The organism is Rheinheimera sp. 1928-s (genome assembly GCF_029269265.1).
Lineage (GTDB): Bacteria > Pseudomonadota > Gammaproteobacteria > Enterobacterales > Alteromonadaceae > Pararheinheimera.
Map to the genome: position 1 here is coordinate 402,774 of NZ_JARIXP010000003.1, position 57,671 is coordinate 460,444.

Consider the following 57,671-nt stretch of genomic DNA (forward strand, 5'->3'; position numbering starts at 1 on the left):
ATCGTAAAGATTGAGATTTTACCAAAAGAGAGGTGAGCGGGCGTGTTCATTCTGAACACAGAGAAGCAAAATGACATAACAATATAACTTTTATCTTGAAAGCAAAGAGCTATTGCTTTTTAATGTGCTTTACATAGTAAAAACACTTAAGGATCAACACGCGATGCTTTCACTGTTAAATCTCACTATTGCCATTATTGATATTGCGTTGTTGCTTTATGTGATTCGCTCCTTGCCCGCCAGCCACGGCAACGGCAACGGGCAATGGCGCAGGTTTTTTCTTGCGGTACTGCTTTGTGGCATGACGTACGACAATCTGATTGTAGCCAGCGGTTATTGGTTTATTGAGCACCCCTGGTTTACCACGGCCAGCATGGGACGCTTCTATTTCCATGTGCTGAGTTTGCCGTTTTTGAGTTTGTTTACCTACTCCATTATTCGCGACTGCGGCCTGACGTTAGGACAAAGCAAGCCGTTTTTTCTGCTTTGCGTTTCAGCCACTTTGGCTGCTCTGGCTTTTGGTATCAGCCAGGAACTGGTTGGGCTGGAACTGGTGGAGAATAGCCAGTTTGGCATCCGCCGTATGTCAAATGCCCATGGTTCGGCCCCCATAGCCACCATACTGACAAACCTGTTCACTATTCTGCTGGCTGCTTATGTATGGCGCAAAAGCGGCTTAAAAATCCTGTTTTTAGGCTCCTTGTTTATATTTATCGTTAATGGTGCAACTGCAGGGCAAAAATGGGGTTTTATTGCCGGCAATCTGGCTGAAATCGTTTTTGTGCTGAGCCTGATTGCCAGCCATAAACAAGTCAGTGTCAGGACGAGCCGACAGCAGGTTTCAGCATGAGTCGCTGGCGTCTGCTGTTGTGGCCTCTGAAGGCGCTGTTTCTGCTCATAGCAGCTTATATCATTTGGGTGCTGCTGGCGTACCGGGATCTGCCGGTTGAAGAACTGGAACAACGTTATGGTGGCGCTCATCTGCAACAGGTGACGATCGATGGTGTTCATCTGCGTTACAAAGTGGAGGGGCAAGGCCCGGTCCTGGTGCTGATCCACTCCCATTTTTACACCATGCGCCAATGGCAGCCCTGGGTGGATCAGTTAAGTAGCAGATTCACGTTAGTGCGCTTTGATCTGACCAGTCACGGCCTGACAGGACCTGATCCCAGTGGCGATTATTCCCGCGAGCGGGGTAGCCAGTTATTAACTGGCCTGCTGGATCATCTGCAAATCCAAAAAGCGAGTATTGTTGGTTCATCCACCGGTGCAGGCATTGCCTATACCTTTGCTGCCCGCTATCCAGAGCGCAGCCAAAGCCTGGTGTTAATCAACGCACCTGGCATGCCAAAAACTTCCAACAAATATATGGATAAACCCCTGCCTGCCTGGGGTGGTTTTCTGTTTTACCTGCTACCGGAAGGATTATTTGAAGGCTTCTTAAAGGCTCCCATTGTGGATGATCGTCTGGTGACCCCGGAGTTACTCAGCGAATTTTTCGATATGTACCGCCGGGAAGGCAATCGTATGGCGGAATACCAGCGAATGCGTGCCTATGAAAAAGGCGATGTATCACCGTTGCTGGCCAGCATCACTTCGCCGGTACTGTTGATGTGGGGAGAGCAAAATCCGCAGTTGCCGGTGGAACATGTTGAGTTATTTAAACAAAAACTGACCGCAAGCAAGGCGGTACAAAGCATTGTTTATCCGGGCATAGGCCATGTGATCCCGCTGGAGAATCCACTGCAGTCTGCTCTGGATACTGCACACTTTGTCCAGTCACAGCTTGCTGAGCTGAAATAAAAAATTTAGATCATAAGAGAAAGAGTACACCTATGAGCAGACCCCTGATAGCGCTGATACTAGGTATTTTTATGCTGGGTTGTAGTGAGCCAGAGCTGCCTGCAGCCAATCCTCTGAGTGTTGAACCCGGCCAATTAAGCCAGATTCCCTATCTGCAACAGGGGCAGTTGACTGTGGTGACAGAGCGCGATCTCATTCTGCCTGCCAGTGAGGATTATCGTGAATTGACCTTAAGCGTGTTTTACCCGCAGCAGGGTGATCAGTATCCGATCATCTTTTTTTCGCACGGCAACTGGTCATCCAAAGACAAGTACGACAAGGTGATTCAGTATTGGGTTAGTCATGGTTATGTGGTGGTTGCCCCCAACCATCTGGATTGCTGCTCAAGAGTCCGTGGCATCCTGAACAGTCTGCGCTACGGCAATTTTGGCTTAATAGAACACAGGGTGAAAGACTTCAATTATTTAATCAACCAGTACAGTCTGGTGGAACAGCTACTGCCTGGGCTCAAAGACAAAGCGGATCTGAACCATATCGCGTTGGCCGGACATTCGTTTGGCGCCTTTACCGCACAGCAGTTTGGTGGTGCGGGCAGCTTCAATACCGATAACAAAAGCTATCATTTTTATCAGGACGGCAGAGTCAAAGCCATAGTGGCACTGTCACCGCCAGGCCCTATGTTCGATGAAATCACGACGCAAAGCTGGCAGCAACTGTCCACGCCGACTTTTAATAGCACAGGCACCTGGGATATAGATAAATACTTTTTTACCGAATGGCAACTGCACCAAATGGCCTTTGATACCGCCTTAGCCGGCAACAACTATATGCTGGTGACTCAGGGTGCCGATCATTATCTGGGGAATCTGATTTGCCGGCCTGAACGTGATGTGGCACCACAGCAGGACGCACTGATGCTGCTTAATGCCACCTCAACCGCCTTTCTGGCGGCTTATTTAAAGCAGGATCAGCAGGCTAAAGCGTTTTTGCAAAGTGGCGAGCTGCGTGACATAACTTCAGGGTTCTCTGTCCTGGAGTACCGCTAGTCTCACCAGCAAAAAACGCCACTTTTGTGGCGTTTTTATGGACACTTTTACTTGCCTTGCTTTAAGGCATCAGCGCCGGGCATTGCCTTTCCAATACGGCTTTGGCACTGACCTGATCACCTGTCAGTGCAAAACCCAGCAATTGATTGCCTTGCCGATACAGGGCTTTAACCCCCAAATCAGAAGCCTGCTCTATCACCCACTCACCAGGCACCAGACTGCCATCCTGCTGCCGTGGCGGAGGATTTACCACCACAGGGAATAAGGTGGTTTTAACCATCACAGGCATCACCGGATAATGCACAGGACTGCTATTGCCTGTCAGGGTTTTTGCCAAAGCCCGTACCTGCGCCAACAGCGGCAAGATATAAAACAGCAGATGGTTTTCTACCTGAGCACAATCGCCTATCGCATACACATCGCTGGCACTGGTCTGTAAGTATTTATCCGTAACAATGCCGCGATCCGTGACCAGATTGGCAGCCTGAGCCAACGCCATATTGGGGCGGACTCCTATGGCAGATAACACTAAATCCGCTTCAAGCTTTTGCTGGTTGCTGAGTTTGACCAGCACCCCGTCCTGATGATTGTCCACCTGCTGCACTACAGTACCAAAATGAAAACGAGCCCCGGCTAAGCGCAGCGCACGCTCGACGGATTCAGAGGCAACAGTGGGCAGTAAGCTGGCCAGCACTGTTGGCATCGGATCCACCACCTCCACCTGATAGCCAGCGTGCAGTAAATCATTGGCATACTCGGAGCCAATTAAACCAGCCCCAATAATCAGAATTTTTTGCTTTGGTTTCGCCAGTGTTCTGAATCTGGCGTAGTCGAGTAAATTATTCACAGAATGCACTTTATGCAGACCACTACCGGCCAAAGGTGGCTGAATGCAGGTGGCGCCAGTGGCAATTACCAGTTTGCTGTAGGGCTGGACGCTACCGTTGTTACCCACCACAATCTGCTTCGTGTGTGTATCAATAGCTGTGATGCGGGTAAAAATGTGAATGTGCAGCTGGTACTGCTCAGCCATTTGTTCTGCCGTCTGCCCAACCAACTCGGCAGCAGATTTATTTTTAGCAAAGCCGGTAGATAACAAAGGTTTGGAATAAAAGTTGCCATCATCGCTGGTGTAGATCTGAATAGCGCAGGTCTGATCCAGTTTGCGGATTTCCTTCACCAGATTATAGGCCGCCAGGCCGCTGCCTATAATAACGATGGGAGCCTGCGCCGCAATGGACTCCGATTGAATTGCCACAACAGGCGCGACGTCAGGTAAGACTTTTGCGGCTGCAGTAGTAACTGCGATACGTTTGATTTCGCGCATATCAAAGTCGGTTTTACTAACACCACATTCCGGACACAACCAGTCAGCAGGAATATCCTGCCAACGGGTGCCTGGCGCAATACCCTCGTCTGGCCAGCCTTTGGATTCATCATAAACCCAGCTACATACCTGGCATTCCCAAATACTGTACTCCAGCTCATCAGCCGCTGTGGCCGACTCTGTTTTTGTCGATCCTGACGCAGCGCCACTTAAGGCCACCATTTCAAAATCAGCTTTGCTGACACCACATTCAGGGCAGGTCCACTCTTGCGGAATATCCTCCCAGCGGGTTCCGGCAGCTATACCTTCCTCCGGACAGCCTTTTGCTTCATCATAAATCCAGGCACACACCTGGCATTCCCAAATTCTGTATTCTGACATCTACACCTCAGGCCAATTGTGCATTTATACCGGTCGTACTTGAAGCTGCAGCTTTGTTGACTGCGCAATCGAGCCCCTGCCTGGAACAGGCGATTCAGATTTAAGCACGTCTTCTGACTACCATAGTGCCAAAAACTTTGCTAAATTCAACCTAAATGACATATCATTATGTCATTAAATGCAATGTTATGTGGGTGACCACAGAGTGCGCAGACTAATGATTAGATTAAGTTGTTGATATTAAAAAATATAATCATCTAATTCTGCGGAGAGTTTGCTAGCGGGCGACTCCAGGGCAACTAGGTAAAAATCCAGATGCTGCCGATCCAGTCATCGACATCAACTGTAATATAAAAGAAATTATAAACTTAAGGGAAAAGCGGCCATGTTAAAGAACCTTTGGTACGTTGCAGAATGGTCAGACACAGTAAAAGACAAACCAGTGAAAACCAGATTGCTGGGTCAGGATCTGGTGTTGTTTCGCGATCTGGCAGGCAATGTAAAATGTATGGCAGATGTGTGTCTTCACCGTGGCGGTTCTTTATCCGGCGGTTGGGTCAATGAAACACGTGATTGTGTCGTGTGTCCTTATCATGGCTGGCAATACAATGGTACAGGTAAGTGCCAGAAGATCCCGTCTGAAGGGGACAGTTTTCAGGTGCCAAAACGCTTTAAAGTGGATGCCTACGATGTCGAAGAAAAGTACGGCATGATATGGGTTTTTATGGGCGATTTGCCTGCCGAAGAACGTTACCCTATACCACCGCTGCCAGAATACGGTGATGCCGCCAACTGGCGCGGTTTGAAAACTGAATTCAGCTGGAAAGCGGAAGCGTCCCGCGTCGTGGAAAATGGCATTGATATTGCCCATGCATCCTTTGTTCACCCTGTCTTCGGTTACCCCAGCACAGCGGAAGATAACTTTATCGAAAATGTTGAAAAACATGAGTGGTGGGCACGCTCCACCAACGTGATGTATCCGCCGCAACTAAAAGGTGGCTTTCTGGGCTGGCGCAACTTTTTGCGCAAAGACAAACAAGAAACCAAAGTGCATCCGGAATGGCATCTGCCTGGCATGATAGTTCGCATTAAAATAGATATCCGCCCTGGCTGGCATATCGTTATGTTCGACGCCAATACTCCGGTGGACGAACATACCACCCGCACCTTTGCCTGGCAGTTCCGCAGTTTCTTTAAAATCGGGCTCTTTGATAAAGGCTCATTAAAACGACTGAAAACCATTCTGCTCGAAGACGCGACTATTGTTGAAGCTTCACAACCTTATTATCTGCCGGAAACTCTGGTCAACGAGGTTTCAGTGAAATCAGACAAGTTTATGAGCACTTTCCGAATGGCGCGGCGCAAACTGATTGAAGAGAAAGGCTGGCAAATTGATACCAGAGCCCGCGACGAATATAAAGGCAAAAAGGTGCTGACTGTCGCCTCTCCTGGCCGCAGACAAGCCTTACTGGATGGCGATGGCTGGGTGTTTGACGAGATGCCAACTGTGGCCCCGGTCAAAACCTCTTCCGCAAAAAATGTCTTTGAACAACAAGTGGATGTATTAACCACCGAGTCGTCCAACTCAAAAGACACTGTGATCGCTTAGTCACCATAAAAAGCGCCTGAATCAGCTTCAGGCGCCGTATAGTTTCACACCAAATGCTGCCAGATTTTGGCTTCAAATTTGGGCTCATGCACCTCCCCAACCAGACCTCTTGGGTCCAGCGGATGCCTCTCGTCACAACAAGGCGATAAGCGCACGCCCTTGGCGGTCAAAGTGCGTGTTGCCTGACCATTCCGGTACAACACAGTGTGCCGGGTACGTTGCCCTGGCGCTGTGACAATAATAAAATCCGGTTCTATGTACACATCGGTGGCCTGATTTAAAGTTCTGGCGCTAAAGGTCAGTATACCCGGCCCCCCCGACATTCCTACGTTTTCATAGCTACCAGGCCCCATCGCATCAAACACCAGCACACCATTTTTTAATTCGCCGGTAAAGGTCTTGGCTAAAGCCGGACGCCCACGAAAATGCACATTGGTTATTTTGAAATAATGGCCGTCAAAGTCGATATACACCAGATTATCAAAAGGCGATTGCCCTGGGGTGCCACTGCCGGCCTGGGTATCATCCACTAAAGGAGTGCCATCCAAATGGAACAACTCGACACTGTCGTGCCAGGTGCCTCTGAGTTGCATTAAGGTGTGGCCAACGCTGCCCACCGGAAAAACCGTTGTCATAACTCATCCTGCATAGATTTACTCTATTCATTAGCTTACATTTGTATTAAAGTTATAACAATAACTAACGCATTAATCTGACGTGAACTGGGAAAAAACTATGAAAACAGTGATCATCACCGGCAGTACCCGAGGCATAGGTAAAGGATTGGCAGAGAACTTTTTAAAACAAGGCTGTAAAGTGGTGATTACCGGCCGGTCGCAGGCTCAGGTGGATGAAGTTGTCACTCAGTTTGCCGGGCAATTCGGCATACAGCAGGTCTCAGGTCTTGCCTGTGATGTAAGCAGCTACGACCAGCTACAGGCGCTGTGGGACCATGCGGTTGCCACCTTCTCAACTGTAGATATCTGGATCAACAACGCGGGTATCAGCCTGCCGCGAAAACCGCTGGAACAACAGGACCCCGCAGCCATCCACAGTATTATCGCCACCAATTTAGCCGGTGTGATGCTGGCGAGCAGCGTCGCGTTAAAAGGCATGAAAACACAAAACCACGGCCAGATCTGGAATATGGAAGGCTTTGGCAGTAATGATGCCACTCAACCCGGCATGACGATTTACGGCGCGACCAAAAGAGCTGTGACTTATTTAAACAAATCACTGCAAAAAGAACTGAAAGGCACAGCAGTACAGGTGAACACCTTAAGTCCCGGCATTGTGGTGACTGATTTGTTAGTGGGTGATTACGACACCTCGTCAGCTGAATGGCTGAAGGTAAAAAAGATCTTCAATATCCTGGGTGATACTGTCGAAACTGTCACACCCTGGCTGGTGAAAGGCATACTGGCCACAGATAAATCTGGCACCAAAGTGGCATGGTTAACCAACGGCAAAGCCTTTGTGCGCTTTATGACCGCCGGCTTTAATAAAAGAGATTTGTTTAGTGATCTGGGTTAACCCAACCCACTAAAGCAAAACGGGACCTCAAGGGACTGAGGTCCTGTTGCATTGTACAGATACGACGAACACTTTAAGACATCAGGGTATAGCCTGTAAAAACGCTAAGCTTCGCGCAAACACCTGTTCAGCCTGTTCGGACGGGCTGAGCAGACCCTGTTGCTGTTCATCCTCTGCGGCAAAAGAGCCAAACTGCCAGTGGTTGGCGTTTTCAATCACCACATAGTCTGTGTTGACCGGCAATTTCGCCTTATTGTCGTTGATCTTTTGTGGCGTAGACTGCAAATCCTTCGAAGCTGAAATCGACTTTACAGCAATGCCCAACTGACTGATATCGCTGGCCGGGTAAGAAGCCAGCAGCAATAAGCCTTTGAAACGGCTTAGATCAGCGGTTTTGACATACTCAACTGCAGCCACGCCGCCTAACGAATGACCAGCAATGACCCACTGCTGAATAGCAGGATAGGCCGCGACCACGTCATCTGCCTTGTCGATCCCCAAAAACGCCGTGTTAAATGGCATAGGCACTATCACCGCCAGATAACCCTGCTCAGCAAAGCGCCGCATCAGAGGAGCAAAGGTCTCAGCACTGGTTTTACCGCCTGGATAAAACAGTATGCCTTTGACAGGGGCGGTCTGCACCGGCTGAAAACTAATAAAATCCCCCTGGCTCACCCGAACCTGATCGGAAGAAATCAGCGCTGTTGCAGTCTCATCCTTATGGTACGCGAAAGGAATACTCATCCAGGCTAAGGTGCCGGTAACGACCACAACCAGCAGTGCAACAATTGCCAGCACGATCTTTTTCAACATCAACGTCTCCTTGAGTACAAGCCACTGGGCAGGGATAGTTCAACAGCTACAATCCGCCTCTTTGCCCGGACTAAGCCCTTTGATCAGATCTGGCTATAAGGCTCGCCATTGCGTTCTTCACCCGCCAGAATCCTGACCAATCTGTCCGCCGCCTCTTTACCGACCAAACGTTCAGCAATAGGGTTAGCAGGGTCCAGATAAACTATGTTCTTACGCTGCTGATAGTCACGCTGACGGCGCTCAGCACAAGCTTCAGCGCTGCTGTCCGGGCTCGCCTGCTTTACCAGCCCAACCCAGTATTTGACCATAGCCATGATCTGCTCTTGCGCATGCTGCTGAAAGAAAGCTAAGGGCCCCACACCACAGATGGCGCAAGGGCTGATACTGCTGCGAATAAAGGGCATAGCAGCATGAAAAGGTTTCACACCATCCTGATATAAAGCTTTCTGGTGATCCAGCGCCATCTGATTCACTGCCGCGTAATATTTTTCCACATAGTTCGGGTGGGTTACCAGCTCATAACGTGGCATCAAATCCGCATAATAAAAGGCTTCGGGTAAGGTACCAAATGCCAGTCCAAGATGCGGAATGTCGGTATTGTCCTTCATCCAGAAGGTCAGGTGAATATTGGTGAAGGTATTTTCCGGCAAACCAATGTTGGAATGGATCACCCAATCCACCGGATTGTTTCCCTTGCCAGTAAAGGTGCGCATTTTCCCCAGAGGGTTACCCGTTAAGTCATTAAACTGGTGGATATCTGCACAGCCTAAATCTTCAGTAAAGGCCAGTTCTGCACTGACATAGTCCCAAATACGGTCACGCAGGTTCAGCACTTGCGTATAGATTTCGCTGGTATCCATTTTCAGTCCGCTGGCTAAATGGCGTGCGAACTCTTCTGTCATCATAGGTTTAGTTTCAAGTTGGCTTTGTGTCATGATTTTACCTTGCCTGATTACACATTTTGCTCTGTTAATACGTGTTTGGATTTAGATCTGGACAGCAGCAAACTCCAGATAAAAACGACTAAATTCAGCACCCCGAACAACACAAAGGGACTGGATGGTGACAAGTGCGCAAACAGGTATCCGCCACCTGTGGTAGCCACCAGGATCCCAACCGCGCCAGCCACACCAAATAAACCAATCACAGCACCTTTTCGATCTGCGGGAGCCTGTTCGCCAACTAAGGCCTGGCTGGAGACAAAGGCACTGATTTCCGCAATACCCATTACAAACAGCAGCGGAAATACGGCAGAGGCGCTTGGGTCGCTGACAAAAAACATCGCGCTATACACACAACCCGCTAAACCGGAAGCCATCGAAACGGCAGTGATACGACTGACTTTGTCACTCAGATAACCTGTTAAGATTGAGCCAACCAAAGCGCCGGCAACGACCATTAAAATGGCTGGCATTGCCAATTGCGCCATCGCATCACTGGTCGACAGACCCAGTGTGCCGGTACCGTACTGCACCAGCCACAACCCCATAAAAGCACCAGTGACGGCAAGATCGCCGCGGGAGATAAAAGCCGCACCATAAGACAGCGCAATAGCAGGTTTTTTCGCAGCAACAGCGCCCTGGCGCAACATCTGTAATAAAGACTCTTTTTCGGCTTTCACTACAGTGCCCACAAGCTTCGACAAGCCAAACAATGCGACCAGCGCTGCTACAGCCCCCAGAGCTCCGGCCACTGCAAAGGTGGCCTGTTGAGCTGCGGCTTCTGAGTAACCGGCCCCAACAAAGCTTTGAGGTAAACCAGCCAGCACAGGAGGAATAAAGGCGCCTAAGGTGGCAATAGCGCCCTGAGTTCCGTTGGCTTTACCCCGGCTGCAATCTGTTGCATAGTCGGCGACTACTGTGACCATCATGCCCACCATAGCGGCAGAACCAAAAGCCACAACCAGCCGATAGATCACCAGCTGCTCCACCGAGGTGGCACTGCCATACAAGACAAAGCCAATGGCTGTGGTTGCCAGACCAAAGACATAGATCAGCCTGCGACCAAAGCGGTCGGCCATCACGCCATAGATCCCCATCATCAGGATAAATACCACCTCCTGCAGACCACCCAATAAACCTGTGAGTGTCGCCTGTTCGGCATATGGGATCCCGAGCACTTGCAGTAAGCCGGGTTGCAGTATCGACAAGGCACCGGCATAACCCGATGAAATCAATACAGCAAACAAGTAGGCCAACCAGTTACGACGTTTCAAACCGTCTACCAGCCTGACACCTAACAGGTTTTTTACCACTGCGGCTTGCACTTGCTCAGTCATCTGTTCGCCCCTTTTGCGCTCAATCCGGTCTTAGTAGGTAGTGCTGGCGTCAATCTGAGCTTTGCCCATCCGCAGTTCGATCATGTTTTCCACTTCGGCCTGGCCAAATACATTGGCTGCCAGTTTGTTCATCGGGTCGCGGCGATAACTCATTTCCCGAATAATATGGTCATTGCGTTGCAGGGCCGGACGTTCGGCTTCAGGTACAGGGCTGGCCTGATCTAACCAGCCCAGCCAGCGGTCGACCATCTGATGCAGGTAGGTTTCAAAAATGCTGATGTTTTCGTCGTTTAACTCACCCATTAAGCTTTGAGTGGCTGGGTTGATCAGCGCGCGCATATAGCTGCCATGACTGACCGACCAATGGAAATTCGGGTGCGAGCGCAGCTTCATGTACCACTCATTCACCTCAGGACCGTAATACTTATCCAGATAGTCCGGATCGGTCAGCAGGTTTTTACGTGGGGTGTAATCGCAGTAACAAAACAGTTTCGGCACTGTGCCAAACACTATCACCAGATGAGGCACATCAGTTTCCTGACCAAGAAAGGCCGTGGTATTCATATCCAGAATGCTGGCCTTGCGGTTGCCAATCCAGGAGTTCACTAACCACTCAACACCGTTGCCGGTCCAGGCAGCGTAAGAACCTTCAAACTCGCCATTGGGCGAGGTGTAATAGTCCCGATCAAAAGTCGAGGGGTGCTGACTCAGATGAGGAAACTTGTCGGTGATCTTCTGTTTCAGTGCAGTCAATATGCCCCAACAGCGCTCCCAGTAACGACTGACATCCACATTCGGGTTTTCGGCAAGAAATTCATCAAGGGTTTTGGTTTCTTTATTTTTCGTCAATGACATCTTCATTCTCTGTTAGTAGCTGCGTGGTAAGGGCGTTGCGGGCCTCACAGGCCGTAACGGGTAAATTTATCCGGTGCAGGCCGAACAAAGCCTGACAGCATGCGGAACGTCATTTTCAGCGGTGTTAACCAACGGATTTTTTGGCCGGTTTTATTCAGAGCGAGGATTTCCCGGGTCAGGTAAGGCACCACAGTTTCAACGTGGTCACACAGCAGATTGGCAAACCTGCGACGCTTCTCAAAGTTATGCGGATCAGCCTGAGCTTCGCGGATCACTCCTTCGGTAATAATCATGCCGGGACGGATTTTGCCGACCAGGATATGATCTGCCTGCAGCTCTTTGCTCAGCGCAGTGGTGAAGTAGTCCAGCCCACGTTTGGTGGTGCCATAGATGCCCATACCCGCGAAATATTCGCCGTCACTGCCACCGCCAAGCATATTGAAAATTTTCTGTGACTCTGTGACAAGACCCTGACTGGCCGCTTTTTTCATACCACTGGCTGCGACTTTGCAGCCATTGATCGTGCCGACAACATTGGTATGAACCATTTGCTGAATATCAGAATCCGGGGTGTCGAGGATAGACCAGACCGTTCTGGCCAAACCGGCGTTATTAATCCAAATATCCACTCCGCCGAAACTGTCACAGGCGAACTGCCATAAGGCTTCGACCTGAGGTTTGTCGGCACTGTCACAAGCCAGGCCAGCCACTTGCTGCGCCGGATAACCCAGCTCTGCCAGTGTGGCGTCCACATCATCCTGCCGTCTGCCACTGATCACCACCTTGTGACCTAAAAGAGCAAATTCGTTTGCCAGGCCTTTGCCAATGCCTTTGGTGCTGCCGGTAATCACTACAGTGCTCATCTGAACTCTCCTTTACTGATCAATCAAGCCGGTACGCTGGCAACAATAGGTGCATTTGGATCAGGGTGTTTCACCTGATAGCCTGTGGCATAAATTTTTGCTGCTGAGATTTTGCGTAAGGGAGCTTTGATCTGATTGAGGAATTCCAGCCGTGGCCAATCGTTCTGATCACAAATAGCGTCAAACACTGCTTTGTTGGTGGCTGGCAGTTGATCGTTGTCACAGACATTAAAGATGCCTGCAAGCCTGGCTTGGATCACGTGATGCACCGCAGCCACCACATCTTCAAAATGAATGGCATACAAAGGCGCATCCGCACTGAAAATGGCTTTACCACCAAAATAATCAATGGCCATTTTGACCCGTTGTGGGAAGCTAAAATCACCTGGCGCACCGTACATATCAGGGAAACGCAGCACACAACCCAAAGTTGAAGTCAGCACCTGCTGCTCAGCCAGTTGATAGTACTTAGAAGAAGGTTCCTGATGATTGGCGGTTGGCGTCAGCTCATCTATGGCATCAGTTCCTGCGCCACCATCGCCATACACCGAAAAAGACGATAAGAAGATCACACGCGGGCAAGCCATAGCCGCACTCTGACAACTGCGCACCAATACCTGTTCGTAGTGCACTTCACGTTCTTCTTTAGTGCGGGTATTTCTGACATTAGGCGCAACAGTGACAATGATAGCGTCACAACCAGCCGCCGCCGCCGCAACCTTTGCCGTTTCTTCACCTTTTAACAGCACCACCTCATCGACAAGGGGTTCCAGCCCAGCCACTTTTGCCGCTGTGGTCGTACTGCCCACGACCTGATGTCCGTCGGCTTTTAGCTTTTTCGCCAGAGCTTTGCCTACATGGCCCAAACCAAGAATAAAGAGTTTCATCTGTAGCCTTTTTTGTTGTGATCCTGCTTCGGTATAGACATAATGTATTAATAATATATCATTTAGTCAAATGTTAGATATGAAAAGCAAAAAAGGCTGCTGCAACAAGGAGCGGAACTGATGATGACCAGCACCACACAGATCCTGGCCGACCATATAATTGGCTTTCAGCATGTAGGGCATATCGTGTCCGACCTGACCGCCAGCATCGCTGATTTTCAGCGCCTGTATGGCTGCACAGAGGCGGATATTCTGGTTATCCCGCCCTTTGAGCAGACGGAAAATGTACCGGCACGTTTTGCGCTGATTAAGGTAAAAAATATGGAGTTTGAACTCATCGAACCCATTTCAGCCCAGTTTAAAACACTGCTGCTGGCCCCCGGCAGTTGTGGCAGTGCTGGCATTAATCATGTCGCCTGGCAGGTGACGGATATTGACGGAGCTATGCGGCTATTAGCGGCTCATGGCATCAAACCGGGCCATGTCACCCCGGACGGCGTTATTACCATGACCAAAACCTCAACCAGCGCAAAAAAGATGGTGTATCTGGACCCTGCCACTACGGGCGGTCTGCTGGTGGAACTGATTGAAGTTATCCATTGTGACTGATCACTGTACCCGCTTACTCAGTGTTTTCCCTTTACCTAAGGGCTATCAGGTGATCGAACAGGGCTGTTACCACTATGTGCTTAACGGCAAGGCGCAGGCTATTGCTGAACCCTGGGTTAAAGCACGAAACCCGCAAGGTCAGTTGCTGACGCACAGTGGCCGCTTTGTTGATGAACAGCAATTAGTACTGCTGGTGTCGCATCTCACTAAGCCTGCGGATAACAATGGGCAACACAGGCCGTCACTGCCGGGTAGCTTTGCCAGTGAAATTCGCTGGCAACAAGCTGGTCTGGCCGATATCAGCGCCCATTATCAGTTTTGCCAACAGCAGAAGCGGCTCAGCATTGCACTGAAAAGTGACACAGGCCCTCTCTCAATCCATGAAATGCGCCCGGAGCCTTTTGCCTATTTTCCGTTGCTGCGGGTATTTAGTGGTCAGGTGATCCAAAGCTTGGCCCTGTCAGGCCCATTACCAACGCTGGTGCCTGATATTCATGATCCGGCCAATAGATCTGCCTTGCTCATGCCAATACAGAACACGCGCAGTGCAAAACAACTGGCGGCAGAGGTCATCCATCTCGCTGGCAGGCAGTACCACACTCAGCGTTATCAGTATTTGTCTGAGCGTTATCAGCAGCAAAATGACGCGGCGTTCTGGATAGACAGTACAGGGCTGTTACTAAAGTATTGCTGGCAACAAAACCCCGACAGCCTCTGGCAGGTCGGGCTGCATGCTCATCAAATCATGGCGTTTTTACCCGGCGTCATCACAGAGGACCAGCCTCCTTGCTCCAGGACCTGACATGTTAAATATTTTTATTGTTATCCTCGCCGACATGATTGGCTTTGGCATCATGATCCCTATTTTTGCCTATTACGTGTTGCAGCTCGGCGGTGATGCCCAGACTGCAACCCTGCTGATGGGACTGTATTCCTTTGCCATGTTCTGCTCGGCCCCGTTGTTAGGCCGCTTAAGTGATCGTTATGGCCGCAAGCCCATATTGATGTTAAGTATGTTGGGTGCCAGTCTGGGTTATCTGCTACTGGCCTTTGCCGACAGCTTGTGGCTGGTGGCTTTGTCCCGCTTGCTCAGTGGAGCTATGGCTGGCAACATCGCCGCCGCTCAGGCCTATATTGCCGATATAACCGATGAATCCAACAGAGCCAAAGGCATGGGCATGATTGGGGCCGCTTTTGGTTTAGGTTTTGTCATTGGCCCTGCGCTGGGCAGCATTATGGCAGGTGATCAGTTTGCCGCAGCCAACTTCATGCTGCCAGCCCTCACCTCGGCGGCTTTGTCTTTTGTTTCCTTTGTTGGCATCGCTTTATTCCTGAAAGAAAGCTTAAGTAAAGAACTCCGGCAGCAGAATCGCGCCGCACCGCCGTATTCGCAATGGACAGCATTTAAAGGTCTGTACTCTCAGCGGCTACTGCTACTGATCATCTGCTGTGGTGTGTTATTTAATGTAGCCGCAGGCTTATTTGAATCGATTTTCCCAATCTGGGCCAAAGACCTGACACTGATCAGCGGGCCTCAGGGTCTGGCGCCCATGCTGCTGGTGTCCGGCTTCGCCCTGGCCGCAGTGCAGGGTGGTCTGGTGGGTAAGCTAACGCGCAAATTTGGTGAACAGCAGCTGCTGAAATTCAGTAGCTGGCTGTACGCAGCAGCCATGCTGCTGATGATCATCAGCGGTGCTAACCAGTTGTACTGGCTGGTGTTGCTGGCCATGTCGATGCAGGCGGCAGCCACCGGGTTAATGCTCACCTGCATTCAAAGTTTAGTGTCACAAAAAGCAGCAGCTCATGAAAAAGGCCGGGTGATGGGGCTGTTTTCATCAGCCGGCACTTTGGCCCGCACTCTGGCGACCTTTTCTACCGGCAGCATCTATCTGCTGTTTGGCATGCAAAGCCCGTTGATACTTGCCACCTGCTGTGTGATTACCCTGTTTTTTCTGGCACAGGCTATTCAGAGGCAGTGGTCCGTCAGTTGAAGACAACCATGGCGAAGTAAAAGCATCCATCTGACACATTCAACCCTAACAACATTGAACTGAGGAATAGAAAACATGACAACTCTGGATTATTACGGTTATCGCAAAAAATTCGCCGTACTGGTGCCTTCCACTAACACAGCAGTGGAAACTGAGTATCACAAAATGTGCCCTGAAGGTGTGGTACTGGCCACCCGGGCTTGTGTGATCCCGCCCTTCAAAGTAACGAATGATCAAGAATTTGTCGAAATGGTGCAGGCGATAGGGGCAGCCACCGAACAAGGTTTAATCGATGCGCTGACCTGCCGCCCGGACCATGTAATTTTTGGTTATTCGGCTGAAACCTTCTGGGATGGTAAAGGCCGTTCTGACCGTGAATTTAAAAAATACAATGATATTGCACAGACCAAAGGCAACTGCAATGTCACCTTTGGTGCTCAAGCCATTATGGATGCCTTAAAGTGCTACCCCAAAGTGAAAAAGATCGGCGTCATTTCACCTTATATGCCAGTGGGTGATAATCAGGTGGTGAAATTTATGGCTGACATTGGCTATGAAGTCGTGCGCATTGCCGGACACTGTTCGCCCGGGCCAGTAGAAATTGCTCATGAAGGCTTTGCCAAAACCCGCGCTCTGGTCGATCAGGTTAATGGTGACGATGTGGATCTGATATTACAGGCAGGCACCAATCTGTATTTTGTCGAACTGGCAGCACAGCTGGAGCAGGAACTTGGCAAACCTGTGCTGGCCATCAATGCACTGACCTTCTGGCATGCGCTGCGCAGTAATGGTATTCCTGACCGTATTAGTGGTTTTGGCTCTTTACTGGCCGAACATATTGCTATCCCTGAGTAGGAAAACATGCTGATGACATTGCATCACCAAAGGCTGCAGGCCGCTCTCACCGCGGACAACCTGATCAAAGCGCCGGGAGTTTTTGACGGGCTATCGCTCAGATTAGTTGAGCAGGCAGGGTTTGACGTCGGTTTTGTCTCAGGAGCTGGCATCGCCTTTTCCCGTTTTGGCATTGCAGATATTGGCCTGATTGGTATGGCTGAAGTGGCAGGCTGCATCCAGTTAATGCGGGAAATCAGCGATCTTCCACTGATCGTGGATATCGACACCGGCTTTGGCAACGCACTGAACGTCCAGCGTACCGTCAGGGTATTTGAGCGTGCTGGTGCCAGTGCCATGCAAATGGAAGATCAGGTGATGCCCAAACGCTGCGGTCATATGAAAGGAAAAAACGTGGTCAGCTGCGCCGAAATGGTGGGTAAAATTCACGCCTTCGTCGACAGCAGGGCGCATGAACACACCCTGCTGGTCGCCCGCACCGATGCGCTTGGTGTAACAGGTTTTGACGATGCCATGGAAAGAGCCCATTGTTATCTGGAGGCCGGTGCTGATTTATTGTTTATCGAGGCACCAAAAACCCTGCAACACATGCAACTCATTGCACGGGAGTTTGGCGCCAAAGTGCCGCTGGTGCATAACCTGGTGGAAGGGGGTTCAAGCCCGGTAGCCAGTGCCGCTGAATTAGCAACGCTAGGCTATAAAATGGCACTTTACCCGGTGGCGCTGCTGCATGCCTTTGTTCCAACAGCTCAGGCGCTGCTAAAGCATATACAGATGCAGGGATCTACCGGACAGTTCAGCCAGCCTATGCTCGACCTGATGCAAATCAACCAACTGCTTGGCGCAGACAACCTGCTGGAACAGGCCAAAAAATACGACGCCAGCTAGAGCTACAGCTGGCCCTTGCGTTCGTACAAAGGCCAGCTTAAAAACAGCAGCCCAACCAGAATTCCGGCCGCCCAGGCCAGTGAAAACCCAGAAAGCGTCAGCAGAGTCCCTGCCAGCAAAGGGCCACAGACCCGGCCCCATGCCCCCATTGCACTGGCATTGCCCATCATGCGGCCGCGGTATTCCAGCGGTGTTCGTTTTGACAGCAAGGAATTCAACACGGGCGAACAGCTGCTGGCGCCGGTAATACACAAAAAGAAACTCAGGATCATCCAGTGTTCCTGTTGCGCCAGACTCGCCAGAACAAATCCAAGGATTAACAGCACAATTGCGCCTGTCAGCACCCAGAGTTCGCCATAGCGGCGGCTTAATACTCCAACCAGCCTGGCCTGTAACACCGCCATTAGTAAACCCTGAATGCCAAACACTATACCGACCTCTGTCGGTCCCCATTGCCAGGTCTCTCCCATCCAGAGCGGGAACAGGTAAGTGACAGTAGAAACCACCATCGAATGCAGCAGAAATTCGGCGATCAACCACAGGTTATGGGTTTGTTTTAGCAAGCGGATCGAGCTGACCTTACCTGTTTCCAGGTGCCATGCTCTATGCGCGCGGCGCTGATCCCGACCATGGGACTCGGGTAATTTGAACAGCGCCAACAGCGCGGCCAGTACAGACAAACTGGCAGCAACCATAGAGGGGAGAAAAAAATTAATCTCATCACCGGCCAGCACTCCTCCTAGAAAAGGGCCTCCGACCATACCAAGACCAAAGGCAGAACCTATCAACCCCATACTTTTGGCGCGCTGTTCTGGTGTCGACAAATCCGCCACCATAGCTGAAGCCACTCCATAAATACCGGCCACACTGCCAGCGATTACCCGCGCCACATAAACCGCCACTAAGGTTGTGGCAAAGGCCAGCAGAGCATAGGACAGGGCTGTCACCAGCAGGCAAAAAATAATCACAGGTTTGCGTCCAAGCCTGTCACTGAGTTTGCCCCACCAGCCACCGACCAGGCCGGCGCAAACTGAGTAGGCCACAATCAGCATCGCAATATCAAATTGACTGGCACCAAACTGCGGCGCCATAAATGGCAAGATGGGGATCACCATGCCAAAACCTATTAAGTCGATAAGAACAGTGAAAAACAAAATGGGCATGACGAATGACCTGAACCTGTGCTGGCTGGAAAAAAACGGGTTGGCTATCAGTTGGAGGGAACCCGCTGCAGACCAACCCAAAGAACCTACCTCAAGGTTAAAAAATAATAAGGGTGTGTCGCTTTATGCTGGCCTTCAAAGATTCGGATCACCTCACGCTGTAACAAGGTGGTGGCCACGTTATCCAGGCCCTGCAGCATTTTTTCCCGACGCTTGGGCTCAATGTTAAACCTCATGTATTCGCCATCGGGCAATACAATCACAGTCTGGTCTAAATCAACGGTTAACCGTAGTCCCAGCTCAGCTAAACCAAACAATCGCTCAATCTGCTCAGCCGTCAAACTAATAGCTAATATGCCGTTGTTAAAGCAATTGTTGTAGAAAATATCGGCAAAACTGGTGGCGATAATCACCCGAAAGCCCATATCCCGAATGCCCCAGACCGCGTGTTCACGGCTGGAACCACAACCAAAATTTTCGCGCGCTAATAAAATACTGGCGCCCTGATAAGCTGGCTGATTCAGTTCAAAATCCGGGTTTGGCCGCCTGCTGTTGACGTCTATCTCAACATCGCCGCTATCCAGATAACGCCAGTCATCAAAAGCCCAGCCACCGTAGCCCGTTTTGAAAATACATTTTAGATATTGCTTCGGCATAATGGCGTCTGTATCCACATTCGCTCTGTCCATGGGAGCAACCAGGCCCTGATGGGAAATAAAAGCTGCCATTAGAGCTCCCCTCCCAGTGATGCCAGTTCCACCTGCCGGATATCCACAAAGTGACCGGCAATAGCCGCAGCCGCCGCCATAGCCGGAGACACCAGATGGGTGCGTCCGCCTTGACCCTGCCGACCTTCAAAATTCCGGTTCGACGTCGAAGCACAACGTTCACCACTGGCGAGCGAATCCGGATTCATCGCATTACACATGGAGCAACCGGCATAACGCCATTCCAGCCCGGCTGCAGTAATGATTTTATCCAGCCCTTCGGCTTCGGCCTGCTGTTTCACCAACCCTGAGCCTGGCACCACCATGGCGCGTTTAATGGACGGCGCCACCTGTTTGCCCTTGACCACTTTGGCCACGGCACGGATATCTTCAATCCGACCATTAGTGCAGGAACCGATAAACACCTGATCCAGCTTCAAAGCTGTCATGGCCTCACCTTCACTGAGCGCCATATACTGCATGGCCCGTTGCCAGTCTGAGCGCTGCACCGCATCTTTGGCAGCCGTTAAAGGAGGCACTGTGGAGGTCACCGGAACCACCTGATCGGGTTTGGTGCCCCAGCTCACCTGAGGCTGAATATCTTCGGCCCGGATCACCAGCTCTTTATCAAACTTAGCATCGCTGTCACTGACCAAACTGCGCCAGTACTTTACCGCCTGTTGCCATAGTTCACCTTTGGGCGCATAAGGACAGCCACGCAGGTAATCTTCCGTGACCTGGTCATAAGCAATCAGGCCACTTCTGGCGCCGGCTTCAATGGTCATATTACAGACCGTCAAGCGGCCTTCCATCGATAAACTCTGAATGGTGCTACCAGCGTATTCAATCGCATAACCTGTGCCACCCGCTGTGCCTAACAGTGCAATGATATGCAGGATTAAGTCTTTAGCCGTGACACCAAACTGCAACTGGCCCTCGACCCGGATCCGCATGTTTTTGCATTTTTTCTGCTGAAGGCACTGAGTAGCCAGCACATGCTCGACTTCTGAAGTACCAATGCCCTGCGCCAGCGTGGCAAAGGCGCCATGAGTGGAGGTGTGGGAGTCACCACAGACTATGGTCATGCCTGGCAGTGAGGCACCTTGTTCAGGGCCAACCACATGCACTATGCCCTGGCGATGGTCCTGCAACTTAAAGTAGGCAATCTGGTGTTCATCACAGTTATCGTCAAGGGTGCTGACCTGAAGTAAGGCCAACTTATCCACAAAACCCGCTTTGCCTTTTTCACGATCCGTTGTTGGCACCTGATGGTCCGGAGTCGCCAGAACAGAATCGCTGCGCCACACAGGACGCCCCGCCAGCTTCAGCCCTTCAAATGCCTGCGCTGAGGTCACCTCGTGAATAATATGACGATCGATATAAATCAGTGCCGATTCGTCATCCCCGGATACCAGATGGGTTTGCCAGATTTTGTCGTATAACGTTTGTCCACTCATGATCATTCTTCTTTGTTAACATCAGAAAAAGACGAAGCTCAGTCGGAGCTTACAGTCTGGACTTTTGCAGTTGTAAACTACGCCATTGATGCGCGCGGCCACCCGTTGTTGTGCCGGTCATTTCACCAGCCAGTTGACCAACTGCCATCAGTCGCGCCAAATCAATGCCCGTTTGAAAACCCATCTGCTGTAGCATCATCACCACATCTTCAGTGGCTATATTGCCGGTGGCACCTGGTGCAAAAGGACAACCCCCCAGTCCGCCCACTGAGGCATCAAAACGACGGATGCCTGCCTCTAACGCTGCGTAGACATTGGCCAGCCCCAGAGCCCGGGTATCATGAAAATGGCAGGCCAGCGCCTGACCGGACTGTTGCGCGGCCAGCTCTTTCATCAGGCTATGCACTGCATTCGGCATTGCTGCACCAATGGTGTCGGCGATCACCAGTTCATGGGCGCCAAATTCGCTCAGTTGCGCGGCCATATTAAGTACAACTTTTGGATCAGTCTTGCCTTCAAACGGGCACTCCCAGGCCACCGCAATACACGCCATTACATCAATTGCATCAGATTTGGCTTGATGAATAATATCTCTCGCCTGCGCCAGTCCGTCCGCAATGCCCATGCGCACATTTTTCTGGTTCATGGTTTCTGACGCGCAGACCACCAGCAACACAGCTTGTGACCCTGCCTCTCTGGCCAGTTCGTAGCCTCTCTGATTCGGCACCAGAGATTGCAGATAAGCGCTTTTGTTGATACCAGCCTTATTCAGGCTGGTGACAATTTCTGCAGCACCAGCCATGGCCGGCACGGCTTTGGGCGACACAAAGCTGCCGACCTCAATAGAAGGCACACCAGCGTCCACCAGCGCATGGATCAGTTGTAAACGCTGCTGTGGCGTTAGAATTCTGGCCTGATTTTGCAGGCCATCCCTGGGGCCTACATCATTAATCCGCACAAAGTCGTTCATCTTTGATCCCATCCCAACAGGCTCAGGCCACAATGCCTTTGCGCTTTAATTCGTTGATTTCATCCGCAGAAATCTTCAGCAACACCGACAGCACATCGTCTGTGTGCTGACCTATATATGGTGCTGCCGAGAAGCTTTCTTCATTGGTCCGTGACATTTTGATTGGATTCCCTGGCCCCTGGGTTTTTTTGCCATCCGGATGATGCAAGTCGACCACCATATTGCGGTGCCTTACCTGCGAATCGTTTAACGCATCACTGAACTTGTTGACAGGAGCACAGGGAATACGCGCCGCTTCAAGCAAACGGATCCAATGGGCATTGGTATTCGTCGCTAACAACGTGTTCAGCGTGGCATCAATAAAGGCTTTATCCGCAAAACGTCCTGGCTGGGTATCGTACTTTTCGTTGTCAAACTCCTTGATCTGCACCACCTTTTTCAGGTTCTGCCAGAAGTTATCCGTGATCACCGCCAGAATGATGTGACCATCCTTGGTTCTGTAACTGTTGTAAGGCACGTGGACAAAATGCGAATTGCCAATTGGATAAGGATTTTCACCAGACAAAAAGTGCATGGTGGCCATATAGTTAAGCATCGAGATCTGGCAGTCGAGCATAGAGATATCAACATGCTGGCCTTTGCCGCTGCTGTTGCGCTCGACAAGAGCCCCCAAAATCCCCATCACACCAAACATACCCCCGCCCAAATCACCAACTGGAATGCCAGCGCGGATTGGCTCGTCGGCAGCATGGCCAGTAATCGACATACCGCCGCCAAAAGCCTGAGCTACCTGGTCAAAAGCGGGGCGGTTTGCCGCAGGCCCCTGTGAACCAAAACCAGTAATGGTGCAGGTAATAATACGTTCGTTGTACCTGGCCAGAGTGTCGTAATCTATGCCAAGCCGCTCAGGCACTCCTGGACCAAAATTACTGATCACCACATCAGCTTCACGCACCAGCTTATAAAATACCTGCTTACCTTCGTCGGTTTTCAGATCGATGGCCACAGAGCGTTTATTGCGGTTCAGCGTAATAAAATAAGCACCAAAGCCATCAAGGGAGTTTTTCGGATCCGTAGCCAGCAGCTTGCGCGTGCCTTCGCCCTGCAGCGGTTCAACTTTAATAGTATCTGCGCCCATATCCGACAAAATCATTGCGCCATAAGGCCCGGATAACATATGAGTCAGGTCAATAATTCTGATACCAGCTAAAGGTTTATTCATGCGTAGGATCCAACTGCCAGTTAATTTTAATCACAATGATATAACTTTATATCATTTAAGATTTTTCAGCAAGCATTGTGCAAGGACTGTTGCAGTGCTACAGAGTAATGTAGCCACAAACTCAGAATAGGGAGGACGACAACGCGGCTTAACGCCGCGGCAGGTTGTTCAGAAAAAAACGGGAACTGGCTTTGCCGAGCAGGTATAAACCAACAAAAAGCCCAACTCCAAGGTAAAGCACCAGCGGAATGTGGAAGATTTCCAGTCCCCTGATCAAATCGCTTTGGTAATACAGCAGGACCACCGCCAAAAACAACGCACTGAGTGTTCTAATCACGCGCTGGCTCAGGCCCAGGCCATAGATTTGCGTGACAAAAAATATCAGCGCAAAACCGAAGACAAACATAGAGGCTGCTTCGCCATGCACAGAGGCATAAGCTACCAGCGCACCGTGGACCAGCACAAAGCTCTCTAACAGCACTGTCCAGTATTTGTTGCGATGAAAACGGGTAAAAAACAAACTGCCCTGCAACAGCAGCAGAAAGGTGTAAAAGTTGCCGAGTAAATGGCCTAAGGTGGTTTCAATCGGATGAAACCAGAAGGTGTAAATAATGGCCCAGGCAAAATAGTAACCGTGATACTGCCTGACTACAGCATAAGCCTGATCAACACCAGAGAGCTTTTTGCCAAAGAATAAACCACGGCGTTTGTGCTCTATCACTAACACCATTATCAGCAAAATAATCACCGCAAACTGGGCACTTAAGTTACTAACATCCTGCGCCAACCCGTCATAAAACATCCTGGTCTGGGCTATATGCAACAGAATAAACAGCAGGTTCACACCAAGTGCATACCAATTAACTTTATGTAAGCCAAAGGAGTGATAAAAAGAGAGGCCAGTCTGGCTGTCGGCAGACTGGGTAGAATAACTGGTTTTAGCGCTGTAAATCAGCCACCAAATCGCCAGCTGATGGCAACCATATAAACTCCAGGCGCTGAAGTGGCTCCAGAAATCAGGATCGGGCCTTTTCCAGTAATACCACAAAGCGCCCTGATCAGGCGCAAAGGAGATATGCTCACTGTAAGGCCCCAACAGCCAAATCAGAACAGTTAACGCAACACAGGCGAAAATTCCAAGCGGTAAACTAAAACGCATAGCCACTCCTGCTTGTCTGTCGATCCACAGAACGTCACAGCCGACTGCTGCCCTCGACTAAAACTCTTCCAGCAACCGCCCCATACCTGTAATTTTGTCGTTAACACCACAGGCACGTAGCGCGTGCCAGACGGTGCAGGTATTGATAGGCAACATCGGCTTACCCAGAATATGTTCAAAACTGGGAAAGATATCCACGGTTGATAAGTTGGTTCCGCACTGAATAATGCAATCCACATCATCAGCGTCCACCTCATAGATCGCATCCACCACCTGTTTTATCGTGGTTTCTGCAATAGCTGTTGCCGAAGGACGGTTCAGCCCTTTCACCTTGTGGACTTCAAAGCCGATGTCGCTGAAAAAACGGATCACGTTTTCATCGCCGACCTGTGGATAAGGCGTAATCACCGATATTTTTTTACAGCCAAATTTCTCTAATGCGTCCTTGGTGGCAGCAGCCCCGGTGGTTAAACCCAGGTCACCAATCTGGTCCTTAATATCACGTTCAAAAGCGATATTGCCCTCCAGCCCCCCCCAAAAGGTTTCAGCCGACATGCCCAACATAATGTGGTTTACTTTGGCACTGAGTACATTACGAATTGAATAAGGGATCTCGCCACGCATAATTTCCAGAAAACGTTCAAACACCTGATTATCCGTCTCACCGGTTTTAGCAACTTCGTCGGCCCAGTTACGTAACTCGATAAAAAAGCGCGAAGGATGCCAGGTTACGCCATCCAGCCGTAATTTCTGCAGATCGTACTCCACACCTGTATTGGTAGAAGGAATAATGACGCCAATTTGAGCCCGGCGTGCTATTTGGTAGTTATCCATTAAAACTCCTTAGTTCTCTGCGCAGCAAGGCTGCCTGATGCTGAAATCCAGATACATTGCCTCATTTGATTTAATGATATATCATTTAAGTCAAACCAAAGCTATAGAATTTATTCGGAATCCACAACCACAGAATGAGAGACACTAAAGGCTGAGCCAAAAGCAAGCTGAAAACACTGGTCAGAACTTGAAAACTCAGAGGCAACAAAGGTTAAACAGATCCAATCCGTCAATATCTGCGTTTAACTGCAGTATAATCTTTGTTATAATTGTTCTAATTATATAACATAGTAAATTGCTATTTTTTTAAGCGTTTCACTAAAGCTGGTGACTCGGGCTATGCTGAGTGCTACTGAGTAAAACTCCTTGACCCGGTGTAATCACCCTCAAAAAGACATGAGCTTATGACATTTGAACAACTGTTAGCTGATCCACGCTTAAAACACGCTATTTTAAGCGATGTTCCTACCCCCTTGTACCATCAGGTTTATTTGTTTCTGAAGGAAAAAATTCACTTAGGCGAAATACCCTATGGTGAAAAAATGCCAACAGAACATCAATTGTCCGATGTGTTTGGCGTGTCCAGGATTACCGCCAAACGCGCTATGGATGAGCTGGCAGACGAAGGCTACATCAGCCGTCACAGAGGCAAAGGCTCGCATGTCACCTATAAGCACCGCGCCGAACAGTTAAACGCCCCTATTGCCGGTTTACTGGAAAGCCTTGCCATTATGGGCCGCGAAACTCAGGTTCAGTCGCTGATGTTCCGTAAAGCCATTCCACCACTGGATATTCAGGAACGTTTCGGCATAGACGGGCAAACAGAACTGGTTCAATCTCAGCGCATCCGCTTGTCAGATGGCGTGCCCTTTGGTTATTACGGTAGTTGGACCCGAGATATCGGCGAGTTCTACAGCGAAGAAAACCTGTTGAAAATGTCGCGGATGGACATCTTCAGAATGGCGGGCATTGAGCTGCATTTGGGCATGGTGAAGCAGTCCGTCACCGCTACTCTGTCAAATGTGGAGACTGCCATGCATTTAGGTATTCCGACAGGTAAACCACTGCTGGTGTTGGATCGTTCAATGTACGATAAAAACGGTGAACTCTTTGATCATATGTACGCCGTGTACCGCCCGGATCAATACCAGTTTGAGATGGAATTCTCGATGAAATAAACACTCTGCGCTGGCAGTCGAAGGTGCCGCTATCAGAGCCTGTTGAAATGTAAAGTAAAAAGGAATGATATGTACGCAAAAACCATCACGGCTGCCAGCCTGTTTGTCGCCAGTTTAAGTGTGGCCGGCATGGCTTCAGCCCAAAACCTGACTGTGATCTTATCCGGACTCACATCCGAACAAGGGCAACTGGTCGTCCGGGTGTATAACAGCGAAAAACATTGGTTATCCGATAAAACAGACGAGATTTTCCAGCAACAGAGCTTTGCGCTGCAAGGCCAGGTCAAAGACGCAACCATACAGTTCAGCCTGGAATTACCCGCCGGCGACTATGCTTTATCGCTGTTTCAGGATAAAGACAACAATGGTGAGCTGAAAAGCAATTGGATTGGCATCCCCAAAGAGCCAGTTGCAACGTCCAATAACGCCAAAGGCAGCATGGGACCACCTGATTATAAAGACGCCGTATTCCAGATTGCTGACCAGCCCGCTGTGCAGCAACTGAATTTAGCCTCTATTGATTAAGTGCGCAGGACTTGCAGCCAGCAACTCAGCTCAGAACCTGTGAGCTGAGTGCAATGCCAACTGACTATTGCTGATTTAACGGCACTATCTTGTTTTTCACCAGCAGACCCCAGACAAAGACTATCAAACCACAAAAGCCAACAAACACAAAAGGACCGGACCTATCCCAATGATCATATAAATAACCACCCACTACACTGGACACCAAAATACCTATGGCACCACAAAGGTTAAATATACCAATCACGGCACCACGTTTTTGGGCCGGTGTCTGCTGCGAAATCAGCACGCCTGAGGTAATAATGGCGCCAATTTCACTCAAACCTATAATCACCACCACCACAATCATGCCGCCACCAAAAGGGTCTGAAATCAGGTAGGTACTGCAATAACCCACAAAAGTTATAAACAGAGCGATCAACAAAGCAGTCACACGGTTCAGTTTGTCAGTAAGCAGACCAAACAGCGGAGCACTCAGCAGTGCCACACTCTGGGCTATGGCCACAATAATACCGGCTTTTTTCAGTGCATCAGCAGCCGTCATTCCTGCTTCCTGTGTGCCATGGTGCGACAGCCACAAGGTCATAAAAGCTCCGACTATGGTCAGATTCGCGCGTGAAACAAAAGCTGCACCGTAGGCCAATGCAATTCCCGGTTCACGGGCCGCTTTGACGCCATCAACCATCAGCGACACTATACTTTGTTTATGCTCCTGATCCGATGACTGACGAGCCTTTAAACCACGCACAGACAACAAACCAACCACCACGGCAAAGCCCGCCACAATCATATACGTCTGGATCCCGGCTTCAATGGCTGACATCCCCTGCTGCTGAAAAACTGCAGGTAAACGCAGTAACACGAACAATGCGATCACTGCACCTATGCCGTTGCAGACGCCTTGCAAGCCTGCCGCTTTCCCTCTGTTGATGTCCTTGGCATAATCGGCCAGCAGGGTCACGATCATGCAGGTGGCCGATGCTATACCCAGGCCATAAATCACCCGGTACAGGATCAACTCGTTCACGCTCTGGGCATGCGGGTACAAATACATCGCCACAGCAACCAGCATAAATCCCAGTACTATAATCAAACGGCGGCCGAGTTTATCCGATAATGCCCCCCAGACTCCTACCGAGCCAATGATGGCCATTTCGCCCCAGAAATTCAGCTTGCCGCTGACCACGCCCTGTTCAGTCGTCGGGAGCTGCATCATTTCGTTAAACAAAAACGGCTGAAAGGCATTAATAAAAGTGCCGAACAAAATAGTAGCGACACAGGTTAAGTAAAAGGTGGACATGTGCCAGGCCGTTACACCTTCGTTGACACGAATGCCTAAGTATTTTTTTTCTGCCACTGAATCTGACATGCTGCTTCCTATAAATTTGTGCTAAGGCTATGATCCTGAGATTGGATCTGACGGTGTTTTTTATAAAGCATCAAGGCAGCAGCTAACAGCGCGCCCTGGGTAAAGGCATTGAGTATTTGCTCCACCCACTGCACAGCTTCGTCCTGATGCCCCAGACGGGCCAGACCGGCCAATACAAAAACACCCACTAAATTCACCACGAACAATACCGCACTAGCGCGCAGGTTTAGCTGTAGGCAGTGTCTGACTGCATGCCAAATCAACACCACATTCGACACAGTCACCAGCACCAGCAAAGCCAGAAACCACTTGCGCTGTTCCGGAAATGCCACAGCAAGATAACCGGCAATGCTGGCAAAGAGCACAATAATCAGCAAAGGCCAGGCAAAGGTATAACCAGGTGCAGGACGCTGCTGGTAAGCTTTTCTGGCCGACCATAAATAATAAGTGAGCAAGGTAAAACCCGGTGCGAGGAAAATAAAAAAGCAGTTATTTAATACCGGATAATGCACCTCTGTAGCGGCAATCAGGAATTTCCAGAACACCTTACAAAATCCACCGGTAATAATCAGCAAAGCCGACGCCAGCACCTGCGTTCTGATCGATGGATGGATCAAGCCAATGGCGCGCGCCAGATATAGTAAACCAGCGCTGGATAACAACACCGGAATAAAATCAAACAGGGCTAAGCCCATACTGTACTCAAACTCGTTCGTCATTTTTTCTCCCACCCTGAACATTTTTGCTGACTCAGCTTAACTCATGTTATATTGTTATATCAATTAATTAAAAGAACAGTTATCTTGTTTCTTGTCATGGCTGTTTAACTGCAAAAACTCAGGACAACAAATGCTATGGCTCAGATGATAAAAAAGGAAGAACCATGATCCGTGTTGCCGCTGCCCAATTTGCTGTGACTAACAATGTACAGGACAATTTAGCCACCTGTTTACGCATGATAAAACAAGCCGCTTTATGTTCACCTGATCTCATCGTGTTACCGGAGTTTGTTAATCACAATTCCTGGTATGACAATCAGGCACATTGTTATGAAGTGGCTATTGCTTTGGATGGCAACTTTCTCAGCAGCATCAAAGCCGCCGCCGCAGAAGCCAACGCCTATGTGGTGTTGAACGCCACAGTGCAGCGCCCGGAGCTTGGCGAGCAGCACTGTACCGGCACCAGCTTACTGATTTCCCCAAGCGGCGAGTTGCTGGCGCAAAATAATAAACAGGTGTTGGTGGGGCATGAAAACGATTTTCTCGACAGAGCCGACACTGAAGGGCCGGTGATCAACACCCCGATCGGCACGTTAGCCATGTATTCCTGTATGGATGGCGTGATCAACGAAACGCCTCGCGGGTTAGCACTGCGTGGTGCACAAATTCTCTGTAACAGTCTGAATTCCTTCGCGCTGGATGAAGGCGATCTGCATATTCCGGTGCGGGCAGCAGAAAACAAAGTGTTTGTTGTAGCGGCCAATAAGGTTGGCCCGCTGATCCCGGAACCTTTGCTGGTGCCCGTGTCTGAAGCCACCCGCATCCCGCTGCATTTTTTAAATGGTGCAGGTGACAGCCAGATTGTCGCGCCGKATGGCACGGTGTTGGCGCTGGCCGGTAAAGATGAAGAAGTCATTTGGGCTGATATAGATCCAGAATCAGCTACTGATAAAAAACGACCCGACGGTACCGATATCATCAGGCAGCGCCGCCCTGAACTTTATCAGGCCCTGGGGGAAAACCCGGCAACCCAGAAGTTACCGGAGTTTAACGGAGTACAGGATTTGTCCGTCGCCGCCATCAGTATTGCCAAGAAAGGCACAGAGGCGCTGAACGAAGCAATCCATGCAGTGCAGGCCCACCCACAACATAAGCTGATCTGTTTACCTGAATTGTTCTGGCTGGCTGGCACCCAATACGCTGAACAACAAGTGGCAATGAGTGAACAAGTGGTGACGAGTCTGGCTGACGCCTGCGCAGCAGATCAGTATGTGGCCACCAGCATAGTGCGCCAGCATGGTGACAAACTGGCACATTGCGCCGTGTTGATCAGCCGCAAAGGCATTGAGTTTATTCAGGGCCAGGTGCACTTTTCCCAGCGTTTTGCCTGGTCAGCCTTGTGCGACAACTTTGAAGTGTATCCAAGCAGCTACGGCAAGCTGGCGCTGATGCTGGAAGATGATGCGATTTATCCTGAAAGTTTCCGATTGATTGCACTTCAGGGCTGTGAAGTAGTGCTGGCTCCGGTGCGGCAGCAGGAAGCCTGGCAGTCACAAACCGGCTTGCTGGAACGGGCTTCAGAAAACCGGATAAACATTGTTTCAGCCAGCACAGAGCCGCAGCATAACCTGATCTGCATTTTGCAAAAAGAATTCACCATTATGACGCCATGGCAAGAACGTGAGTTTGACGGCCTGCTCAGCGCTGGCGTTCAAATTAGCGGTGAGACTGGCAAGCCTGTCACCAGCGCTACTGTTCATCCGCGCGCTGCTCATAATAAAGTGTGCTCACAAAACACTGATTTAATAGCAAATCGTCCATGGAAACTGATGCAGGCCATGCTGTAAGCCGCCTGCATGGATTCAGACAACGACTCAGACAAAAACAAAGAGAATCACCATGTCCCAATTATCCGTAGATCAAAAATTGTCCTTAGCTCAGGAATTATCCGACGGCACTGTCGATAAGATAGTGGCGAAATACGCGATGAAAGAAGTGCTGGCCAGCGACGGTGGCCCTTTTATGACCTTAATCAGCCATCTACCTATGGCGCAAGGTGTTGTCGGCAAAGTAAGGATCTTTGCAGGTGGCCCACTGCATAAACTGGTTACCTGTTCCATCGTCGTACCGCAAATTCAGCTGGATTCCCACATGCTGTACGGTTTTATGCCTGCGGACAGCGCCGTGCCGCACTTTACGCTCGACTCAGTCAAAGCCGGTGAACACTTTGCTTTTCACCTGGATTTAACCCCACGGGTCGATTTAGGTGCCCACACAGACTACATGAATCAGGTGTTCTGGCCATTAACCGACAAATTTAACGCCGCCGAAGCCCTAGACGGCATAGAACAGGCGCATATCTCACCACGGCAACGGGCCATCATGTCGCCCTGGATGCTGGTACACCGCGCCACAGAAACCGCCTTTAAAACCCTGTTCAGCCACGTCGACGGTTATCTGAAGTATTGGTATGGACTGGTAGACCAAGGGGTAGACAGCCCGGTCTCTGCAACCGAACTGGCCGTGCGGGATAAAGCCAACCGGGCCGCCATTTTCAGCCCGGAGATTGATCCGGTGTGGAAACGTATTGAAGGTCTGATTGGCACGCCAGCCAGTGAACAGTTGCGCGCCATTCTTCGCGGTGAATAAAAAGCGTGGCGAATAGCCAGCAAGACCAACCAATCCAGTGAAACCAGGAATAACAAGCAGAGCAGCATAGGAAATCCCATGAAATTAACAGCCGAACATTTCATTGAAAACATGAGCGCCGAAGAAAAACAACGGGCGCAGCGCGTAGAGAACATACTTCCGCTGCTCAAAGCAGCGGCCGCGCAAGTAGACCGTGATGGTGAATTTCATCTGCCGCATGTGAAAACCTTCAGTGACGCCGGGCTGCTGGGACTTATTATTCCAAAAGAATATGGCGGCCTCGGTGGTGGTTTGCGTGATATGGCAGCCGCTACTTTTGCCATTGGCACTGTCTGCCCGTCCACCGCGCTCTGTTTCTTTTTTCACTGCTCCTCAGCTTCCCGTGGCTTGTTAGCCTTAGAAGCCCTCGAAGCCGGCTTGTTTAACGCCGAAGAAGCAGGACTGGTTAAAACCTTTGCCGAAAAAGTGCTGCGGACCATGGGCCAGAACGGACAATGGCTGGCTAACTTTGCCAGTGAATCGGTGAAGTCGGAAAAAGCCGCCATCACCATTTCCACCAAAGCCCGCAAAGTTGCAGGTGGTTATCTGCTGAACGGCGTCAAAGCTTTTGGCTGCGCTACCGGCATTGCCGATCAGTATCTGGTCACGGCCAGTCTGGAAGGTTATGACGACGCCAGCGGTCTCGCCACTTTCTTCGTGGCCAAAGATGCCCAGGGTGTCAGTGAACGACAAAAATGGGACGCCATTGGTATGCGTGGCTCGGCCACCCATGGCCTGATCCTCAAAGACGTTTTTGTCGCCGACGACGACGCATTGGCTGTACCCGGCGCTTTTGTGCGCTGCATGCAAATGAGCCGCGGCAGTTTTGTCGGCAATCAGCTGGCCAGTATCGCCGTGTACTTAGGCCAGGCGCAGGCCATTTATCAACAAACCCTGAGCACCCTGACCAGCAGCAAATTTGGCGATTCGGATAAATCCATCGCCAGCTCGCCAATGCACCAGCAGCTGATTGGCCAGATGATGTGTGATTTAGAAACCGGCACCTTGTGGTTACGCCGCCAATTAGAGCTGGAAACCGCCGAACCGGAAATTTTGCCAAAACAAGAGGTGGTCAAACGCTGGCGGCTCTGTAAAGGCATAGTGGCTGAGGCTGGCTTTAATCTGGCAGTTAATGCACTGAAATGCACCGGCACCACAGGCACAGGTTTCTCTTCACCCAGCGCACACGGCTTACGTGAGATGGCGATGGCTCTGGTGCAGGCCTTTCCGGCTGAACGTGGCCGTCTGATGGCAGCGCAAATGGAAGTGGAAGGTGCCGAACAAAACCAGTTTGGTGTAAAACGCTAAGTCAGGTAAAAAGAACATGAACCAGCTCCCGCAACAACAAAACTATATCAACGGCCAGTGGCAACACCCTGAGCTGGATTTGCAGCAGAGTCTGCACAATGCCAATACCGGCGAAGCTATAGGCAAGCAATACAGCAGTTCAGAGGGTCAAATCAGCAGTGCCATTCAATGCGCCAGCGCCGCCTTTGCCAATGGCGGCTGGTCAGAACTGAGTTATGCCGAACGTGCTGATTATCTCGATAAAATCGCGCACAACATGGGTCAGCACAGCCACAGCATTAAGATTTGTGATGCATTGCAAACCGGCGTATTGCAGTCGCTGACCTCACAGTTTGCCAGCGTCTGTGCTATGGCTTTTCGCAACGCCGCCAGGCTGCTGCGCACTTTGCCAGCCGAACAACATTATGAAGGCGACCATCAAAACCCTGTAATTCTGCAGCGTTTACCCCTGGGTGTGGCGGCCATTATTGCCCCCTGGAATGCGCCCTCTGGTATTGCCTGCCACAAAATTGCCAGTGCGCTGGCGGCCGGTTGTCCGGTGATCTTTAAACCCTCGGAATGGGCAGCAGGTTCAGCCCAGGCTATAGCCCAAGCCATTGTCGACGCCGATTTACCGCACGGCGTATTTCAACTGTTACATGGCAACGGCAAAGTCGGCGCGGTTTTGTGTGCCGATGATAGGGTTGCAGCTGTGTCCTTTACCGGTGGCGCTTTGGGTGGTCAAGCTGTGGGCGGGGTTTGTGGTGCCAATATCAAACCTGCGCAACTGGAACTGGGCGGTAATAACGCTTTGGTGGTGCTGGAAAGTGCCGATCTGGACGCAGCAGCCRCTGGCGTGATCGGCGGCCTGACCACGTTAAACGGCCAGTGGTGCCGTGCTTTGGGACGCTTAATTGTGCACAGTGCTGTCGCAGATGAATTACTCGACAAAGTGAAACAGCGACTGGCGAAGCTGGTTATTGGTCCATCCACTTCACCCGACAGTCAGATGGGGCCTTTAGTGCATCAGGGCCATTGGCAGCATGTGCAGCAACGCATCGCCGAATACGCCGAACTGGGCGCCGGACTGATCCGTCCAACTCCTGTACCAACAGAGCTGAAAGGCTGGTTTATGGCCCCAACACTGATCACCGGCTTACGCGGCGGGCAATGTCTGGAAGAAATTTTCGGCCCGGCCGCTACTGTGCATAACTTCAATAGCGCTGAGCAAGCCACACAACTGGCCAATCAAACCCAGTATGGCCTGGCCGCTTATGTGTTTGGAGAAGAAAAACCCGCCTGGCAAATGGCCCGCACCCTGCGTGCTGGCGTGATCAAAATTAATGGGGTGTCGCTGTTTGCACTGCGTGGAGATTTACCACGCGCCGCCTGGGGTAAAAGTGGCCTGGGTGACGAGGGCACAAGCGAAACCTTTGAGTTTTTCCGTGGCACCCGGGTTATTGGCGTTGCCTGAGCGAAGAGAGAACCCATGATCAAACAAACAGAACTTTTAATTGGCGGCCTTGATGTCCCCCCGCAGAGTGGCCGCTATTTTGACGTACTGGCCCCAGCAACAGAGCAGCTGTTTGCCCGCGCTGCTCAGGCAAGCGCGCCGGATGTGGAGCTGGCCGTCAGCACAGCCCGTCGCGGCTTTAAAACCTGGTCGGCACTAGCACCTAAACAACGCGAAGCGGCGCTGCTTAAAGCCGCCGATATTGTTGCAACCCAGGGCATGACCCGCTTACTGGATCTGCTGATTGACGAAAGTGGCTCCTCCTTGACCAAAGCCAGCTTTGAAATTAACTACACAGTGGATTTATTGCGCACCGCCGCTGGTGAAGCCAGACGGTTGTACGGCGATACCTTCCCGAATGACAACCCAGAGCGACTGTCTATGGTGTTTCGTCATCCGGTTGGCATAGTAGCTGTGGTATCGCCTTACAATGCGCCCCTGTCGCTGCTGACCAAAATGGCTGCCTTTCCGTTGGCGGCAGGCAACGCTGTGGTGATTAAACCCTCAGAACAAACCCCGACTATTGCCATTGAGTTTGGCAAAATTCTGATCGAAGCCGGAGTACCAGCCGATACGGTGAATGTGGTGACCGGCTTTGGCGTCGAATGTGGCGCGCCGCTGGTAGAACACCCGGACGTGAACTGTATAGCACTGACTGGCTCAACCCAAACCGGTATTCATATTGGTGCTATGGCGATGAAACGTATGGTGCGCGCTCAGCTGGAACTGGGCGGTAAAAGTGCCGCTCTGGTGCTGGATGATGTCGATCCGGCCAAAGCTGCCACGATTGTGGCACAGGGCATTTTTACTCACGGTGGCCAGATTTGTATGGCCAACAGCAGGGTGATAGTCACTAAAGCCATTTATGCCGATTTTATCGCCGCGTTAAAAACGGCAGCGGAACAGTTGCCAATTGGCGATTTGCGTGACCCAAAAACCCTGTACGGCCCGCTGATTAACCGCGCTGCGGTGAATAAAATCAGCCAACATATTGCCGAAGCTGTGGCGGCAGGGGCTGAAATTCTGACGGGCGGTAAAGCCTTGCCTTATGCCAATGGCGAACCCAGCCTGGTGTTTCAGCCGACAGTACTGCTGAATTCCCCTTTGAGTTGCAGCGCCTGGCGCGACGAATCCTTTGGTCCTTTAACTAACGTGGTAATGGCGGAGGATTTGGACCATGCGATACAACTGGCCAATGACTCACAGTTTGGTCTGTCCGCCTCTGTGCTGACCAAAAACATTTATGCGGCGATGCGCGCCGCCAAAGAAATTGACGCCGGCTCAGTGCATATTGGTATGCATTCGTTTCAGAGTAACGCGTTGGCCCCTATTGGCGGCAGTAAGCTGTCAGGCCTTGGCCGCAGTGGCGGTGCCTATTCCACCGAAGAATTTACTGAACTGAAATGGGTCAGTATCGAACTGAATGCGGTGCTTTAACATGCTTCACCAAAACAGTATCACTAAAGGCTATGCTCAAACCCAACTGGGGCAGATCCATTACCTGCACACCCCGGCAAGCGCCGGGCTCCCCACTTTAGTACTGCTGCACCAAACTCCCAGCAGCGGCGAAATGTTCCGGCCACTGATGCAACTGCTGGCCAACGACTTTTATTGCATAGCACCGGATTTTATTGGCTTTGGTAACAGCGACCCTGTGCCTGACCAATACGGCGGTACACACAGCGTCGCGCTGTACGCCAACAGCGTCTGGCTTTGTTTGCAGCAATTGCAGGTGCAGGCACCAGTGTTGTTTGGCCACCACACAGGCGTCGCAGTAGCAGCCCAGCTGGAACACGAGCATCCGGGCTTTTGCCACCAGCTGATTTTTTCCGGCCCAACTCTGCTGAGCGACACGCAAAAACAGGCGTTACCCGCTGCTGTGGTGGATGCCAGTCTGGATGAACAAGGCGATTTTATGCAACGCTACTGGCAAAAAATTCGTGGCAAAGACAGCAATGTACCGCTGCAGCTTAGCCTGCGTGAATGTCTGTTAGCGCTGCGTTTAGGCGACAGTTACAAAAAGGCCTATCAGGCGGTAGCCAAGCAGGATTTTGCTGCACAAATCGCGGCGATTCAGTGTCCGACTCTGGTGTTTGCCGGTGAGCGAGACGTGCTGCACGCTATGGTCGCGCCCACTGTCGCGCTGTTACCCCTGGGTCAGGCGGCAAACATTGGCGACGCTTCCACTTATGTCTGTGAAACCCACAGCAAGCAGTTAGCGCAACTGATCAGGCAGTTTTGCAACACAGCCAACCCGGCTATTCAGTAAGGCGGATTTAATGGATTTACAACGAAACTCTATAGGCTTAGGCCACAGACCCGCCCTTATTCTGGTGGATATGATTAACGGCTTTACCGACCCAAACTGCCCACTAGGTGCAGAATGTGAAGCTGTGGTGGCGCATAACAAACTGCTGCTTGATGCCTTTCGCTCTGCAGGCTTGCCGGTGATTTTTACCACTGTGGTGTACCACGGCCCGGCACAGGCCAGCATATTCAGGGCCCGCATCAATGCCCTGAACCTGCTGACGCCGGATTCACACTGGGTCAAAGTTGATGCACGGCTGGCGCCACGGCCCGACGAAATGCTGCTGGAGAAACGCTGGGCCAGTGCCTTTTTTGGCACAGATTTAGCCCAGCAGTTGCTGGCATTAAAAGTGGATTCTTTAGTAGTGACAGGTCTCACTACCAGCGGTTGTGTGCGCGCTACAGTGGTAGATGGCCTGCAGCATAACTACCCAGTGGTCGTGGCGGAAGAAGCGGTTGGCGATCGCAATCCGGAGGCCCACAAAGCCAATTTGCATGATATGCACGCCAAGTACGCCGACGTGCAGCAGTGCAGCCAAATCCTTAACTTTTTACAACAACCTTCAGCTTAACCCTACAGGACAGCAGTATTATGGCAACTTCTTCTGCAAGCAGCTCCAAAGACCCCATTATTATTGCCGGGGCTGGCCCGGCTGGCTCCTTATTGGCTTTGTATTTAGGCCAGCGCCATATTCCAGTGGTATTGCTGGAAAAAGAAGCCAGCTTACCTATAGATCTGCGCGCATCAACCTTTCATCCGCCTTCGCTGGAAATGCTGGACGAAGTAGGTCTTGCCGGAACCATGATCGCCAAAGGCCTGGTAGTAGACCGTTATCAGTACCGCGACCGCAAAACCAATGAAGTGGCAGAATTTAATATGCAGCTGATTGCCGACGAAACCCGCTTTCCGTTTCGTTTGCAGTTAGAACAATACGAAATGACCCATCTGGCACAGGAAAAACTCAAAGAATGCCCCAGCGTCACTATGCTGTTTTCACATCAGTTGATGAGCTTTGAGCAGGATGAAAATGGTGTCACTGCTATAGTCCAGAGCCCCAATGGCGAACTGCGGATTGCCGGTAGTTTTGTCGTCGGCTGTGAGGGTGCATCCAGCAATGTGCGTAAATCGGCCGGCATAGGTTTTGGTGGCTTTACCTACGACGAAAAGTTTCTGGTCGCCAGCACCTCCTTCCCGTTTGAGACGGTGTTCGACAATTTATCTTATGTTAACTACGTGGCCGACCCAGACGAGTGGTGTGTGATTTTACGCACCGAAAAACTCTGGCGCGTATTGTGGCCCACAGATCCACAAGAAACCAAGCAAGATAAATACCTGACCGACGACTATATCCAGCAGCGGCTGCAGCACCTGTATGCTAAAGAAGGTGATTACCATATTGGCCACCGCACCTTGTACAACGTGCACCAGCGCGTCGCTGAAACCTACTTTAACGGCCGCGCCATTCTGGCTGGTGATTCCTGCCATCTGAATAACCCACTGGGTGGCATGGGCATGAACGGCGGCTTGCACGACGCCTTTAATCTGGCGCAAAAGCTGACTGCCATCATGCTGGAAGGCGCGGCTTACACGCCGCTGTTTGAACAATACAACCGCCAGCGCAAAGACTTAGCGGTGCGTTTTGTGCAGGAACACACCATAGCCAATAAAAAGCTGATGGAGTCAACAGATCCTGATATTCAGCACCAGCGCCAGCAGCACTTTATGCAAACCGCCGCCGACCCGATCAAAGCCAAAGCCTTTATCATGGAACGCGGCATGCTGAATTGTGTACGGGAATCTTTGTTGGTGGAGTGATTGATTTAAGAGGGGCTGGTTGGCCCCATTCTTTCTGCAAAATACGGCTGAAAGTACTGAGTCAACTTGCTGCTGCCTGTTAAAGCAACTGATATTATCAAGCTAGTCGATGTGATAGTCGTAAAAACTATTCATTCCGTTATCCATTCACGACAAGGCCACTTTTACCGCTATGCAGTGAATGCCCCACCAACACATGATCAATTTATGACTCATGGAGCCTGACATCGCATGAAAATCACAACATCAATGACTGATGTTGGCTCTCAACCTACACCACCCTATTTAACCTCTCACCCGCGGTAAAACTCTGCATATTGCGGCCAATGATAGTGATTAAATCCTGCTGGGCTTCCTGACAGGCCCAGGCGATATGGGCGGTGATTTTCAGGTTGGACAGGCCGGTATTCAACAGAATATGGTCGGCTGGGGGTGGTTCTTGCTCTAAAACATCCAGCACAGCGTAGCCAATTTGGTTGGTTTTTAATGCATGCAGTAACGCCTGGTTATCCACCAAAGCGCCGCGGGCTGTGTTAATCAGCATGGCGTTTGGCTTCATTTTGGCAAGTGCTGCAGCATTGATTAACCCCACAGTGTCCGGGGTTTGTGGGCAGTGCAGGCTGATCATGTCGGAGCTGGCCAGCAGCTCGTCAAAGCTGACACGGCCGGGGCGAATGTGGCTGGCGCCGGCATGTTCGCTGATGATCACTTTCATCCCAAAGGCGAAAGCAATTTTTTCTACCCCTTTGGCCAAAGCACCGTAGCCGACTACACCCAGAGTTTTATCCGCCAGTTGGTACATCGGATTGCCCAGTACACAAAAGCTGGAGCTTTGTGGCCACAAGCCCTGTGCTGTGTTTTGGTTATGGTGTTCGGTTTGGTTGTAGTACGCCAGTATTTGCGCAAACACATATTGCGGCACTGTATGGCGCGCGTAGCCTGCCACATTGGTTACTGCTATGCCCAATTCCTGCGCTGCTTTTAAGTCGATATTATTGGTACCAGTAGCGGCGATACAAACCAGTTTCAGCGCTGGTAACTGCTTTAAAGTATCGGCACTCAGCAGCACTTTATTGGAAATCACCACTTCGGCATCGCGGCAGCGCTCTGCTACCTGATGAGGCTGAGTCATACCAAAGCAGGTCAGGCTGCTGGCCTGCTGCTCGATAGCGGAAAAGTTGATGCCCGGGCTAAAGGTGTCGCGATCCAAAAATACCGTTTTCATAAAACCTGTGCTCGCCTGAAAGTACTCGTCTGAAGATGAAAATAAAAGCCCCCTGGTACGGCAAGGGCCTGCTGCAGTTTACTCTGACTGCCCGCTAAAGGCGGAATAAATCTCGCTGCCCGATGCCAGCCAGATCTCCGGTTTACTGCTGAGATAAGCCAGCAGCTGTTCGAAATAAGCGATGCGGTGCGGCTGCCCCAATAACCAGGGATGAATATTCAGTGCCAGCATACGGCCACCATAGTGCTCTGCTTCCGCCAGCAACAGGTCGCAAGCGTCACAGACTTGCTGCAAATAAGAGGTCTCAGAGTGCAGATTATTTTGCAGAATAAACTGATCGTCCAGCTCGGTAGAAAGCGGAATATTCAGCAGCGGCTTGCCATGTGGCCCCAGATGTTGCGGGTTAAAAGCATAAGGTAAATCATCATTCACCCAGTCGCCACAGTACTGAATACCGTTGTTCGCCAGATAAAGTGCGGTGTTTTCACTTTGATTTTGCGCCGGGCTAAGCCAACCGGTGACAGGCTGACCGGTGAATTCACGTAATACCGACAGTGATTTTTCAATTAAAGCCGCTTCGTTATTGGCTTCGGCCTGAGCACTATTGCCCCAGTGAATCGAATCCATATCCCAGCCGTGGCATAAAATTTCGTCGCCACGTTGTGCCAGTTTATGCAGTAACAAAGGGGCCTGTTCCGCCAGCCGGCTATTGACGGAAAAAGTCGGTTTGATGCCGTAGTGGTCCACTGCCTGTAACAAGCGGAATATACCCACACGGTTGCCATAGTCACGCAAACTGTAATGGCGCAGGTCAGGGTATGGCATGGTCATGCCGCCCGGCACTTTGAAGGGTTTACCCTTTTGATCCATTGGGAAAAACTGCACACTGATGTTCAGCCAGAGTGCCAGCTTTTTGCCTTGGGGCCAGACGATGTTTTTGCGTTGATGCAACATAGACCAGGGGTAAAAGCTATGGTCCATGCCATAGTGGCGTTCTGGGTATTGCATATAGTCTAGCGGCAGGCTTTTATCTGTCATCAGGCTTTTACTCCTATAGCTGCATGCTGCTCAGCTATGTTGTGCACTGCTGCACCGTAATAATGCTGCAGGTAATAGTCGGCAATTTCGCGCCCCGTGGTCACCCACACATCAGGATGGCTGGTAATGTAGTCCAGCGCTTCTTCAAAAGCTTTTAACCTGTGTGGGCAACTCACCTGATAATTGTGAGTTGGAATACACATCACAGTGCCCGAGGTACTGCCTTCCTGATAGAGCCGATCAAAGTTTTGTTTCAGCATTTCACCGTAGCGGCGCGGCTCGACTTTATTCACCACATAGGCAATGGTGTCGTTCATTTCCAGCGAATAAGGAATAGAGACAAAACGTTTGCCGCTGCGGGTATGAATAGGGGTTGGCTGGTCGTCGTGGAATAAATCGCAGGTGTAAATGCCGCCGGTTTCTTTGCCCTGCCAGAGCCCGGATTCTTTGCCAAAGAGTTCAGTGCCTACTTCGGCAAATAAATCTAAGGTTTGTTCTGAATGCGACAGCGCCGGTGCCAGATAACCAGCGCAGTGCTGGCCTGTGTGCTGGTAGATGGTCAACATAGAGTCGCGGATCATCTCGCGTTCTCGCTGCTCCGTCATGCCGTAGGTGTAGCGGGTGTTGTAAATGCCGTGGCTGAAAAACTCCCAGTTGCGCTCTTTGCACATTTGGATAATTTCTGGGTGATGTTCACACAAGGCAGTCGACAGCGAAATGGATCCACGGATACCATATTTGTCCAGCAATTGCATCTGGCGAATATGCCCAACTCTGTTGCCATAATCGCGAATCCCATACCCCTGAATAGCAGGGTAAGGTTGTGGCCAGGCGGCCCGATACGGGTTCGCTGGTGGGTTAAGTTCATAAAACTCAATATTCGGCGCCAGCCAAAACGCCATTTTGGCGCCGTTGGGCCACTGAATTTTTGGCCGTCTTTCATCATAGGGCCAATAATCATAAAACTGAGGATTTGCTTTCATGGCTTGTGCTTTCCTGACCTGTGCTTCCGCGGCTTAATCGGCAACGTGATTGGACTCGTCTGCACTGCCATTCAGCCAGGCAAACACAGTATCGACCTCTTCCACGTCAGCGTATTTGAGCAGCAAATCGGTCAGGTTAGCGAAGTGGTAGCTTTCGTGTTTATCGGCCACACACTGCTCAGGCACTATGGTGCGATAACCACGGGATAAGGCATCGACAGCAGTGGCGCGGATACAACCTGAAGTAGAGCCGCCTGTCAGGATCACCGTATCCACCTGATGCCAGACCAACAAGGATTGCAGCTGGGTTTCAAAAAAAGCCGACGGCATTTTTTTCAGGTAAATCATATCTTTGCTTTTGTCTATTTCTAATCTGTCGTCGAATTCAGCGCGGCGTGAGCCAAATTTAATATTCTGCAGTGAATCTTCGGTATTAGTTCGGGTGCCCCAGATACCGGCGTCGCAGGCATCGTCCATATAAGCTACATGAGTCCAGACCACGGGCCAGCCTTTATCGCGAAACAGTTTGGTCAGCTCGTTCACATAATGCAGCTGATGCGGGTCGGTTTCGTAGGCGGTTTTGTATTCACCGACACAGGTATAAGCTTTTTGCAGATCGATATTCACCAGCACGGCTTTTTTACCGAAACCAAACTTTTTGCGGGCAGGATTACTTTTTACGTCCGCATAAATTTCTCTGGCAGTTTTTGATGACAGTTCCATGGTTATTCTCTCCATATGACGGCTCAGTCTGTATTAAACGCTGCACTGACGGATAAATCAACACAAAAGAAGCATTGATATAGCATTATATCTAATATAGGATAATGACAACTTGAGGTGATGGCACTGCAGGCTGGGCCGGGAAGCACAAATTCTTTCGTCACGCACTGAAGTCAAAGCACAAAACCAGTACGGGCCTGTTCACAGGCTCAGGCAAAGACGGATAAACAGAGAACTCACTATGCCAGACAATAAACACAGTAGCGAGCAACAACCCAGTAAATTTCAACAGGCTATTACTGGCGAATGGCATGGTTTGCCTTCAGTCTTTGACGCAAACGGCAGCCACACCGGATTTAATAAGGTAAACCGCGCCAGCGTGTTTGAAGGCGATAAAGTCACCTACTGGATGGAAACGGATTTTCAGAACGCCGGCCCTTTGCGTAACCGCTTTGATACCGCAGGCGCCCGTTTTGAATTTGGCGTGATAGATTCCGACAAAGACCGGATTTATTGCGGCCCTGACTTTGTCGGGGCAGGTAAACCTTATGGTTTGCTGGTGGATTCCAACTATTATTCGCCCGGTTGGAATACAGACTTACGCACTGTGAATCTGATCCTGCCAGAGCATGGCCTGCAAGTGTATTCCTCTCAGTTGTTCGAAGCCGATACGTTGGTTGCGGTATTTAACGGCCTTTATGTGGTCACTCAGGACCACGCCAATAACCCGAATGAACAACAAAAAGTGGCGGACTTTCTGGCCGCAGAGCGCAAAGCCGCGATAAAGCCTTTTATTCTGCCGGTAAAAGAAGCAGGACAATGGACAGGCACTTTTGAGGTCTACGACAACAAACAGCAGCGTCTGGGTCAGACCTATATTGTGATCGACTACCAGCCGCTGAATCTGCGCAGCGCCGAAGTCACAGTCCGCATGACTGGCACCATTGAACGTACTTTCAGCTACAAACGATCGCGGGTGGATGCAGTTCATACCTTTGAAGGCCCGGACGTGTTCGGCAATGGCCGTGCCTATGGCCGTTATTTGTGGAGCACTCAGCACTTTTATGGTGAAGCATTTAAGCTGAAAAGCCGCGACACCCTGATTAACGACAAGTTCGATCTCTGTGGCATCTGGCAGTTTTACCAGTCCAACGATGAGCAATATACCTGCTTTGGTGTACTGGATTGGACGCCGGGTGCCAATGTATTAAGCGCTAAATACATTAAATAACTCTGTAGCTTTTTATCGGAGCCCATATGAGCCAACTGCAATTTGACCCCAGTGATTTTCGACAGGCACTGAGTAAATTTCCGACCGGCGTTACCATAGTGACCACCAAAAATACTCAAGGTGAAAAAATTGGAGTAACGGCCAGCAGCTTTAACTCGGTGTCGCTGGATCCGCCTCTGGTGCTGTGGAGCCTGAAGAAACAAGCCCGCTCCATAGATTCCTTTGGTGAAGGCAAACACTTTGCCGTGCATGTGCTGAGCGAGCATCAGCAGGAATTATCCAACCAATTTGCCCGGCAAGGGGTGGATAAGTTTGCCGATTTAGCGCTGGATGAAGGAGTGGCCGAAGTGCCACTGCTCACCGATTACAGTGTGCGTTTTCAGTGTGTCTGTCAGCATCAGTACGACGGAGGTGACCATGTGATCCTGGTAGGCCGGGTGCTGCAGTATGAAATCAGTGAGTGTAATCAGCCACTGCTTTTCCACTCAGGCAGTTACGCCAAAGTGGTACAAACCTGAGCACAGAGCAAAAAATTATTTACGGCTACCTCTCGGGGCATGCCTTTCCTTTCATTTAAATATCAGTAGTTTATATTATGGCCGAAACTTATTTACTGTTAAAACTGTTGCACATTGTGCTCTTTGTCTATTGGCTTGGCGGTGATTTAGGCACCTTTTACGCATCGCGTTTTGTAGCGAGGGAAGGCCATAGTGCCGAACAACGCTTAACCGCGTTGAAAATTATGATGGGTGTAGATCAGGGACCCCGTATTTGTATGGCACTGATCTTAGGGCCTGGCATTCAGATGGCTTATAACACCGGCTTAATGCCTATTCCTGCCTGGGCTATGGTCGCCACCTGGCTGATCTGCCTGTATTGGCTGGCGATGGTACTGGCTATTCATTTTGGTCATGACAAAAGTTATCTGCCCCTGCTGACCCGCATAGATTTTAGTTTCCGCCTGCTGGTGATTGTGGCCTGTCTGTATTTTGCCGTTCAGTCATTGCTCGGCGACAAATCGCTGATACTGATGGACTATCTGGCCTGGAAACTCATTATATTTGCTGCACTGGTGGCCTGTGGTTTAGGGATCCGGATGGCGCTAAAGCCTTTTGGTCAGGCTTTTATGACCATGCTGCAGCAGGGGCCGAACCCGCAAGTGGACAGCGTGATTAATGGCTGTCTGGCCAGAGCCCGCCCTTTTGTCTACCTGATCTGGCTTGGCTTGCTGCTCAATACCGCTTTGGGTATGCATTTAATTAATCCCTGAACAGGCTGACTAAAAGGAGCTTCTCATGCAGTTATTAAGCAGCGATTTTTCGCCTTACTCCACCAGAGTGCGAATTCAAATTCGCAAAAAGCAGCTGCTGATCAGCATAGCAGCACCTGTTAACCCGGCGCTGCGCACGCCGGAATTTGGCGACAAATACCCCTTAGGCAAAATTCCTGTGCTGGTGCTGGATGATGGCAATAGTCTGAGTGAATCCTGGGCCATTATGGAGTATCTGGAAGCCAGCTTTCCCCAGATCAGTTTACGCCCGGCTGATGCCTTGGGCATTGCCCATATCAACATGCTGGCCCGTTATGCCGATCTGCATCTGTCACCGGCACTGTTTCCTATATTTATTGCTCTGCTCAGCAGCAAAACCATTGATACACAACAAGAAATAACCAGACTGCAACAAGAGCTGCAAAAAGGCGAACGACTGCTCACAGCACTGCCCCCCTTCCGGCAACGGAAGCTCACTATTGGTGACATTGCACTAGCAACCAATCTGTTTTTTGCCATTGAAACTCCGCGCTTATTTGGCTGCGAGCAGATTTTGCAGCCTTACCCTCTGTTATCTGACTGGTGGCAGTGGGTGAATGAAGATGCAGAGATCCGGCAAGGCATAGCCGAAATGAACACAGCCTTGCAGGGTTTTATCGCCAGTAAACAAGGTTAATACCAGCTCTCGCCAAATCTTTGTCACAATACAACATGGCCTGCTACCAGCTGTTACATAAAATGGTTGTGACAGCTCTTTCTTTCGCTGTCAGTTTCCAGCATATTGGGTGCCGAATACGACCTGCATCAGACATCAGCGGATACGTCTCCTTCAGCTCGTATTTTGTCCAAAAACCACTCAATTCCTGCTTTTTGAAGCTCGCAAAAACCCTGCTTTTGCACTGCTCTTGAATTTTTTTTCAGAAAAAGTGATCTTTTTTTGAAAATTTAATTCATTCAATTTCAATGAATTACAACAAAATTCAGTCGTTTTGATCTATTGGTATATCATTATATTTGTTTTAATATTGCATCAATATAACAAAGTATGTAGATTAAAACGGCATCAGGTTGTTTATTGAGCAAACACATAAAAAAACGAGCCGAATGGGACATTTTCACTTCAGGAGTGGGAGCATGCACAACAAGAAAAAACTTAGTCTGGCGATAGCAGCCTTATTTGCTCAGGGAGTACATGGCACCGCCATGGCTCAGCAGGAGAGTGCAGAGGGGCAGGAAGCTACAATTGAACGGATCCAGGTGAAAACCCGGAAAATCGCTGAAACCATCGAAACCATTCCTTTAGCTATCTCTGCGGTCACATCACAACAAATTGAAGAAAAAGGCATTCAGGATACTGCAGATGTCGCCAAACTGATTAACGGTTTAACCTTCGACATTGGTGCTGGCCCTAACGACACTCGTCCTACTATTCGTGGCCTGACCATAGACCGTGGTCGTCCGAACGTTGCAGTACTGATTGACGGTATTGACGTCTCTTCCGAAACCATGACGCTGTCTGGTGGTGGTATGACAGCAAATATGAAACTGCTGGATATGCAGCAGGTGGAAGTGGTCAAAGGCCCGCAAAGTGTTAACTATGGCCGCAGTGCTTTTGCCGGAGCTATCAACTATGTGACCAAAAGACCTGGTTTTGATACTCAAACCAAAGTGGATGTACATCTGGCACAAGATAACACCCGCGATCTGGCTGTGGCCTTAGAAGGTGGGCTCACCGACAAGTTGGCGGCAAAAATCAAATTGATTGATTCCAACAGCGACGGCCAGTATTCCAACCCAAACAGCGGTGATCGGCTTGGAGGTTCTGAATCTCAGGGTGCTGCGCTTTCGGCCTTTTACCTGCCAACCGATGAAATTTCTGTGTATTTCCGCGCAGAGCATTCAGATGAACATTATGGTCAGCGCCCGACTTTTAGCATCCGCAGTATGCTGCCGGAAAATACGCCAGGTAACATCTTTGGCACAGGTTCAGTGAACACTGCCCAGGGCGCGGTGATGTTGCCTTACGCCTGGGATGCAAATGGCCAGGGTGTTGACTGCGCATCAGCCTACGATTATCCCTACTGGAACTCTTTTAACAGTATTATCACCCGCATGGGTTATGCAGTGCAGCCAGACTGCCGCGCTATGGTCAGAGGCACCATCACAGGTGATGCCAGCCTGATCGACCTTTCGCTGAACCCTTTAACAGGGGAAGATTACACAGGCACTGACATTAAAAACAGCCGTGCTTCACTGGAGTATATCTGGTCAAGCGATGGCATAGAGTTCAGCTCTGTGACAGGCTATACCAAAAGCAAGTCGGATATTCAGGAAGACTTCGACAAAACCAATTATTCTTTGTATGCAGCGCCAAATCTGGGGCCTGGTTCCTGGTCGCAATACGGCTTCCAGGCTGATGTCAATACCGCCTTTGAATTGGAACAGTACAGTCAGGAGTTTCGCTTAAGTGGTGAAACAGGATCCGTCAATTGGGTCACCTCGGCTCTGCTCTGGCAAGAAGACATGAAAACAGCTTTTGGCACCCAATTCTGGTTACGGGAAGGTGCACACGAGCCCACTGTGATAAGTACTTTAGCCCGCTCCCCTTTCACCAGTTTTATCAAAGACATCAAAAATGCGCCTCTGCCTGACGGACAAAATGTGGTCACCCCTTTGACCAGGGATACTAACCACTGGTCTGTGGCCGCTTTGGTGAATTGGGCTATCACTGACGACCTGAATCTGGGCTTTGAAGGCCGTTATCTTGATGAAACCATCGACTACACAGGTAATTCCGACAACCGTACTTACGATGCCTTTATGATGGATAACAGTGTGATGTTCGACCCGGTCACCCAGACGATGGTGCCAAATCCGGCTTATCACACCTCAAACAGCATTGGTAATACAGCTTTCCTGCCACGCGCCAGTATCGACTATCAGGTGAATGAAACCGTCTTTACCTACGCCTCTGTCTCCAAAGGCTTCAAACCCAGTGGCGTTGCAACCACTGATGCCAACGGCGACGTGAGTGATGGTGTGTACAAACCAGAAAAACTCATTGCCTATGAAGTAGGTGCCAAAGCCTATTCACTGGAGAACAATGCCAGCGTCAATCTGTCTGCGTTTTACTGGAAATACTCGGATCAACAAACTCCCTTTACCCTGACCAATGCGATGGGACTGGCGGTTGTGTCGGTGATTAACGCCGGCGAAAGTCAGGTCAAAGGTATAGAGATGGAATCAGTATGGCAGGTCAGCCATAACTTCCGTCTGTCCATGGCGTATTTGTACTCGGATGCCAAATACACTGACTTTAACCTGACCACTATTCTGGCAAACGCTGATCTGGCTGGCGCCAAAGTCAGTGACGTCGACAAGATGATTGCCGGTAATGCAGAAGCAGATTTTTCTGGTCAGCCTTTACCTTTGTCGTCTAAACACTCCGGAACCATCACAGGCCGTTACTCCTTTGATGTGGGCGGAGCCGCCAGCTTTGTTGAATTGTTTGGTCAGTACCGCTCTGAGCGTAACGTGGAGCGTGCCCAGCATTCTCAGTTACCCGCTTACTGGGAATGGGATCTGTCCGCAGGTACCCAATATCAGTCCTGGCTCGTCACCGCTTACGTCGAAAACCTGTTTGATGATGACAAGATTAAATCTGCGGTCGGTAACGTAGACTTTGGTTTCTTCCCGAATGGCCAGTCTGTGCCTTATGCCGTAGTGGCAACTTTGCCACAGCGCAGAACTGCTGGTATCCGTATCAGCTACAAGTTCTGATCCAGTATTTCGTGACTGTGTGACTGTGGCATTCCCTCTGAGCACCAATACTAATTGGTGCTCTTTTTTTACATTAAATCGTTGATTTTCAGGTAAGTTTTATGGTTGAAATGGTTAAAAAACCGACACTGCTGTGTAGGCTCAGATGACCCCTCTGTTTCCAAAAGGCCGGTTAGCCTCCCGCATCGGCACCTTTCGCCAACTGGAAATTCTGTTGGCTGTTGCAGAAACCGGCGGTATTGTCGCTGCAGCCGAACGCCTGCATCTGAGTCAGCCCAGTGTCTCAATGCAAATGCGTAAGCTGTCTGACGGCATTGGCCTGCCGCTTTACGAAATGGCGGGCAGACGCATTACGCTGACCCATGCCGGTGAAATGGTAGTGGCACATGCCAAAGAAATTTTTGAGTGTACGGATCGCTTAGAGACATCGTTACGCCAACTGCAGGGCGCGCTGATCGGCAAGCTCAGTATCGGCATAGTCACTGCCGCCGAGTATTTAAGCCCACATTTGCTTGGCCCTTTCTGTCGCCGTTACCCGCACATCGAGCTGTCACTGCAATTTGGCAATCGCAAAGAGATCCTTGAACGTATGCAGCACAATCTGGATGACCTGTATATTTCTGGTTACCCGCCCGAAGAACAGGGCATGGCAGTGACCTCTATGGGCGTCAATCATCTGGTGGCTATTGCTGCCCAATCACACCCACTGGCCGCCAGAGCAACGTTAAGCTGGCAAGACGTTGCCAATGAGCTATTTATTCTGCGTGAAGCTGTATCCGGCACACGCATAGCCACAGAAAAGCAATTAGCCGCGCTAGGCTACAGCATTGATAAACACATTGTTATAGCCAGCAACGAAGGCATTAAACATGCGGTGTTGGCCCGCATGGGCATTGCGATAGTCCCGGCTTTAAGCTTGGACCATGGCCAGCAAAAAGATTTGGTGCAACTGCCCATAGCAGGGTTTCCGCTAACAGACTACTGGTATGTGGTACACAGGCAGCACAAAGATTTTTCGGTCATAGCTCAACTGTGCCGGGATTATTTGCTGGGTGAGGGTAAAAATATGGTGGAGGACGCTACCCGTTACTGGGAAGACCATCAGACACCTAAATTACCGACCCGTTAGCCCGCTCCGTTGAAGGAAGCTAACCAAAAGCCGGTTCTATACTCAAGTAACCTGAAGTTGCAGAGCGGCGACACGTGCGTGAGAACCTGGGCATAGTAGCCCCGCCGCAGTCAACAAGGCTGCGGCTTTAGGTACTATGGGTGTATTAGGTGTAATAGGGATCTTTCATCGGGCCCACTGAACGCGAGCGTACAGGCTGCAGTGGTACCGGAGCCTGAGTACCAGGGTAAGCAGGACCCCAGTTTACCGGGTCTCCGTGCATTTCCATCCTGGCATTGTCGGTATACCAATCCACCAGGCGGCCATCACAACGTAACAACCAAGTGGTGCCTTCCGGACCAGAGCGGAAATCACCGTGACGCACCAATGCAGGCCGGAAGAAATACACACCAGGCCACTGCTGACCAAAGTTAAACTCAAAAGAACCTTGTAAAGTGTAAGCCTCTTCATACACAGGGTGATGCGCTAATGGATGCTCCACCCAACCTGGCTTGGCCCGGATCAAACGGGTATAAAAATCGGTTTTTTCGTCGCGGAACAGCAATTTGATAAAAAGCCCCGCCACTGGGGTTCCTCCGGCGGAAAAGTCCATCGGGCTGCCAATTTCAACAGGGATCCAGTCCATTTTGTCACTGTGTTTGATCACCAGTTTTTGATCTGGTCGCACTGTGTCTTTGCTTTTGTCCGCAACGTCAAACTGCCAGTCACCAAACTCGCGGAAATACAGAATTTCGGTGCCGGCTTTCACCGACAATTCAGGGCACAGCACACCCACAGGGGTGCACCAGTAGCCACCTTCCGTCAGCAGCTCATCACCAATACGAACTTCGCCGCTAAGCACATACCATTCGGTTTGCGCTACATGCACACCAGCGGGTCTGGTCCAGTCTGTGTCAAATAATACCTTGGCAGAGACAGAGCCATCCTCTTCGTCATAACTTAAGTGACGCTGGCGTGCTGAACCAGTACCACCCACCAGTTCCGACGGATGCCAGATCAAATCTTTTTCATCAACCATTTCTACATGCGGACGCATACCCTTCCCCTTAAACTTATTGCCCTATCTATTAGCTTCTATACTAACCACAGCAGTAAGCTGTGGAAAAATAGTGAGTTTTTATTACTCATATAGCCAAATCTCTATGTATTGCTTACCCGGCCACATCAGTTGGCAACTCAAACAACCAGTGGCGGCGCTTTTGATAGTCCGACTCAAATGCTGCAATACTGTCAGCACGTTTCAGCGTTAAACCTATCTGATCCAAGCCGTCCAGTAACATGTGCTGACATGCCTTGGCGATGACAAATTCATACACTGTGCCATCCACGCCGATCACCTGACGGTGCGCCAAATCAATGCGGATTTGATGCTGTTGCGGGTCCTGAATTTGTGCTGCCATCGCTGCTATCACTTCGTCAGGCAGGGACAGCGGCAGAATGCCGTTGCGAATACAATTGCCATAAAAAATGGCACCAAAGCTGGGCGCGATAATGGCGCGGATTCCATATTCGGCCAAAGCCCACACCGCATGTTCACGCGACGAACCACAGCCAAAATTTTTTCCCGCTAATAAGATACTGGTGCCCTGATAAGCTGATTGGTTCAGAATAAAATCCGGGTTGGGTTCACGGCCGCCCACCTGGGTATAACGCCAGCCCGCAAACAAACCTTCACCCAGACCTTGTTTGGACACCAGTTTCATTTCCCGCGATGGAATAATAGCGTCGGTGTCAATATTGGTACGCAGCAGGGCCGCAGCAACTCCGGTATGAGTTATAAAAGGTGTCATGGCAAATAGTCCCTTGGGTCCGCTATCCGGCCCGCAATGGCCGAAGCTGCTACTGTGACAGGGCTGGCTAAATGAGTTCGGGTTTCCGGCCCTTGCCGGCCCTCAAAATTGCGATTGGTACTGCTAATGACACGTTTTTGAAAACCAAAATTTTCGCCACCGGCAAAAAAGCACATAGAACAACCAGGTTCACGCCATTCAAAGCCAGCGGCGATAAAGATCTGATCCAGCCCTTCGGCCTCCGCCACACGTTTGACCGCTTTGGAACCGGGCACACAAATGGCTTTCACCCCAGCAGCCACTTTGCGCCCTCGCAAAATAGCTGCGGCTTCGCGCAAATCGCTGATGCGGCTGTTAGTGCAGGAGCCAATAAAGGCGGCATCAATAACCAGACTGGTCAGCGCCTGACCTGGCTGCAGATCCATATACTGATAAGCACGCTGATAACTGCTCTGGTCGCTGCTGGCTGATTGTTCCGGCATCACAGGTACAGTGCCTGTGACAGCGCAGGAATGCTGTGGACTGGTGCCCCAACTGACGACAGGTGCCAGTTGGCTGCAATCCAGACTCAGTTCTTTGTCAAAACGGGCATCGTGATCACTGAACAACGTATCCCAGTGCTGTTTCGCCTGCAGCCAACTATCGCCTTGTGGCGCATAAGGTTTGCCTTCGATGTAGTCTAATGTTTTGTGATCAGGCGCAATCAGGGCGGTAAAGGCGGAGAACTCCACCGCCATATTGCACAAGGTCAGACGCGCTTCAATACCCATTGCATCAATAACCTCACCGGCAAATTCAATGGCATAACCTGTGCCACCTGCAGCGCCATACTGCGCAATCAGCTGCAGTATCACATCTTTAGCTGTGACTCCGGGCTCGAGTACTCCTGTCAGGTTCACCCTCATGGTTTTTGGTTTTTTCACCACCAGCGTATTGGTTGCCAGTGCATGTTCGGCTTCACTGGAACCGACGCCCCAGGCCAAAGCCCCTAAGGCACCTTGTGAACAGGTATGGCTGTCAGGGCAAATCAGGGTGCAGCCTGGTTGCACTATGCCTAATTCAGGCGAAATCACATGCACTATGCCTTGCATAGGATCATCGATATCAAAGAGCCTGATACCTGCGGCCTGACTGGCTTTGCGGGTCGACTGGATAAATTGCTTACCACTGGGCACTAGCGTCTCGTCGGTTCTACCGCTGTGGGTGTCCACTATATGGTCCATGCTGCAGAACACTTTTTCCGGATTAAGCACAGGACGGCCTGCGGCCACCAGACTTTCCAGAGCAACGGAGCCGGTGCGTTCATGCAAAAAGATACGGTCGATATACAGCAGTGACAGACTGTCTTCTAACACTGTCACTTCGTGATCGGCCCATAATTTATCGAATAAGGTTTGTGCCATCAGGTGATCTCCAATCCTTTGGGTAAACCAGCCAATGGGGTAAAACCGTACAGTTCTGTGCCTGGCATGGCATAGGCAAACAACTCGCGGGCGGCACATAAAGCAGCAAAGTTAATACCGGTTTCCAGTCCCATAGACTCCAGCAAAAACACCAGGTCTTCGGTCACAATATTGCCACTGGCACCAGGCGCTGCCGGACAGCCACCAATGCCGCCCATAGATGCATCCACTGTGCTAATGCCCATATCGATGGCTGCCAGTGCGTTAGCTAAACCCTGGCCACGGGTATTGTGCAGATGCACACCGCAGAGCTTGTCCTTGCCTACGGCAGACCACACCTTAGTGATCAGGCGGCGCAGCTGAACCGGATGGGCACTGCCGGTGGTATCCGACAGCCCCACTTCGTGACAACCGGCGGCAAGCGCCGCTTCAGCCAGTTGCACCACCAAAGATTCAGAGACCGGCCCTTCGAGGCTACAGCCAAAGGCGGTCGACAGGCCCACTTCAAAATGCGGGCGCTTAGCAACAGGCAGGGCATTCACCAATTGCGCAATACGGGCAATTTCTTCAAGCATTTGTGCATGGCTGCGTTTCACATTACGCAGACTGTGGGTTTCGCTGACCGACAGCGGAATGCTGATTTTATGCGCGCCTGCGGCAATGGCATGTTCAGCGCCGCGAAAATTGGGCACCAGCACCGCTATCTGTAAGCCGTCAATAGTAAGGCCGTGAGCTACCAGTTCAGCCGTGTCAGCCAGTTGCGGCAGCACAGTGGCAGGCACAAAAGAGCCAACTTCAATTTCCCGGATACCTGCTGCGGCCAGTGCCGTGATCCACTGTTTTTTCGCAGCAGTTGGCATAATGGTGGCAATACTTTGCAAGCCATCGCGTGGCCCCACTTCACTGATCAAAATGTCTACGCCACTCATGTATTTTCTTCACCCCTGCAGCAAAACACATCGTCCGGACAAATAGGACTTACAACCAAACACTATTTGGTATAATATTATATCATTAAACCATTGGTAACCAGCTTTATTTAGTACACAGCAACGGACGGACAGAGATGCAGAACAGCCTTCAACCCTTACGAGGGATTAAAGTCGTCGAGTTTAGCCATATGGTGATGGGCCCTGCGACTGGCCTGATTTTGGCCGATTTGGGTGCAGAAGTGATCAAAGTGGAACCGCTGAAAGGCGACAATACCAGACGCCTGAAAGGCTCTGGTGCTGGCTATTTCACTATGTATAACCGCAATAAAAAAAGCCTCTGCGTGGATTTGGATACAGCGCAGGGATTGCAGTTAGTCAAAGAGCTGGTGGCCACAGCGGATGTGGTGATTGAAAACTTTCGCCCCGACGCACTGGAGAAATATGGCCTGGACTACGATAGCCTGTCGGCTAAACACCCTGGCATTGTCTACTGTTCATTAAAAGGTTTTTTAAGCGGGCCTTATCAGCACCGTACCGCGCTGGATGAAGTGGCGCAAATGATGGGGGGCTTAGCCTATATGACCGGCTTGCCGGACAAACCCATGCGTGCCGGCGCTTCAGTGATTGACATTACAGGCGCCATGTTTGGTGTCATTGGTATTCTTGCCGCGCTGCAGGAAAGGCAGCGCAGCGGCCTTGGTAAAAAGGTGCAAAGTGCGCTGTTTGAAACGACCGCCTTTCTGGTAGGGCAGCATATTGCGCAAGGGGCTATCAGTGGTGTTGAACCGCCACCTATGTCAGTACGCCAGTCGGCCTGGGGAGTGTATGACTCTTTTACCACAGCAGATAACGAAAAAGTCTTTGTCGCTGTGGTGAGTGATACCCAGTGGCGCAAATTTTGTGAAGCTTTTGAGCTGACCGACTTCGCCGGCGATACCAGACTGGACACCAATAGCGGACGTTTTGATCACCGCACTATGATCATACCCAAACTCACGCTGGTGTTTGCACAAATGCCAACTGACAGCCTGATGCAAAAACTCGATGCCATAGGCCTGCCTTACGCCCCGGTGAACAAGCCGATGGACCTGGTCAGCGATCCACACCTGAATGCAGGTGGTTTAGTGGATATCCATCTGGAGAATGGCTCTCATATCAAACTGCCGGCCTTGCCCATAGAGATGAACCAGCAAAAATTCGGCCTGCGTTGCAACCCGCCCAAAGAAAGCGAAAACGTTCAGCAGCTGCTGTCCACGCTGGGCTATTCTGACGCACAAATTACACAATTGATTGCCTATCATGTGGTACGCGGCTAGGTTTTTCTATTAAACCGCCACTCAAACACGATCCCTGCCGGGGCAGGTTCAGGGATCGCACCAATGACCATTTTACTGACAAGAATCATTCCCAACTCACATTACTACCCGCGACAGCAGCTCCATAAAGGGCAAACCTCGGTGCTGCAGGCTGACGGAGGAATCCGGGGAATGGCCGGTTTTGGCCATAATGCTTTCTTCGGGCCAGTACTGCATTTACCCTGCAAACTGGCTAAATGTTTCGCCACATTTTCAGCATGGCACTTTGCCGCTGTGGCTCATCATATGCAGCAGTTGCACTGCGACCTGACCAAACAAGGTGACTGGTGCTGAATCTTTGGAACGGAAAATAACTAACCTAAGCAGACCCCTGGCCACAGAAACCTAGCTTTTAAGTACAGATCTACTCCCAGCTTACGCCTTTTTTCTCGCGTATCGCTGCCTGCAATAGTGCAATTAAAGGCACGGCGCGGTGTTTTAGCGGAATCGCATTGGGTTTTTCCTGGTCTTTATCTGCTGAATCATCAGGTAATTCAGCCTGTTCCCGGGCTTCCAGTTCTGATAAGCCTTGTTGCAACAAAGCTAAAGCTTCAGCGACGTCTTCGGCAAATAAAGCACCTGGCGCTTTAGGTAAACGCCCCATCAGCTCTAGCAACTTCAAAGCGATATTGCCAAACATCTGCACCGGCGCTGCGGCTATGGATTTAAAAGTGATTAACATAACAATCTGATATTCCGGATAAATGAAGATTCAGCATGCGCTGTTCTGCAACAAACCACAAGCAAACAACAAATGACGACTGAAGAACTCGACTGACGTCTATACAAAAGCGGCATACCTCTTTAGAATTCAGTAAAATCTGCAAAATTTTACATAAGCTAACGATCTGGTTACAAGGATGATGTATGACAGTGTTGCCACGTTTTTTTCATAGTCTGGTTTTAGCCTTACCTCTGCTGCTATTGGCAGCCTGTGGTGGTTCAGATAAAACCGAAGACGCGACAGCTGTGACTGTCAGCGCCAGCAACGCCAGTCTGGATATTGGTTTTCCAGAGCGTTTTACCACTATTTCCGCCACGGTCAGGGATACAAATGGCGCATTGTTGCGTAACGCCACAGTTCAATTCAGTACCAATTTGGGTAGTTTTAGTGCCACAGAAGTGATGACACGCACTACAGCTGAAACAGGCCGGGGTGGCTCTAATGACGCAGGGGATGGTGTAGCAGCTGTTCGCTTATACCCGGGCCAAAGTGCAGGTTCCGCTACTGTCACTGCTTATGTCAATGGTGTGCAGACCACTACTACTGTCACTATCGCCGGTACTGCTGTAGAACCTGAACGGCCAGTACCTGCCAGTATCAGCATTGCCGCCAGCGAACGTGCCATTTATGTGGCCGGTGTAGGTCAAATGGAAAGCAGCACTATTACGGTGCGTTTACTCACATCCACTGGTGGCGCTGCGCAAGATGCTCCGGCCGGAGTAAATAATGTGCGGGTTAGTTTTACAACTCAACCAAACGGCGGAGAAATGCTGTTGGGCACTCAGGCCTCTGGCCAACTGGTACAAAATACTAAAACTCTGGATGTTGCCACCACCAATGGTGTGGCTACTTTAACTCTGAGTTCAGGCCAGTTACCCGGCGTGATCGAATTACGGGCAGAAGCGTTAAATGCTTCAGGGCAAAGTTACGATCCAGTGATTCAAACCACTGCGTCAGCACTTAGCATAGCTTCTGGCCCAGCTCACTCTATTGTGTTCAGTTATCCGGTCGCTGCAAGTATTCAAAATATGAACAACGGTACTTACCGCCGCGAAGGTGGTTTGCTAGTCACCGACAGATACGGTAATCCTGTGGCAGATGGCACTGTGATCAACCTGGGTGTTATTGACAGTGTGTTATTGTCTAACAGAACACCACAAATTAACTATGGTTTTGGCACTACCGTCATTGATGGCAATGCATCCACTACGGCCAATTCGACAGTATTCACAGATTTAAGCAATGCGTTGTTTCAAAGCGCTGTCATTACCCGAAACAATACCTCTCGTTTTATTGAGGCTCAGGACAGGGTGCTTATTTTTAACGCCCAAGCTGAAGATAAAAGTCGTTTTGTCGCCGCCTTACCTAATCAGGCCACTACAGTGACAGTGAACAAAAACTACCTGAATACAGAAACTGGACTGGAATATCTGGTT

General features: G+C 50.4%; 55 protein-coding genes (1 of these 55 only partly in view). 29 read left to right on the forward strand and 26 right to left on the reverse strand.

Annotated elements, in window-relative coordinates; genetic code table 11:
• Positions 1-163: 163 nt before the first annotated feature.
• From P3C17_RS09540 to P3C17_RS09550, 3 genes are read left to right on the forward strand one after another with little or no spacing between them, the layout of a single operon-like run.
• Entirely contained in the window at positions 164-850 is a 687-nt protein-coding gene (locus P3C17_RS09540) for a hypothetical protein (protein WP_300929220.1), read from the forward strand.
• Positions 847-1,803 (forward strand): alpha/beta hydrolase, encoded by a 957-nt coding sequence (locus P3C17_RS09545; RefSeq protein ID WP_300929221.1) that lies wholly within the window; start codon positions 847-849, stop codon positions 1,801-1,803. The genes P3C17_RS09540 and P3C17_RS09545 overlap by 4 nt, the downstream gene beginning before the upstream one ends.
• 32 nt (positions 1,804-1,835) lie before the next feature.
• Positions 1,836-2,849 carry a hypothetical protein gene (locus P3C17_RS09550; protein ID WP_300929222.1) on the forward strand — a complete coding sequence of 338 codons (1,014 nt, stop codon included), beginning with the start codon at positions 1,836-1,838 and terminating at the stop codon, positions 2,847-2,849.
• Positions 2,850-2,910: 61 nt separating this feature from the next.
• On the opposite strand, the gene P3C17_RS09555 is transcribed toward P3C17_RS09550, so the two are convergent.
• A complete protein-coding gene (locus P3C17_RS09555) occupies positions 2,911-4,557 on the reverse strand; it encodes an FAD-dependent oxidoreductase (RefSeq protein ID WP_346015659.1) in 1,647 nt (548 codons plus the stop codon).
• Positions 4,558-4,942: 385 nt separating this feature from the next.
• Between P3C17_RS09555 and P3C17_RS09565 the strand changes: the two genes are divergently transcribed.
• Entirely contained in the window at positions 4,943-6,166 is a 1,224-nt protein-coding gene (locus P3C17_RS09565) for an aromatic ring-hydroxylating dioxygenase subunit alpha (protein WP_300929223.1), read from the forward strand.
• 44 nt (positions 6,167-6,210) lie between these two features.
• Here the strand turns inward: P3C17_RS09565 and P3C17_RS09570 are convergent, their stop codons facing one another.
• Complete coding sequence (locus P3C17_RS09570; RefSeq protein ID WP_300929224.1) at positions 6,211-6,801, reverse strand: hypothetical protein; 591 nt, start codon at positions 6,799-6,801, stop codon at positions 6,211-6,213.
• A gap of 100 nt (positions 6,802-6,901) precedes the next feature.
• Here P3C17_RS09570 and P3C17_RS09575 point away from each other — a divergent pair, with 100 nt between their 5' ends.
• A complete protein-coding gene (locus tag P3C17_RS09575) occupies positions 6,902-7,699 on the forward strand; it encodes an SDR family oxidoreductase (RefSeq protein WP_300929225.1) in 798 nt (265 codons plus the stop codon).
• An 81-nt stretch (positions 7,700-7,780) separates the two neighbouring features.
• On the opposite strand, the gene P3C17_RS09580 is transcribed toward P3C17_RS09575, so the two are convergent.
• From P3C17_RS09580 to P3C17_RS09605, 6 genes are all read right to left on the reverse strand, one after another.
• On the reverse strand, positions 7,781-8,512 hold the full coding sequence (locus P3C17_RS09580) for an alpha/beta hydrolase (RefSeq protein WP_300929226.1): 732 nt from the start codon (positions 8,510-8,512) through the stop codon (positions 7,781-7,783).
• A gap of 83 nt (positions 8,513-8,595) precedes the next feature.
• On the reverse strand, positions 8,596-9,447 hold the full coding sequence (locus P3C17_RS09585) for a hypothetical protein (RefSeq protein WP_300929227.1): 852 nt from the start codon (positions 9,445-9,447) through the stop codon (positions 8,596-8,598).
• Positions 9,448-9,464: 17 nt separating this feature from the next.
• Positions 9,465-10,790 (reverse strand): MFS transporter, encoded by a 1,326-nt coding sequence (locus P3C17_RS09590; RefSeq protein WP_300929228.1) that lies wholly within the window; start codon positions 10,788-10,790, stop codon positions 9,465-9,467.
• A gap of 30 nt (positions 10,791-10,820) precedes the next feature.
• Positions 10,821-11,645: a hypothetical protein gene (locus P3C17_RS09595; protein ID WP_300929229.1), complete on the reverse strand. Its 825-nt coding sequence runs from the start codon at positions 11,643-11,645 to the stop codon at positions 10,821-10,823.
• A gap of 44 nt (positions 11,646-11,689) precedes the next feature.
• On the reverse strand, positions 11,690-12,508 hold the full coding sequence (locus P3C17_RS09600; RefSeq protein ID WP_300929230.1) for an SDR family oxidoreductase: 819 nt from the start codon (positions 12,506-12,508) through the stop codon (positions 11,690-11,692).
• A 23-nt stretch (positions 12,509-12,531) separates the two neighbouring features.
• Complete coding sequence (locus tag P3C17_RS09605) at positions 12,532-13,395, reverse strand: NAD-dependent epimerase/dehydratase family protein (protein ID WP_300929231.1); 864 nt, start codon at positions 13,393-13,395, stop codon at positions 12,532-12,534.
• 120 nt (positions 13,396-13,515) lie between these two features.
• On the opposite strand from P3C17_RS09605, the gene P3C17_RS09610 reads away from it, so the two are divergent.
• The 5 genes from P3C17_RS09610 (at position 13,516) to P3C17_RS09630 (ending at position 17,738) form a co-directional block, all read left to right on the forward strand.
• On the forward strand, positions 13,516-14,004 hold the full coding sequence (locus tag P3C17_RS09610; protein WP_300929232.1) for a VOC family protein: 489 nt from the start codon (positions 13,516-13,518) through the stop codon (positions 14,002-14,004).
• A complete protein-coding gene (locus P3C17_RS09615; RefSeq protein WP_300929233.1) occupies positions 13,982-14,806 on the forward strand; it encodes a hypothetical protein in 825 nt (274 codons plus the stop codon). The genes P3C17_RS09610 and P3C17_RS09615 overlap by 23 nt, the downstream gene beginning before the upstream one ends.
• 1 nt (position 14,807) lies before the next feature.
• Positions 14,808-15,995, forward strand: a complete 1,188-nt coding sequence (locus tag P3C17_RS09620) for an MFS transporter (RefSeq protein ID WP_300929234.1) — start codon at positions 14,808-14,810, stop codon at positions 15,993-15,995.
• Positions 15,996-16,070: 75 nt separating this feature from the next.
• Positions 16,071-16,850, forward strand: coding sequence for a hypothetical protein (locus tag P3C17_RS09625; RefSeq protein WP_300929235.1), 780 nt, complete (start codon positions 16,071-16,073; stop codon positions 16,848-16,850).
• Between the two features lie 12 nt (positions 16,851-16,862).
• The gene (locus tag P3C17_RS09630) at positions 16,863-17,738 is read left to right on the forward strand and encodes an isocitrate lyase/phosphoenolpyruvate mutase family protein (protein ID WP_300929236.1); all 876 of its coding nucleotides are present in this window, start codon (positions 16,863-16,865) and stop codon (positions 17,736-17,738) included.
• Positions 17,739-17,740: 2 nt separating this feature from the next.
• Here P3C17_RS09630 and P3C17_RS09635 read toward each other — a convergent pair whose 3' ends face one another.
• From P3C17_RS09635 to P3C17_RS09665, 7 genes are all read right to left on the reverse strand, one after another.
• A complete protein-coding gene (locus P3C17_RS09635; protein WP_300929237.1) occupies positions 17,741-18,901 on the reverse strand; it encodes an MFS transporter in 1,161 nt (386 codons plus the stop codon).
• An 86-nt stretch (positions 18,902-18,987) separates the two neighbouring features.
• A complete protein-coding gene (leuD, locus tag P3C17_RS09640) occupies positions 18,988-19,629 on the reverse strand; it encodes a 3-isopropylmalate dehydratase small subunit (protein ID WP_300929238.1) in 642 nt (213 codons plus the stop codon).
• Positions 19,629-21,065, reverse strand: a complete 1,437-nt coding sequence (gene leuC / locus P3C17_RS09645; RefSeq protein ID WP_300929239.1) for a 3-isopropylmalate dehydratase large subunit — start codon at positions 21,063-21,065, stop codon at positions 19,629-19,631. The genes leuD (P3C17_RS09640) and leuC overlap by 1 nt, the downstream gene beginning before the upstream one ends.
• A 49-nt stretch (positions 21,066-21,114) precedes the next feature.
• Entirely contained in the window at positions 21,115-22,035 is a 921-nt protein-coding gene (locus P3C17_RS09650; protein ID WP_300929240.1) for a hydroxymethylglutaryl-CoA lyase, read from the reverse strand.
• 22 nt (positions 22,036-22,057) lie between these two features.
• Positions 22,058-23,257, reverse strand: a complete 1,200-nt coding sequence (locus P3C17_RS09655; RefSeq protein ID WP_300929241.1) for a CaiB/BaiF CoA-transferase family protein — start codon at positions 23,255-23,257, stop codon at positions 22,058-22,060.
• Between the two features lie 148 nt (positions 23,258-23,405).
• Positions 23,406-24,416, reverse strand: a complete 1,011-nt coding sequence (locus tag P3C17_RS09660; RefSeq protein ID WP_300929242.1) for a hypothetical protein — start codon at positions 24,414-24,416, stop codon at positions 23,406-23,408.
• 57 nt (positions 24,417-24,473) lie between these two features.
• Positions 24,474-25,250 (reverse strand): hypothetical protein, encoded by a 777-nt coding sequence (locus tag P3C17_RS09665; protein WP_300929243.1) that lies wholly within the window; start codon positions 25,248-25,250, stop codon positions 24,474-24,476.
• Positions 25,251-25,654: 404 nt separating this feature from the next.
• Between P3C17_RS09665 and P3C17_RS09670 the strand changes: the two genes are divergently transcribed.
• Both P3C17_RS09670 and P3C17_RS09675 read left to right on the forward strand, forming a co-directional pair.
• Complete coding sequence (locus tag P3C17_RS09670) at positions 25,655-26,428, forward strand: GntR family transcriptional regulator (protein ID WP_300929244.1); 774 nt, start codon at positions 25,655-25,657, stop codon at positions 26,426-26,428.
• Positions 26,429-26,497: 69 nt separating this feature from the next.
• Positions 26,498-26,953 carry a DUF2141 domain-containing protein gene (locus P3C17_RS09675; protein WP_300929245.1) on the forward strand — a complete coding sequence of 152 codons (456 nt, stop codon included), beginning with the start codon at positions 26,498-26,500 and terminating at the stop codon, positions 26,951-26,953.
• A gap of 64 nt (positions 26,954-27,017) precedes the next feature.
• Here the strand turns inward: P3C17_RS09675 and P3C17_RS09680 are convergent, their stop codons facing one another.
• Together P3C17_RS09680 and P3C17_RS09685 are read right to left on the reverse strand one after the other, a co-directional pair.
• Positions 27,018-28,322: an MFS transporter gene (locus P3C17_RS09680; RefSeq protein ID WP_300929246.1), complete on the reverse strand. Its 1,305-nt coding sequence runs from the start codon at positions 28,320-28,322 to the stop codon at positions 27,018-27,020.
• An 8-nt stretch (positions 28,323-28,330) separates the two neighbouring features.
• Entirely contained in the window at positions 28,331-29,041 is a 711-nt protein-coding gene (locus P3C17_RS09685; protein WP_300929247.1) for a hypothetical protein, read from the reverse strand.
• A gap of 164 nt (positions 29,042-29,205) precedes the next feature.
• Between P3C17_RS09685 and P3C17_RS09690 the strand changes: the two genes are divergently transcribed.
• The 8 genes from P3C17_RS09690 (at position 29,206) to P3C17_RS09725 (ending at position 38,652) form a co-directional block, all read left to right on the forward strand.
• A complete protein-coding gene (locus tag P3C17_RS09690) occupies positions 29,206-30,888 on the forward strand; it encodes a nitrilase-related carbon-nitrogen hydrolase (RefSeq protein ID WP_300929248.1) in 1,683 nt (560 codons plus the stop codon).
• 52 nt (positions 30,889-30,940) lie between these two features.
• On the forward strand, positions 30,941-31,690 hold the full coding sequence (locus tag P3C17_RS09695) for a hypothetical protein (protein WP_300929249.1): 750 nt from the start codon (positions 30,941-30,943) through the stop codon (positions 31,688-31,690).
• A gap of 78 nt (positions 31,691-31,768) precedes the next feature.
• Entirely contained in the window at positions 31,769-33,037 is a 1,269-nt protein-coding gene (locus P3C17_RS09700) for an acyl-CoA dehydrogenase family protein (protein ID WP_300929250.1), read from the forward strand.
• 16 nt (positions 33,038-33,053) lie between these two features.
• Positions 33,054-34,490, forward strand: a complete 1,437-nt coding sequence (locus tag P3C17_RS09705; protein WP_300929251.1) for an aldehyde dehydrogenase family protein — start codon at positions 33,054-33,056, stop codon at positions 34,488-34,490.
• A 15-nt stretch (positions 34,491-34,505) separates the two neighbouring features.
• Complete coding sequence (locus P3C17_RS09710) at positions 34,506-35,966, forward strand: aldehyde dehydrogenase family protein (RefSeq protein ID WP_300929252.1); 1,461 nt, start codon at positions 34,506-34,508, stop codon at positions 35,964-35,966.
• Position 35,967: 1 nt separating this feature from the next.
• Positions 35,968-36,798, forward strand: coding sequence for an alpha/beta hydrolase (locus P3C17_RS09715; protein ID WP_300929253.1), 831 nt, complete (start codon positions 35,968-35,970; stop codon positions 36,796-36,798).
• Positions 36,799-36,808: 10 nt separating this feature from the next.
• Entirely contained in the window at positions 36,809-37,408 is a 600-nt protein-coding gene (locus P3C17_RS09720) for an isochorismatase family protein (protein WP_300929254.1), read from the forward strand.
• Positions 37,409-37,428: 20 nt separating this feature from the next.
• The gene (locus tag P3C17_RS09725; protein ID WP_300929255.1) at positions 37,429-38,652 is read left to right on the forward strand and encodes an FAD-dependent monooxygenase; all 1,224 of its coding nucleotides are present in this window, start codon (positions 37,429-37,431) and stop codon (positions 38,650-38,652) included.
• A 271-nt stretch (positions 38,653-38,923) separates the two neighbouring features.
• On the opposite strand, the gene P3C17_RS09730 is transcribed toward P3C17_RS09725, so the two are convergent.
• The 4 genes from P3C17_RS09730 to P3C17_RS09745 form a co-directional block, all read right to left on the reverse strand.
• A complete protein-coding gene (locus tag P3C17_RS09730) occupies positions 38,924-39,877 on the reverse strand; it encodes a D-2-hydroxyacid dehydrogenase (protein WP_300929256.1) in 954 nt (317 codons plus the stop codon).
• A gap of 78 nt (positions 39,878-39,955) precedes the next feature.
• Entirely contained in the window at positions 39,956-40,915 is a 960-nt protein-coding gene (locus P3C17_RS09735) for a polysaccharide deacetylase family protein (protein ID WP_300929257.1), read from the reverse strand.
• The gene (locus P3C17_RS09740; RefSeq protein ID WP_300929258.1) at positions 40,915-41,898 is read right to left on the reverse strand and encodes a polysaccharide deacetylase family protein; all 984 of its coding nucleotides are present in this window, start codon (positions 41,896-41,898) and stop codon (positions 40,915-40,917) included. The genes P3C17_RS09735 and P3C17_RS09740 overlap by 1 nt, the downstream gene beginning before the upstream one ends.
• 33 nt (positions 41,899-41,931) lie before the next feature.
• A complete protein-coding gene (locus P3C17_RS09745) occupies positions 41,932-42,621 on the reverse strand; it encodes an isochorismatase family protein (RefSeq protein ID WP_300929259.1) in 690 nt (229 codons plus the stop codon).
• A gap of 241 nt (positions 42,622-42,862) precedes the next feature.
• Between P3C17_RS09745 and P3C17_RS09750 the strand changes: the two genes are divergently transcribed.
• The 6 genes from P3C17_RS09750 (at position 42,863) to P3C17_RS09775 (ending at position 50,031) form a co-directional block, all read left to right on the forward strand.
• Positions 42,863-43,852: a hypothetical protein gene (locus tag P3C17_RS09750; RefSeq protein ID WP_300929260.1), complete on the forward strand. Its 990-nt coding sequence runs from the start codon at positions 42,863-42,865 to the stop codon at positions 43,850-43,852.
• Positions 43,853-43,878: 26 nt separating this feature from the next.
• The gene (locus P3C17_RS09755) at positions 43,879-44,370 is read left to right on the forward strand and encodes a flavin reductase family protein (RefSeq protein WP_300929261.1); all 492 of its coding nucleotides are present in this window, start codon (positions 43,879-43,881) and stop codon (positions 44,368-44,370) included.
• A gap of 77 nt (positions 44,371-44,447) precedes the next feature.
• Positions 44,448-45,122, forward strand: coding sequence for a hypothetical protein (locus P3C17_RS09760; protein WP_300929262.1), 675 nt, complete (start codon positions 44,448-44,450; stop codon positions 45,120-45,122).
• 25 nt (positions 45,123-45,147) lie between these two features.
• Positions 45,148-45,798, forward strand: a complete 651-nt coding sequence (locus P3C17_RS09765) for a glutathione S-transferase family protein (protein ID WP_300929263.1) — start codon at positions 45,148-45,150, stop codon at positions 45,796-45,798.
• Positions 45,799-46,256: 458 nt separating this feature from the next.
• On the forward strand, positions 46,257-48,902 hold the full coding sequence (locus P3C17_RS09770; protein ID WP_300929264.1) for a TonB-dependent receptor: 2,646 nt from the start codon (positions 46,257-46,259) through the stop codon (positions 48,900-48,902).
• A 145-nt stretch (positions 48,903-49,047) separates the two neighbouring features.
• Entirely contained in the window at positions 49,048-50,031 is a 984-nt protein-coding gene (locus P3C17_RS09775) for a LysR family transcriptional regulator (RefSeq protein WP_300929265.1), read from the forward strand.
• A 145-nt stretch (positions 50,032-50,176) separates the two neighbouring features.
• Here P3C17_RS09775 and P3C17_RS09780 read toward each other — a convergent pair whose 3' ends face one another.
• The 4 genes from P3C17_RS09780 to P3C17_RS09795 form a co-directional block, all read right to left on the reverse strand.
• A complete protein-coding gene (locus tag P3C17_RS09780; RefSeq protein WP_300929266.1) occupies positions 50,177-51,067 on the reverse strand; it encodes a DUF4437 domain-containing protein in 891 nt (296 codons plus the stop codon).
• Between the two features lie 115 nt (positions 51,068-51,182).
• Complete coding sequence (gene leuD, locus P3C17_RS09785; protein ID WP_300929267.1) at positions 51,183-51,821, reverse strand: 3-isopropylmalate dehydratase small subunit; 639 nt, start codon at positions 51,819-51,821, stop codon at positions 51,183-51,185.
• Positions 51,818-53,224 carry a 3-isopropylmalate dehydratase large subunit gene (locus P3C17_RS09790; RefSeq protein WP_300929268.1) on the reverse strand — a complete coding sequence of 469 codons (1,407 nt, stop codon included), beginning with the start codon at positions 53,222-53,224 and terminating at the stop codon, positions 51,818-51,820. Before P3C17_RS09790 ends, leuD (P3C17_RS09785) begins: the two co-directional genes overlap by 4 nt.
• Positions 53,224-54,153 carry a hydroxymethylglutaryl-CoA lyase gene (locus P3C17_RS09795; protein ID WP_300929269.1) on the reverse strand — a complete coding sequence of 310 codons (930 nt, stop codon included), beginning with the start codon at positions 54,151-54,153 and terminating at the stop codon, positions 53,224-53,226. The genes P3C17_RS09790 and P3C17_RS09795 overlap by 1 nt, the downstream gene beginning before the upstream one ends.
• Positions 54,154-54,290: 137 nt before the next feature.
• Between P3C17_RS09795 and P3C17_RS09800 the strand changes: the two genes are divergently transcribed.
• Together P3C17_RS09800 and P3C17_RS09805 are read left to right on the forward strand one after the other, a co-directional pair.
• Complete coding sequence (locus tag P3C17_RS09800; protein ID WP_300929270.1) at positions 54,291-55,472, forward strand: CaiB/BaiF CoA-transferase family protein; 1,182 nt, start codon at positions 54,291-54,293, stop codon at positions 55,470-55,472.
• A gap of 63 nt (positions 55,473-55,535) precedes the next feature.
• The gene (locus P3C17_RS09805; protein WP_300929271.1) at positions 55,536-55,805 is read left to right on the forward strand and encodes a hypothetical protein; all 270 of its coding nucleotides are present in this window, start codon (positions 55,536-55,538) and stop codon (positions 55,803-55,805) included.
• Positions 55,806-55,875: 70 nt separating this feature from the next.
• Here P3C17_RS09805 and P3C17_RS09810 read toward each other — a convergent pair whose 3' ends face one another.
• Positions 55,876-56,193: a DUF1840 domain-containing protein gene (locus P3C17_RS09810; protein WP_300929272.1), complete on the reverse strand. Its 318-nt coding sequence runs from the start codon at positions 56,191-56,193 to the stop codon at positions 55,876-55,878.
• Positions 56,194-56,378: 185 nt separating this feature from the next.
• On the opposite strand from P3C17_RS09810, the gene P3C17_RS09815 reads away from it, so the two are divergent.
• On the forward strand, positions 56,379-57,671 hold the 5' portion of the coding sequence (locus tag P3C17_RS09815) for a hypothetical protein (protein ID WP_300929273.1). The gene runs 579 nt beyond the window's last position; the window shows 1,293 of its 1,872 coding nt (coding positions 1-1,293); the start codon lies at positions 56,379-56,381; its stop codon lies beyond the right edge, outside the window.

Excerpts from the sequence above, each read along its gene's own strand:
- P3C17_RS09540 (WP_300929220.1), top strand. The coding sequence starts at position 164 with ATGCTTTCACTGTTAAATCTCACTATTGCCATTATTGATATTGCGTTG.
- P3C17_RS09545 (WP_300929221.1), top strand. The coding sequence starts at position 847 with ATGAGTCGCTGGCGTCTGCTGTTGTGGCCTCTGAAGGCGCTGTTTCTG.
- P3C17_RS09550 (WP_300929222.1), top strand. The coding sequence starts at position 1,836 with ATGAGCAGACCCCTGATAGCGCTGATACTAGGTATTTTTATGCTGGGT.
- P3C17_RS09555 (WP_346015659.1), bottom strand. The coding sequence starts at position 4,557 with ATGTCAGAATACAGAATTTGGGAATGCCAGGTGTGTGCCTGGATTTAT.
- P3C17_RS09565 (WP_300929223.1), top strand. The coding sequence starts at position 4,943 with ATGTTAAAGAACCTTTGGTACGTTGCAGAATGGTCAGACACAGTAAAA.
- P3C17_RS09570 (WP_300929224.1), bottom strand. The coding sequence starts at position 6,801 with ATGACAACGGTTTTTCCGGTGGGCAGCGTTGGCCACACCTTAATGCAA.
- P3C17_RS09575 (WP_300929225.1), top strand. The coding sequence starts at position 6,902 with ATGAAAACAGTGATCATCACCGGCAGTACCCGAGGCATAGGTAAAGGA.
- P3C17_RS09580 (WP_300929226.1), bottom strand. The coding sequence starts at position 8,512 with ATGTTGAAAAAGATCGTGCTGGCAATTGTTGCACTGCTGGTTGTGGTC.
- P3C17_RS09585 (WP_300929227.1), bottom strand. The coding sequence starts at position 9,447 with ATGACACAAAGCCAACTTGAAACTAAACCTATGATGACAGAAGAGTTC.
- P3C17_RS09590 (WP_300929228.1), bottom strand. The coding sequence starts at position 10,790 with ATGACTGAGCAAGTGCAAGCCGCAGTGGTAAAAAACCTGTTAGGTGTC.
- P3C17_RS09595 (WP_300929229.1), bottom strand. The coding sequence starts at position 11,645 with ATGTCATTGACGAAAAATAAAGAAACCAAAACCCTTGATGAATTTCTT.
- P3C17_RS09600 (WP_300929230.1), bottom strand. The coding sequence starts at position 12,508 with ATGAGCACTGTAGTGATTACCGGCAGCACCAAAGGCATTGGCAAAGGC.
- P3C17_RS09605 (WP_300929231.1), bottom strand. The coding sequence starts at position 13,395 with ATGAAACTCTTTATTCTTGGTTTGGGCCATGTAGGCAAAGCTCTGGCG.
- P3C17_RS09610 (WP_300929232.1), top strand. The coding sequence starts at position 13,516 with ATGATGACCAGCACCACACAGATCCTGGCCGACCATATAATTGGCTTT.
- P3C17_RS09620 (WP_300929234.1), top strand. The coding sequence starts at position 14,808 with ATGTTAAATATTTTTATTGTTATCCTCGCCGACATGATTGGCTTTGGC.
- P3C17_RS09625 (WP_300929235.1), top strand. The coding sequence starts at position 16,071 with ATGACAACTCTGGATTATTACGGTTATCGCAAAAAATTCGCCGTACTG.
- P3C17_RS09630 (WP_300929236.1), top strand. The coding sequence starts at position 16,863 with ATGACATTGCATCACCAAAGGCTGCAGGCCGCTCTCACCGCGGACAAC.
- P3C17_RS09635 (WP_300929237.1), bottom strand. The coding sequence starts at position 18,901 with ATGCCCATTTTGTTTTTCACTGTTCTTATCGACTTAATAGGTTTTGGC.
- leuD (WP_300929238.1), bottom strand. The coding sequence starts at position 19,629 with ATGGCAGCTTTTATTTCCCATCAGGGCCTGGTTGCTCCCATGGACAGA.
- leuC (WP_300929239.1), bottom strand. The coding sequence starts at position 21,065 with ATGAGTGGACAAACGTTATACGACAAAATCTGGCAAACCCATCTGGTA.
- P3C17_RS09650 (WP_300929240.1), bottom strand. The coding sequence starts at position 22,035 with ATGAACGACTTTGTGCGGATTAATGATGTAGGCCCCAGGGATGGCCTG.
- P3C17_RS09655 (WP_300929241.1), bottom strand. The coding sequence starts at position 23,257 with ATGAATAAACCTTTAGCTGGTATCAGAATTATTGACCTGACTCATATG.
- P3C17_RS09660 (WP_300929242.1), bottom strand. The coding sequence starts at position 24,416 with ATGCGTTTTAGTTTACCGCTTGGAATTTTCGCCTGTGTTGCGTTAACT.
- P3C17_RS09665 (WP_300929243.1), bottom strand. The coding sequence starts at position 25,250 with ATGGATAACTACCAAATAGCACGCCGGGCTCAAATTGGCGTCATTATT.
- P3C17_RS09670 (WP_300929244.1), top strand. The coding sequence starts at position 25,655 with ATGACATTTGAACAACTGTTAGCTGATCCACGCTTAAAACACGCTATT.
- P3C17_RS09675 (WP_300929245.1), top strand. The coding sequence starts at position 26,498 with ATGTACGCAAAAACCATCACGGCTGCCAGCCTGTTTGTCGCCAGTTTA.
- P3C17_RS09680 (WP_300929246.1), bottom strand. The coding sequence starts at position 28,322 with ATGTCAGATTCAGTGGCAGAAAAAAAATACTTAGGCATTCGTGTCAAC.
- P3C17_RS09685 (WP_300929247.1), bottom strand. The coding sequence starts at position 29,041 with ATGACGAACGAGTTTGAGTACAGTATGGGCTTAGCCCTGTTTGATTTT.
- P3C17_RS09695 (WP_300929249.1), top strand. The coding sequence starts at position 30,941 with ATGTCCCAATTATCCGTAGATCAAAAATTGTCCTTAGCTCAGGAATTA.
- P3C17_RS09700 (WP_300929250.1), top strand. The coding sequence starts at position 31,769 with ATGAAATTAACAGCCGAACATTTCATTGAAAACATGAGCGCCGAAGAA.
- P3C17_RS09710 (WP_300929252.1), top strand. The coding sequence starts at position 34,506 with ATGATCAAACAAACAGAACTTTTAATTGGCGGCCTTGATGTCCCCCCG.
- P3C17_RS09715 (WP_300929253.1), top strand. The coding sequence starts at position 35,968 with ATGCTTCACCAAAACAGTATCACTAAAGGCTATGCTCAAACCCAACTG.
- P3C17_RS09720 (WP_300929254.1), top strand. The coding sequence starts at position 36,809 with ATGGATTTACAACGAAACTCTATAGGCTTAGGCCACAGACCCGCCCTT.
- P3C17_RS09725 (WP_300929255.1), top strand. The coding sequence starts at position 37,429 with ATGGCAACTTCTTCTGCAAGCAGCTCCAAAGACCCCATTATTATTGCC.
- P3C17_RS09730 (WP_300929256.1), bottom strand. The coding sequence starts at position 39,877 with ATGAAAACGGTATTTTTGGATCGCGACACCTTTAGCCCGGGCATCAAC.
- P3C17_RS09735 (WP_300929257.1), bottom strand. The coding sequence starts at position 40,915 with ATGACAGATAAAAGCCTGCCGCTAGACTATATGCAATACCCAGAACGC.
- P3C17_RS09740 (WP_300929258.1), bottom strand. The coding sequence starts at position 41,898 with ATGAAAGCAAATCCTCAGTTTTATGATTATTGGCCCTATGATGAAAGA.
- P3C17_RS09745 (WP_300929259.1), bottom strand. The coding sequence starts at position 42,621 with ATGGAACTGTCATCAAAAACTGCCAGAGAAATTTATGCGGACGTAAAA.
- P3C17_RS09750 (WP_300929260.1), top strand. The coding sequence starts at position 42,863 with ATGCCAGACAATAAACACAGTAGCGAGCAACAACCCAGTAAATTTCAA.
- P3C17_RS09755 (WP_300929261.1), top strand. The coding sequence starts at position 43,879 with ATGAGCCAACTGCAATTTGACCCCAGTGATTTTCGACAGGCACTGAGT.
- P3C17_RS09760 (WP_300929262.1), top strand. The coding sequence starts at position 44,448 with ATGGCCGAAACTTATTTACTGTTAAAACTGTTGCACATTGTGCTCTTT.
- P3C17_RS09765 (WP_300929263.1), top strand. The coding sequence starts at position 45,148 with ATGCAGTTATTAAGCAGCGATTTTTCGCCTTACTCCACCAGAGTGCGA.
- P3C17_RS09770 (WP_300929264.1), top strand. The coding sequence starts at position 46,257 with ATGCACAACAAGAAAAAACTTAGTCTGGCGATAGCAGCCTTATTTGCT.
- P3C17_RS09775 (WP_300929265.1), top strand. The coding sequence starts at position 49,048 with ATGACCCCTCTGTTTCCAAAAGGCCGGTTAGCCTCCCGCATCGGCACC.
- P3C17_RS09780 (WP_300929266.1), bottom strand. The coding sequence starts at position 51,067 with ATGCGTCCGCATGTAGAAATGGTTGATGAAAAAGATTTGATCTGGCAT.
- leuD (WP_300929267.1), bottom strand. The coding sequence starts at position 51,821 with ATGACACCTTTTATAACTCATACCGGAGTTGCTGCGGCCCTGCTGCGT.
- P3C17_RS09790 (WP_300929268.1), bottom strand. The coding sequence starts at position 53,224 with ATGGCACAAACCTTATTCGATAAATTATGGGCCGATCACGAAGTGACA.
- P3C17_RS09795 (WP_300929269.1), bottom strand. The coding sequence starts at position 54,153 with ATGAGTGGCGTAGACATTTTGATCAGTGAAGTGGGGCCACGCGATGGC.
- P3C17_RS09800 (WP_300929270.1), top strand. The coding sequence starts at position 54,291 with ATGCAGAACAGCCTTCAACCCTTACGAGGGATTAAAGTCGTCGAGTTT.
- P3C17_RS09805 (WP_300929271.1), top strand. The coding sequence starts at position 55,536 with ATGACCATTTTACTGACAAGAATCATTCCCAACTCACATTACTACCCG.
- P3C17_RS09810 (WP_300929272.1), bottom strand. The coding sequence starts at position 56,193 with ATGTTAATCACTTTTAAATCCATAGCCGCAGCGCCGGTGCAGATGTTT.